Origin of the sequence: Pleurocapsa sp. PCC 7319 (assembly GCF_000332195.1) — a bacterium.
Lineage (GTDB): Bacteria > Cyanobacteriota > Cyanobacteriia > Cyanobacteriales > Xenococcaceae > Waterburya.
This window is the reverse complement of the sequence record NZ_KB235922.1, coordinates 230,686-288,356: the sequence shown is the minus strand read 5'-3', so window position 1 is coordinate 288,356 and position 57,671 is coordinate 230,686. Positions and strand designations below refer to the sequence as shown.

The window sequence follows — 57,671 nt, the reverse complement described above, 5'->3', positions numbered from 1 at the left end:
ATACAACCTCAAGCAAGTCTGTATGCTCTGCGAGTAGCCAGTGCTGCTCAAGAGTCTTCATCTTTGGGTAAGACAATTTATCTTACTTAAATACTCAAAATAGGCGCATTAAATTTATCAAAAAGCTTAGAGCTTGGAGCTTATGGCTTATAGCTGGGGCGAAGCCTTTTTATGAATAAATTGTTGTCATTTTATTATTTTGAGTAATTCAGATAACATAAGTGAAAATTCAATAAAGTACTAGATAGCTCCCATAATTTCCAACAATCTATACAAGATCGACTCTTTACTTTGGTTTCTGGAATTATTATTAAAAATTGTGTAAATTAATGACCGATCAAAATTCATTTTTGACTTTTAACAACTCATCTAATCCATTCCAAACAGTTGTTCAAGCTGTAAAAAAGCCCAAAAAGCTTCCTCCGGCATCCTCATCCTCTCCGCCCCCCAAGCCACCGATTAAAAAATCTCCCAAATTTAGTTTAAGAGGCAAAGTGGTGTTATCAGCGATCGCCCTTAGTGTAATTCCTGTGGCGGTATTAGGAGCAATTGCTTACAAAGTTACAGAAAGTCATGTCACTCGTCAGATTAGTCAGACACAGTTAGAGCGTACTCATCATCTGGCTGAGATGTTTGAGGAATATATTAAAAGCCGTGTTAATGAAGCAGAAACATTAGCGGAAAGTCCGATATTTAGTAATCCCAATGTCATGGAAGTGGTTACTGTTAACCAAAAAAAGTCAGCCTTAAACGCTTTTCAAGACCAGACAGGTTTTTATGACAGCATTGTCTATTTAGATCTTCAAGGAAATCCCAGATTTCAGAGTCAATCTGAACGACCCCTGCGCCAAAACTATAGCAGTCAGCAATATTTCCAAACAGCGATTGCCAGCAAACACACGACAATGAACGAAGTGGGTATATCCCCATACACGGGAGAATTAAGAATGGAGTTTGCTGTTCCTGTCAAAAATGCTTGGACGGGTCAAGTAATGGGCGTAATACGCTTTAGAATACCTAGCGATCGGATTACCCCTATATTCAGTAAGTACGTTACCAAAGATGAAGATTGGCATCTAATCAATACGAAAAAGACATTTTTTGCCAGTGCCATCGAAAATCTGGTTAATCAACCTCTGGGCAACTACTATCCCCAACTGCGAGCTGCCCATGAAGCCAAACAAATGATTACTGTTAAGGCGAATAGTCCTGAGGTTTCCAATCAGGAACAGTTAGTTAATTATGTACCTGTCGAAGTTGGTGCCATCAACCCTGAATTGAATTTAGGGACAGCGATCTCCTTAGATTCAGAGATTGCTTTTGCACCTTTAAAACCGCTGCGATGGATTTTTGGAATCGGTACTATCGGTACGGTTTTACTGGTCGGTTCAATCGCTGGCTTTTTGGCTAATCGTATAATTCAACCTTTATCCAAACTTACTTCGGCTGTAAGTCTGCTGAGTCAGGGACAACTTGACACCAGAATCAAACTAGATAGCCAAGATGAACTAGCTTTGTTGGGGGAGCAGATTAATGAAATGGCAGAGCAGCTAGACATCACCATGCAGCGTCAAAAAACTATCGCCAGAACCGCTGAACTTATGGCTAAGATGTCTCAAGCACGTACCACGAGAGAATTACAACTACCATTTAGTCTATTTTTGGCAGAAGTTCGTCGCCTGATTAAAGCTGACCGGGTTATTTTTTATCAGTTCGATCAACATTGGACGGGAAGAGTAATTGCTGAATCTGTAGCCCGAGAATTTCCTCGTACTTTGGGTGTACAGTTTGACGATCCCTGTTTTGCACAAGAATATGTCAGAAAATATCAGCGCGGTAGAATTCGAGCCGTAGCAGATATTCATCAGGCTAGTTTAACTGAATGTCATCTACAAATGCTAGAACCATATGCTGTTAAAGCTAGCTTAGTACTCCCAGTAATTCTAGATGGACAACCAACTCGTGAATCGGAAAGACTAATTGGTTTATTGATTGCCCATCAATGTTTTGATACTAGAGTTTGGGAGCAATCAGATATCGATTATTTTCAGCAAATAGCCTATCAATTGGCAATGGTATTGAGAGGTTATTTTGACCATCAAGTAGAGTATTCTCAAAAAGCTGACATCGAGAAGGATATTACTCAAGTATTGAGTTGTTTGGATGAGATGGCTCAGGGAGATCTGACTGTCAATCTATCGAGTGAAGATTTTCTGGCCATTGATGTTACTCAATGTTTTGCAACTATTCTCAATAATATACGTCAAACTATTGCCCAAATTAAAGTTCCTAGCAAGCAAATCAACAGTGAATTGGGAATGAATCAAAAAGATTTAGCTGATTTAAAAGATCAATTAGGATACCAAGCTAACCAACTGGTCTTGATTTTTGCTTTTATGGACCAAATCGTCAACTCGATACAAGAAGTTTCGTCTCAGGTAAAATTAACTTCCGAGACAGTGAACTCTGTCGTAACAGATATTGAATTAGAAAAAGGAAATTTTCATCAGGCAAGCAACTATGTGTACTACCTGGGAAATACTTTGCGGGACAATAGTGACAAGATTAAGAACCTCAGTAGTGCCTCTCAGAAAATGACTCGAGTGATTGCTGCTATTAGAAAGATTAATTTACGAGCTAGTCTCTTAGCGAGTAAATTAAGTAAACGGATTCCCAAAATAGATGAATCTGCATTTGGGCTGCAACGAGAAATCGAATCCATTCAAGAGTCGATTGCCGCTACAAAAGAATTAGAAAATGTAATTCTTGGTATTGATAACGAAATTTCTGAAGTTTTACGTAATTATGAAGCCAGTGAAAATCGGTTGGAGCAGGAAAACCATCTCATAGTTCAGGCCAATAACAATTTGCACCAAATTGCTAAAACCACCAGAAAAGCTCAACAGCAGCTCCTCTCTTTGGTTAACAGTACTAGTGGTCAGGTGCAAATTACTAAGCAAATCAATATCTACAAAGAGGAGCTTGACAAAACTGTCAGTCATCTTCATCGTTTAAGCGATCGCACTGTCACATCATTAGAACAAACTAGAATCAAGGCTAGAGACTTGGAAAACGTTGTTGACTTTTTTAAGTTGAATGATCGAGAGACGAAGGATTCGTGACTAAAAGTAATCATTCACTCCCCCCGAAAAAAGCGATGATTATTAAGAAAACTAAATTCAGCTCGCTCAACTTTATTAATCTTTATCAAATTTGTTTTTATTAGTTAGTCTTAAGGTTAGTATTGACTTTTATGTTGATTTTTTTGTCAACCAATGAGAAAATATGATAGATATCATCAGCACAACATTATCATGGCAATTAGTTTCCAGATCGTTAATATCAGCTTAACTATCGGTCAAACTATGAGTTAAACAGACTGAATTCCAAGTCTAAAATCTTAACCAACAAATGGCTTCGCCGTAGCTATCGGCTAAAAGCCGTTTACCTAGGTAAACTTTAAAGCTAACAGCTAATAGCTCATAGCTTTTTGATAACTTCTCAGCAATTTTTCCCAACTATTTTTCACTCTATTGATTGAGGCATTCATGGCAACTCGCGTAAATACTTCTAGCAATTCCGATAAAGATAAAGCCCTAAATTTAGTTTTAAAACAGATTGAGCGCAACTTTGGTAAAGGTGCAATTATGCGCCTTGGAGATGCTGCCCAAATGAAAGTAGAAACAATTCCCAGTGGTGCATTAACTCTGGATGTCGCTTTGGGAGGAGGGTTGCCCAAAGGTAGAATTATTGAGATCTACGGTCCAGAAAGTTCTGGTAAAACTACTCTTGCTCTACACGCGATCGCCGAAACCCAGAAAACAGGAGGAGTAGCTGCTTTTGTCGATGCCGAACATGCCTTAGATCCCACCTATTCAGCAGCTTTAGGAGTAGACATTGAGAACCTGTTAGTAGCCCAGCCGGACAACGGGGAATCAGGGTTAGAAATTGTCGATCAGCTAGTGCGATCGGCAGCAGTAGAATTGGTGGTAGTAGACTCGGTAGCCGCATTAACTCCCCGTGCCGAGATTGAGGGGGAAATGGGAGATAATCAAGTAGGATTACAAGCCCGCCTCATGAGTAAAGCTCTGAGAAAGATTGCCGGTAACATTGGAAAATCTGGGGCGACAGTAATTTTTCTCAATCAGCTACGACAAAAAATTGGTATTAGCTATGGGAATCCGGAAGTAACTACTGGTGGAAATGCACTCAAATTCTATAGCTCAGTCCGCTTAGATATCCGTCGTATACAGACCTTAAAAAAAGGAAATGAAGGTATGTATGGTATTCGAGCTAAAGTCAAAGTGGCCAAAAACAAAGTGGCACCTCCTTTCCGTATTGCCGAATTTGATATTATTTTTGGTCAAGGAATCTCTAACATAGGCTGTCTACTAGATTTAGCAGAGGATGCAGATATAGTTGTCCGCAAGGGTGCCTGGTATAGCTATAAGGGCGATAATATTGGTCAGGGTCGAGACAATACAATTAACTATCTACTAGAAAACCCAGAGATGGCGGCAGAAGTCGAAAAACTTGTCAAAGAAAAGCTTAACGAAGATGCTACCGTATCAGCCAACTCTGTATCTCCTGAAGCACTAGATACAGATACAGATATCGAAGAATAAATAATCTTAAATAATTTTAATTGAACTGATTTTAATAACCCTCTCATTTGTATCCTTTGATAGTGAGAGGATATTTTTATGGTGATTAAATATAATAATTACCTTTAATAAGATGAAGAATAATTATCAACTTAAGCTTGGCTAGAAATCTAGTCAGGTTTTTTTGATGATGATTAGATTTTTAAAAAGAGCGATCGCCATTTGACAAGCGATCGCATAATAACCGTAGTTTGACCAAGCCCTTCGGGCTGAAGTAATGAGTAATGAGTAAGCAGAGGAGGTCTTTTATCTGCCAAGATAACGATATGCCATATTCATCGCATCAGTTAAATCGACATCACCATCACCATCGGAGTCTAAAAAACTATTAACAACTGGATTATTATCCCGCAAGTTACCTTGTTTATTACCAGTTTTAAGCAGATTTAGGACTAAAGGGACTAAAATAGGTAGGATAGCTTGGATTGTTTGTGTATTTAAACCAGTACGACGATTAATCTGTTGCATCATCTCTCGTATCTGAGAATTACTAAATAAAGCTGATAAAATTTGCGAGTTAGCCCGAGTACCACCAAATTGATTAACTAGTTGATTAACTTGGGCAGTACCACCCTGAGCACGCTGTTGTTGTAATGCAGACTTGGTATAATTGCCAACTATGGACATTGCCGACTGTACCGCATCAGGATTAGCTTGATAGCTTCCGCTCACCTGTTGTACAGTATCAAGTATGTTGCCGAGTTGATTAGAACTAGCCTCTCTCTCAGGGTTATCGATCGCACTCAGAATTTGATTGAAAATACTCATAGTTATTGTCCGGCAATTTTTTCTTCTTGTTTGAATAAATTATCGGCTAAATCAGAAATAGAAATAAAGGACTTACATTTCTATTCATAAAATCAATGAAAACTTAATTAACTTTTTGATAAGCTTGTTCGATTAAACAACGAATAGAATTATTTTTATCTCTCTTACAGATATTAAGAAGGAAATTAATTAACCAAAAATTATTGCCGAATATTGGATTTTTGAAATCTAGTATTAATCAAAAAAATGAGGCAAATCTATAATTAAGACTTACCTCAAAGTTTGAGTTACTTACATTTAAATTTTTGCTTGCACCATGTTTAAGCAGATAAGCAATAAGTAAGGGAGAATGGACTACATCATGCCCATGCCACCCATGCCACCCATGCCGCCCATACCGCCCATGCCACCCATGCCGCCCATGCCACCAGGCATACCACCAGGTGCAGCAGCTTCGGGTTCGGGTTTCTCTACTACTAAGGCTTCGGTAGTTAAAACCATGCCAGCAATTGATGCAGCATTCTGTACAGCAGAGCGAACTACTTTAGCAGGGTCAATAATACCTGCTGCAATCATGTCGCCAAATTCATCAGTTAAAGCATTGTAACCAACGTTGAATTCAGTGTCTCTGACTTTTTCAACAATTACAGAACCTTCAACTCCAGCATTATTAGCTAGTTGACATAAAGGTGCTTCTAAAGCTTTAGCAAAGATATCGGCTGCTACTTGTTCTTCATCTGAAAGCTGAGTTCTAAAATCAGCTAAATTTTTGGCAAGATGGATCAAAGTTGTACCGCCACCTGGAACAATACCTTCGTCTACTGCTGCTTTAGTGGCATTAAGAGCGTCTTCAATACGTAATTTACGGTCTTTAAGTTCTGTCTCTGTGGCTGCTCCAACTTTGATTACAGCCACTCCACCTGCCAGTTTGGCAATTCGCTCTTGCAGTTTTTCGGAATCGTATTCAGAATCAGTTTCCGCTAACTGTTTACGTAACTGCTCAACTCGTTTAGCAATATCACCACTGTTGCCAGAACCAGAGACAATAGTAGTATTTTCTTTGTCAATGGTGATCTTTTCAGCCGAGCCCAACATATCTAAGTCTACACTATCCAAACTTAGACCTACTTCTTCAGAAATTACCTGACCACTAGTTAAAACTGCAATGTCTTGGAGCATCTGTTTGCGGCGATCGCCAAACCCTGGAGCCTTAATCGCAGCTGCATTAAGTACCCCTCTAGCTTTATTTACTACTAAGGTAGCAAGGGCTTCGCCTTCGAGATCTTCGGCAATAATTAATAAAGGTTTGCTGTCGCGAGCAACTTTCTCTAAAACTGGAACTAAATCAGCGATCGCACTAATTTTTTTATCCGTAATTAGGATTGCTGCGTTGTCAAATTCAACGATCTGTCTTTCCTGATCGGTAACAAAATAAGGAGAAATAAAACCGCGGTCAATCTGCATCCCCTCGACCACATCTAATTCTGTAGCCAAAGATTTGGATTCTTCTACGGTAATAACGCCATCTTTAGTAACTTTATTCATTGCTTCGGCAATCATATTACCGACTTCTTCGTCATTACCAGAAGATACTGTTGCAACTTGTGCGATCGCCTCACCTGCTACTGGCTGGGCTACAGTTTCTATTTCTTTAACCAAGAAAGCAGTAGCCTTATCTAACCCTTTCCTAAGAGCGACGGGATTAGCTCCTGCGGCTACATTTTTCAAGCCTTCTTTAATCAAAGCTTGGGCAATAACCGTAGCAGTGGTTGTACCATCACCAGCTGTATCTTTAGTTTTTGAGGCAACTTCCTGGATTAACTTCGCACCAGTATTTTCTAAAGGATCTTCTAAATCAACTTCTTTGGCGACGGTAATTCCATCATTGACAATTTGAGGCGCACCAAACTGCTTCTCTAACAAAACATTACGTCCCTTAGGACCAAGAGTAATTTTAACAGCATTAGCTAGAGCATTAACACCCTTTTCTAATGCGCGTCTTGACTCTTCATTAAACGAAACGATTTTCGCCATAGGATTATATTCTTAGTTCCGTTACTGTAGTTCAATTAGTAAATCTAGCACTCTTGATCAGCGAGTGCTAGACAACATTATCTAAATTTTTGATTTGGTTAGTCTTGTAGTGATTACCGAAATGCTTTGGCTAATTCTAAAACTTTGCTCTGGGAAATAGACTTTAAGTAATGATTAAAACTTTTTATTTAAATTTTTTTTAGATTATACTTTTAGTGTGTAGCCTAAAAAAAGCTTAAAATTAGGATCTATATATTTAAGTCAAATAAATTTGTCTTTCTTAAAATCAACAGTTTATATTTAGTATCAAGTGTAGTTTAATACAATAGCAACATACTGACAGTAACAAAAACAATACTCAAAAAAATCACGAAATAGCGCATAGAGTTGATTTGATGTTCTAATTGTTTAATTGATTGTTTGCTACCAGCAAAAAGAGTATTAATGTATCTCTGCTGCTCTAGATTTCGGTTGTCAATCTGCATCTCTATCTTCTGGGTATTGGGAATAGAGTCATGAAATTGACTATTAGCTGCTTTAATACCACTTTCTAGCTGGTTGCTTACCTGATACTGAAAATTTTCTAAGCCAGTACGAAAATCTTGCTTGAGATTATTTATTTGTAATTCCATTTCTTGATAGAGTTCTTGTCGTTCCGCTTCATTTCTTAATAAGATTTTTTTTTCCATTTTGATCATAGATTGAGTGTATTTATCCTCTAATTGAGATAAATTTTCAGCAGCTTGTTCCTTATCATAAATGAGACGAGAAAGCAGCTTTTCAAATAATCCTGGTCCTAATTGAAAATATCCTCGCTGAACAGCGCGAATAGTATCAACAATTTCTTTAGCTGAAGTATTCTTGAGTAAATAACCTCTAGCTCCAGCTTCTACGGCTGCATTAATATTCTCTTCATCATCATGACTACTAAGAATAATCACTTTGATATCTGGAAAACGCTCACTAAGAATTTTAGTTACGGTTAAGCCATCCATTTCAGGCATTTCTAAGTCAACGATCGCAATATCAACTTTTGTTTGATCCAAATGCTCAAAAGCTTCAAGACCATTTGTAGCTTTACCCACCAACTCAAAATCTGCTTCTGCTTCTAAAATCGCCTGTAATGCCTGTCTTGTAAAGTTTTGGTCGTCTACAATTAAGATGTCAATCATAAAAATCTCCTCTGGTCAGATAATCTCCTACGGTCAGATAATGCAATGTTTATTATTTGATATATATATAGTCCCTAAACGTTCCCAAGTAACCAAAATGTTGTTAAATAGTCTAAACGGCTTTTATTAAATATAAAGTTAAAAACAGTTTCTTGAAGAAGTTAAAGAGCAATTAATAATTTAGATTGATTGGATAGTTATTGAAGCATTAGAGAAAATGTCAAATATGTCGGTATATATGAACTAAAATACTGGTAACTGATATTCACCACTGATTAATTATCTACACAGTTATAATGTTCTTACGAAACTGACAAACTTCCAGTCAACGCTCTTCTCGCACGAAGTAGTTGCCGCACAATCATGCTGTATCAATATAGGTATTAACATTACTTGTTTTTTGAAATATATACACAAATTGATATCTTACAGGAGTTTTCGTAATTTGACTTCCGTACAGAACATTTATCGGAAGTATTTTTACTGAAAAAATATTATCAATATTTTGCTAGTTATCTATACTAATTTGATTTCATTTCGTAATAAAAACTAGGAATAAAAACAACGAGCTGCTTTTAGATTTTTTAATTATCAGAAAAAGAGATTTTATTATGAGAAAGTAAACTTGATGAAGCGATAACTTTAATTTCAGAAAGAATATTGAGATATTGATGCTTGCGTTGGGTCAATCTTCATAAATAGTTAGCTATTCAGGCTATTGGGGCCAAAATATGCTGAAATTCGTCTAGATCTTGTTCGTCAAGATATTTGACCATAGTAGCGATCGCGCGGAGCGGACTGGCAAAGCCAATCGCGGTATTGTCAAAACATAGGTGATATCACCTCAAACTACTCCTCATGGGAATCGAAAAGGGTTAAGCTACGGTCAATTGTCAGTCCTATTTCTAAGTTATGTTGTGAGCCAGTCGGATCATCGATTGTGTGCAGTAGAAACTTGGGTAGAAAAACATCGCCAAACCTTAGAAATGGCAACAGAATGGAAGATCGGGGTCAAAGATGCCACTGACGACACATTAGCAGACTTATTAACTAAGATCGGCTCATCTCAACCACAGGAACGAGAAAACATTGCACTTCAATTAGGATAAAAAACCATTCGTGCTTATGAATTACCAACAGATAAAGCCAGATTTGCTGATCTACCTGCGAAATATCCGATCAAAGATTTTAATAACCATGATATTAGTTTGCCCAACACTATCTAATGGCTGATGAATTTAAGCTTAGTTAATGGTCAGATTAAGAAGGTGATGAAAAAATCTATCATCTTTTTGTCCAACTTATTAAAAAAATGAACATAGAAAATATTACGCAGCAAGGCGAAAAGCTCGTGAATCAAGTCGCTGGCACAGTAGAAAAAACAGGACAGAAAATTGCTAATCAAGTTTCTAATATTACTGATGGCAAACCAGAAGAAGTAACTAAAGAAGTGATTCAAGCGGCCGTAGATCAAGCTTTAGACGTGATGCAAATTGCTGGAGATAGGGTAAGAGAAAAGAATATTAATGGTGAAAGAGTAACTTTGGAAATTGATGTAGAAGTAGTAAGCGTAGCTCGTCTGAAGATAACCACCAATGTACCAGGGAAAGACGAAGATTAAACATTTTGATAGTTGATGTGAAACTGTTTTTAATTTACTGACTCTATCGGAAACCTCAAAAGAGTACTGCGACCATAAGTTATGCTTTGGTCGTTGGTGAATTTTGAGCCAGGGTTTATCGATCTTGGTTTTTAATATACTCTTTTACCTTTTCTAGTGGTGCGCCACCACAAGAATTAACAGCATACCCAATCGACCAAAACACAAGTTTGTAGTAATACTTAGCTAAATAGTCTCCAAACTCTTTTGTGATCAATCTACTCGAAACAGTCTTGAGATTATTGATTAGTTTAGCTGGTGCAACTTTTGGGTTCACGTCCAATCATGCGTGGGCGTGGTCTAACTCTGAATTAAATTCTAAACACTCGCATTCCCATTTTTCACAAGTGCTTTCAATAATTTCTTTTAATCGAATATGAATTTGGTCGTTAATCACTTTACGTCGATATTTTGTCACTAGGACTAAGTGTAATTTGATGCTGTAGATAGAGCTACTAGAAAACTTGCCCTAAAGGATACCGTGACCCATTAGGGGGAAAGTTCCCCCAGAGATAAATATAGTTTTGAAGGATAAATTATCAACAAGATACTTCAGAATTAAGCATTACTAATCCACATCAAGCGTATAATAATCATTGTTAACTAACTAGGTTGGCGATCGCCAATAATATCAAGTTCGGTTGAATACTTAAATTAAGAATGAGGTCAAGTAATAAGCTCCTGAAGGACGCTTTGCGCCCCAAAATAAAGATGAGAAACCAAATTGGTAGACCAAGTATCATGATACGTGGAAATGTTTTCATCACAAAAAAGCCGAAGTTACAATGGTGCAACGAACGCCCGAGAATAAGCTTGGTTAGAGGAAAGTGGACAAATAAATTGGTGAAAGGAGAAAAAACCTTATCCCGTTGGAGAGAATGACAAGAGAAAACCATTCCTCATCGAAAACATTTCCCTATCAAGAGTGAGGGCAAAAAATGAAGCCAATTGGTCGAAGCCAAAAATCCCAGAAAAAAAGTAGCAAAAGACAGGAGCCAGAAATAAAAGTCATCAATCCGCACTCGGCGGGAATTGATATTGGCTCAAGAGAGCATTGGGTTTGTGTACCTATAGCAGCAACAGAATCTAATGTTCGTTGTTTTGGGTGTAGTACACCAGATTTACTAGCTCTGGCAAATTGGTTAAGTGAATGCGGTGTGACGAGTATTGCCCTCGAATCGACGGGAGTAGAATGGATACCTTTATTTAACATCTTAAGTCAGCATAACTTCCAAGTCTGTTTAGTCAATGCTCACAATGTAAAAACAGTACCAGGAAGAAAAAGCGATGTCCAAGATTGTCAATGGTTACAACAACTGCATAGTTATGGCTTACTTGCACCTTCCTTTATCCCCGAAGGAGAAATAACTGTACTGAGAAGCTATTTAAGACAACGAGAAAATTTGATTCAAGCTAGTTCGACTCATGTGCAAAGAATGCAAAAAGCTTTAACACAGATGAATTTGCAGTTGCATAAAGTCATTAGCGATCTTACAGGGGTGACAGGATTAAATATTCTGAGGGCCATTATTGCTGGGGAAAGAAATCCACAAACCTTAGCCAAATTAGCACACCGAAGAATTAAAAGTAGTCCACAACAAATTAGAGATGCCCTAACGGGTAATTATCGTCCAGAAATGGTTTTTATTTTGCATCAAGAATTATCTTGTTATCAATTTTATCAACAACAAATCGGATTATTAGAGGAACAAATCGAACAATGTCTCAGTAAATTGCCCTCCCAAACAAAAGAGACTCCGCCCCTAAATAGCCAGAAAAAGTGTCGTCGCTCAATCAAATCAGGGTTCGACTTACATTCTCATCTCTATCGTATTGCGGGAGTAGATTTTACCAGCATTGATGGTTTAAGTGTAGTCACAGTGCAAACCATCCTCAGTGAAGTAGGATTAGACCCGACTAAATTTAAGAGTGCTAAACATTTCAGCTCTTGGCTCGGATTATGTCCTGGTTGTCGGATTACAGGGGGCAAAGTTAAAAGTTCTCAGACTCGTCGAGTTAACAATCGAGCTGCAACAGCTTTTCGATTGGCAGCTCAAGCTGTTAGTCGTTCTCATTCAGCTTTGGGCGCATTTTATCGACGCATTCGCTCCCGTGCTGGCGCACCCAAGGCCATTACTGCTACAGCACACAAAATTGCTCGTCTATTCTATACTCTCTGGACAAAAAAAGAATCTTATCTCGATCGTGGAGCTGATTACTATGAACAAAAATATCAAGAAAGACTCATCAAAAATCTCAAGCAAAGAGCAAAATCCCTTGGTTTAGAAGTAGTTGAGGCATCTTCTACTTGATTTTAGTTTCTGGAGAGTAATAAGTAACAAGTAATAAGTTTTTCAGGTCTGCAATAAGCCTGTTTATTTCAATTAATTGTCCGTACTTGATATAACCCCAATAACGGCAATAATATAGATTAAAATTCTCGCTCAAATTCAAGAGGTGAGTCTCTTGCAAATTCGTGAAGATGACCTGACAGGTAAAAAAATTGCTGACTTTCTGAGAGAACATCTCGAAAATATGAATGAGATTACACCACCTGAAAGTGTTCATGCTCTTGATATAGAGGCATTGCGATCGCCCGATATTACTTTTTGGACGGCTTGGGACAGAGATAACTTACTTGGATGTGGGGCATTGAAAGAACTAGATTCTAAAAATGGTGAAGTCAAATCAATGCGTACTGCGAAGATTCATCGTCGTAAAGGTATCGCCTCAAAGATTTTGTCACACATTATCCAAGAAGCTAGACGACGAAGATACGATTGTCTCTATTTGGAGACAGGGGTTTTTCCCGAGTTTGCGCCGGCACGAACTTTGTATGCTAGTTATGGCTTTGAGTACCGAAGCTCATTTGCTGAATACATTGACGACCCCAATAGCGTGTTTATGATGAAAAAAATCTAGGATTTATATTATCTAAATTATCTAAATTGAAATGGAGTCCAGAAATAAGGCGATCGCCTTACTCCGTTTTCCCCAAAATTGACTACCATGACTGATAAGGTAATTGATCAACGATTGGGGATTTTAGATCATGATTGTGGTAATGAAAGTTGGTTCTCCAGAGCCAGAAATTCAGAGAATAGAATCGGAATTAAAAGAGTGGAGACTAACACCAGAGAAAATTATCGGTAAACACAAGGTTGTCATCGGTCTAGTTGGTGATACAGCGTCGCTAGATCCTTTACAAATCAAAGAAATTAGCCCTTGGATTGAAAGTGTATTACGGGTAGAAAAACCCTACAAACGTGCTAGCTTAGAGTTCCGTAACGGCGAACATAGCAACGTAATCGTGTCTACTCCCAATGGAGATGTTACCTTTGGACAAAATCATCCTATAGTAGTAATCGCTGGACCTTGTTCCGTGGAGAATGAGGCGATGATTATTGATACAGCTAAGGCTGTTAAAGCTGCGGGAGCTAGTTTCTTGAGAGGTGGAGCTTATAAACCTCGTACTTCTCCCTATTCCTTTCAAGGTCATGGGGAAAGTGCTTTAGAACTATTAGCGGCTGCCAGAGATGCCAGTGGTTTGGGAATTATTACTGAAGTAATGGATACTGCTGATGTCGATAAAGTTGCTGAGGTAGCTGATATTCTCCAGGTGGGGGCGAGAAATATGCAGAATTTCCCTCTACTGAAAAAAGTTGGCGCTCAAGATAAACCTGTCTTTTTGAAGCGTGGTATGTCGGCAACTATTGACGAGTGGTTAATGGCAGCAGAGTATGTTTTAGCTGCGGGTAACTCTAATGTAATTTTATGTGAACGTGGGATTCGGACCTTTGACCGTAAATATGCTCGCAATACCTTGGATTTGGCAGTACTGCCCGTATTACGTTCTCTGACTCATTTGCCGATCGCCATCGATCCCAGCCATGGAACTGGTATCGCGCAATATGTTCCACCAATGGCTAAAGCTGCGATCGCCGCAGGAACTGATGCTTTAATGATCGAAGTCCATCCCAACCCTGCCAAAGCTCTTTCCGATGGACCTCAATCTCTAACTTTTGAAAGTTTTGAACATTTAATGAGAGAATTGAGTGTAGTGGGTCAAGCCGTCAATCGTTGGTCGAAATCTCCCGTACCTGTCAATTAGCTCTAAGCTTTAAGCTCTAAGCTAGGCAACAGGAAGTGCGATACTGCTTGCTCTCTAAAGGGATAAAGGCTTCGAGCCACATCTAGCCTTAAACTTACTCTAACTAGACAGAGGAACTGCCCGCATCTAGCATAAAGCTACTATGCAAGTAGCTGATTAACAGGCTTAGAGCATAAAGCTTTTTTGGTAAATACTATGAAGGAAACAAAATCAACTGAATCTATTCCCAACTCCGATTCTACAACCGAAGCTCAAGAAGATAACGTAACTCCTCTCAAGTGTTTTGGCTCTTCTATTGTTGCTGGCGGACTTGCTTATGTCGTTTATTTATTGTTCAATTCAATTGTGCAAACTTATGCTACCAAAACAATTACTGGAACAAATCCCCTCGTAATTAACATCACTGCTGCGGTCAGAACTCTAGTAATGGGAACGATGGCATTGGCAACTGGGGTCTTTGGGCTAGTTGCTGTTGGTTTATTTTTGTTGGGTATTCAACTGACAATACAGAGTATCAAAAAAGCTTAATGAACCTCCCCGCCTAATCCAATGGCAATGAAGTTGAGACTTTAACCTCATTGAGAACAATACTAGTTCTAATCTTATCTACCCCTGGAATTGGGCTAATTTTCTCGCGGAGTAATTTTTCTAAGTGTTGGCGATCGACCACTACAAACTTCAAAAGATAATCAAATTCTCCTACTAAATGATGACATTCCAAAACCTCAGGTAGTCCTTGTACGCGATCGCAGAAATGGCTTATGCACTCAGGCTGATGGTGAGCGAGGCTAACTTGAGCAAAACAGAGTAGGTCTAACCCCAGAGCCTGCCGATTGATCAGCGTAACATAGCCGTCTATGACCCCTTTTTGTTCTAGCTTTCTCAATCGTTTTTGCAGTCCAGGTGCAGAAAGATTGACCTGCCGAGCTAACTCGGCGCTACTAATGCGACTGTTCTCTTGTAGCAGGCGCAAGACTTGGCGATCCATTTTGTCCAACTGTTGAAATTGCTCTGTTGTATTTAGACTTGGTTTCACTAGAGAAAAAAGTTTGACTATTCTAGTTAAATATTAATACCAAATACAAGCATTTAGTTAATGATCTATACTAAAAGAAGAATAAGAATTAACTTCTTATTCTCATTTAACTCTTTTGGGTTCATAATCAAAACTAAATTTATTTTGACCAAAAGAACCAACAAATATCTAGCTAACCTGAGATTGTTATGTTTTGGTTAGCTTGTTAATCAATTCTGCCAGTAGTCGGATTACTCAATAGAGGCAAAAAAATCGCTAGATTAGCCGATGTCTGCATTGGGTCATTTCTGAATGCAAAATATCGGCAACAGTCCAACGGCTGGTAAAGCTTCTCTCAAGGAGGAATTCACATGGACAAATTTTGTCCGATTAAAGGATTCGATCATCTCGAATTCTATGTTGGCAATGCCAAGCAGGCAGCACATTTTTACGGTCATAGTTTTGGATTTGCCAATACTGCCTACCGAGGTCTGTCAAAGGGATATCGGAAAACAGCATCCTATGTCATGGAACAGAGGAATATTCGTTTAGTGCTGAGTACGGGGTTAAGTCCCGACTATCCAATTTCTCAAAGCGTACTCGAACATGGCGATGCTATAGCTGTAATTGCTCTGGAAGTTCCTGATGCTGTTCATGCTTATCGTGAGACAACTAAACGAGGTGCGAGGGGAGCGATTCCACCGACGGAAGAGCAAGATGAGCAGGGAATATTTCGCTATTCTGCTATCCATGGTTATGGGGAAATTTTAATAAAATTTGTGGAAAGAAATAACTATCGAGGGGTTTTTGCACCTGGCTTTCAGTCACGAGAAAAAGCTAACACCAAGGGAGTTGGTTTAACCCAGATCGATCATGTGGTAGGCAATGTAGAATTGGGCGCGATGGACAAGTGGGTGCAATTTTTCGCTGAGACGATGGGCTTCGAGATGTTAGTCCATTTTGACGATCGCACGATTGCCACAGAATATTCAGCTTTGATGTCTAAAGTAATGCAAGATCCTACAGGGAAAATCAAGTTACCAATCAACGAGCCAGCCCCAGGTAAGGGTCAGTCGCAAATCCAAGAATATCTAAACTATAACTATGGCCCTGGAATTCAACACGTAGCCTTGGCGACTGATGACATTATTCATACAGTTTCCCGGTTAAAAGCTTCCGGTGTGGAGTTTCTTGATGTCCCTCAAACTTATTATGATCTGCTAGAGGAACGGATAGGAAAAATTGCGGAACCGATCGCCAAGCTAGCAGAATTAGGAATTTTGGTAGATCGCGATAACGCTCCGCGTAACGGCAAAGCCGATCGCGATGGCTACTTACTACAGATTTTTACCCAACCGGTAGAAGACCGACCAACACTCTTCTTTGAAGTAATTCAAAGACGCGGTTCTCAGGGATTTGGGGAAGGCAACTTTAAAGCTTTGTTCGAGGCGATTGAGCGCGAACAAGCACGACGAGGCAATCTGTAGGGCGAGGTAGAATATCATGACTTATTACTATAAGCTGGGCAAAATTCCCCACAAGCGCCACACTCAATTTCGTCAACCTGATGGTTCTTTATATCATGAGGAACTAATGGGAACTATGGGTTTTTCAGGTATTCAATCTCTGCTCTACCATTTGCATCCACCGACTCAAGTTCAAAGAATTAGAGGAGAGAAACCAGAACCAATCATCTATGAAGAATCTGCACCTTTGCGTCACCGTCATCTGCGAACCCAAACTTTAACTTCAGGAGGAGATGCGATCGCTAGCCGTGTTCTCTTAATGAGTAACGCTGATATCTCTATCTCTGTTGCTCGACCCAAAGAGCCGATGGAATATTGGTATCGTTTTGCTCATGGAGATGAAATCATTTTCATTCACGATGGTAGAGGTATTTTAGAAACTCAGTTCGGCACGATCCACTATCGACCGGGAGATTATTTAGCGATTCCCACTGGTGTTCTCTGGCGTATTCTCCCAGAGCCTGATGTGGAACAGCGAATGTTAATAGTTGAAGCATGGGGACATATCGAGCCACCTCAACGCTATCTCAATCAGTACGGGCAATTCTTGGAAACTGCTCCTTACTGCGAGCGAGATCTTCGTCCACCTGAAGAATTAATTACCCACGATCGAGAGGGAGAATTTGAGGTGCGGGTTAAAGCTAGAGGTTGCATAACCCATTACCTTTACGGACATCATCCTTTAGATGCGATCGGCTGGGATGGACATCTCTGGCCCTATGCTTTCAATATTGTAGATTTTGAACCGATAACTGGTCGAGTTCACCAGCCTCCACCAGTGCATCAAACTTTTGCCGGACCTGGCTTTGTTCTTTGTTCTTTCGTCCCGCGTCTATTTGACTATCATCCCTTGGCGATTCCCGCTCCCTATAACCATTCCAATGTCGATTCCGATGAGGTAATTTACTACGTTGAGGGGAATTTTATGTCTCGCAAAAGTATCGAGCGAGGGTCAATTACCCTACATCCTAGCGGCATTCCTCACGGTCCCCATCCAGGCAAGTACCAAGGCTCGATTGGCAAAGATAGAACCAACGAACTGGCAGTGATGATCGATACCTTTCGACCATTAAAGCTGACAGATCAAGCTCTGCTCTTAGAAGACCAAAATTATCTTTATAGCTGGACTAATTTAAGTTCGGGAGTAATCTTATGATAACCACTTCAACTTCAAAAACTTCAAACGGTCTAACTATTTCTAAACGCATACAAGAACGTTTGGTGATAGGAGAACTAACCCCAAAGCAGGTAGAGGACTTTCAAGACTTTCTAAGCCAGGTTGATCGCCGTTTATTGTACCATCCCATCATTACAAATAACGCCTATACTCGATGGTTCAGTCAAGGTAAGGCAACTGACGCAGAACTAAAACACTTTATTCGACAATTTTCTGTCTTTTCTAATCAGTTTTTGGTGGCAGCTTTGATGAAAACTATTAACTCCCCGACTCTTCGACAGTCCCGCTCTAGTCGAGAAATTTTACTCAACGAACTGGGAGTAATTTACCGCAATCCCCAACAAAAGATTGGCAGTATCCCAGCATTAACTGAGTCTGAAAAAGACCGTCAAGGAGATCCCGAATTAGTTAACACAGAAGGAACTGTAGACGGTGGTATCTGTCGTTTTCGCGCTGCTCATTTTGAATGGTTATTAGGAGTTGCTGAAGGTTTAGGATTCAGTTTTACCGATCTTGGTAAACGCAAACATGGCAGACCGACAACTTTGCATTTTTGTGATGAATTAATTCGTCTTTACGGCAACGACGATCCTCAAATTGCGGAAGGGGCTAGTTTTGCCGTGGAAAACTGGGCTGCTGCTGGCTTCTGGCAGGAACTAGAAGATGGCTTATCATACATTAAACAAACTAGACACCCACACCTGCGCTTGGCATTCTTTACTTGGCATAATCGAGTCGAGGCACAGCACGCAGGACATACTTTAGAGGAACTAGAGGCAGTCTACTTTAGCTCGCAATTTAACCGCGCTAAATTCTTCCAAGGAGGTCGCGAAATTCTTAAAGCGATCGCCGTTTTTTGGGATGGATTGAATAGCGATCGCCTCAATCATATATATCGCTAAAGGGTTCACAATGTCTTATGAGGTAACAGATGATACTAATCATCAAACATAAATATAATATGGTTAATTTTTGTAACAAATAGATACATAATTGCTAAGATGTGATCTGACCCCAAAACTACTACTTTCTAAATAGTAAATTTAATTGCGGTTAGTAACCTTGATTTAAAATCCCAATAATTAAGCTAATGGTAAATTCAATCAAAAAAATTAGTACAACAGAAGAGTTAGATGTTTCCTGTTGGGTTAAAACTCGTAACTCTCTCGCTTCAAAATCGATTTTTCTACTCTGGACTGGTTCTGTTTACGCTCTAATCCCCAATGAAAAGAAAAAACACCTATTTAAAATTGTGGGGATGAGTGTCAGTCGCTGTTTACCAAATGAAGATCATAGTTGGGATTTTACTTCGAGAGAATTAACCTACTATCTAGATCCTAAGACAGAGCAAGTAATTCATAAGTGGGATAACCCTTGGACAGCAGAAACTATACCTGTAGTTCATGTTGCTAATAATCCCGTTCAAGGACTGTTTAAAGGTGATTTTCCAGCTCAGGTCAATGGTGACACTACGACCTTTGTCTTCGATCTATTTACAAATTATCCCAATCCCTTAGCGGGAGATGCCAGATTTATAGAGTATAGTCCTCAGCCTACATATCAAGCGACCGAATTATTTAAGCTCACTGTACCCACTTCTGAACTTCACGATCGCAAGATTCCCGAAGTATCTCAAGTAATTTTAAGTTGGGATCGTATTGGTCCTTGGCTACCTTGGATGAAAATGGGCGATCGACCTGGGCAACTAATTTATAGTGCTCAAGGTTTGAAACTAAATAGTTTTAATGAGCTACCTGAGTGGCTGAAAGCAGAAATTAACAATCGTATTCCCCTCTATAAAGAAGCTCCTGAAAAAATTTTAGAAACAGAGAATATAACTTCTTGGAAATATTTCAAACAACATTTTTCTGATTATTTAACTGGAGCCAGGTTCCCTTTGCCAACTGCATAAATAAAGGGCTTCGCCCTAGCTTTTAGCTTTTAGCTCTAATCAAATAGAGTCTTAATTGGCTGAATATGTTCTTCTCGAATGATTGTTAAGTCAGGATAACGGTTTTTCGGTTCGCCTCGCACTTCCAGTTCTAATCCATGCCCCCTAACTCTCTGATAGCCTACAAGTAAAGCAAATTGGAGCAAAAGGAATGTGGCAATTTGCACATTTTGCCCTGATTCAGGTGGCACTTCTATTAACTCTCCATTAAATATTTCATACAGCTTATCCGTCCCATCGTCATAGGACAGATATTCAGTAAAGCTCTGAAATCGAGGTCTAACTTGGATCATGGTCTTAATTCTGATACGACCCTATTGAATCTAATTTCATTGTAAGTGCGAAAATAGCGATCGCAACTAATAAATCTCTACCATTTGCTTGCTTTCTCAAGGCGTGGTAGATTTCTCCATATTCACAGTTGATTACAATAAAAATATAATTTTAAACGCTTAGCTTAAAAGTTTATTTTGGATTTTCCAATCTAGTTTAAGATCGGAAAATATCTTGGAACTCGCTGGATTGCAATGAATCAAATCAATACCAACCAGATACAACCGTCTATTGGAGGTATCTACGAAGTCTGTATTGGTGTTACCGATCCGATACCAATGGTTCAATATTGGGAGCAATTTGGATATAGGATTGGTCAGGTAGGTGAATTACCAGCCTCCGTAACTAAGAATTTGTACGGAGTCAATTCATCATTGCGATCGCTGCGACTCTACCACCAAAATGCCGATCACGGTTTGATTCGCTTGATGGTTTGGGAGCATCCTTCTAGTGAAGGGTTGAAGCTAATGCCGATGAGGATGCCAGGGAACCGCTGGGCTACTACCTTAACTGCTGATGTTTTGAATATTCTCAATCATGCAGAAAAAGCTGAGCAGGATGGTTTACCGATAAAATACATCAATCCTCAATGGACTGTGATCTATCAAGCACAAAAAGGACTTCCTTTTATCGACCCTCTGGTGGGAGTGAGAGAAATGATGGTATTGCAACCCCTAACTCGGCAGGTTTTCTTCCAACGTTTCAATTATACTATTACCAATTACGGCAATATCAATCAGGCAGCAGCTTTCAAAACTAGCCAGTTTACCCATATGGGAATGGTTATTCAAGATGACAGCAAGGAAACTCTTCGGTTTTACGAAGAAGTCCTCGGATTACTTCGCACCCAAGACGATATAGAAAGTACCTATGAAGATGCTCCGGGTGGAAGACCGATTTTTGATCTACAACCTGGAGAACGCTTTTGGGTAACTTGTTTTGATGATCCTCGTTCATCCAAATCTGACTGGCAGCTAGCGCGATCGGGAAGATTGTATGTAATTCGATTTCCTGAAAAGATTAAGTTAGAAAGTTGTTTTGCTCAGTCAAGACCTGGATGTTTGGGGATGTCACTCTACACTTATCGAGTGCGGGGATTAAATGATTATTACAACCGTATTCAGGAAAGTTCAGCCGAACAAGTCACGGAAATCATCCGTAATGAGTTTGGTGAAGAGAGTTTTTCGTTTATTGCCCCTGATGGCTATTTTTGGACATTGATCTGCCAGTAAATTTGGGTTAAGCATTTGCTCCCATTACCAAGACTAATACCAAAGATATTTTTGAGTTACACGATCTCTAAGATTAAGCAGAAAAATGCTGGTTCTCAAGAAAACTAAAATAATTGCTACTATTGTTCGACAAGTACGTCTAGCAGTTGCTTTCGGATTATTCTGTCTGTTGCTTCTTAGTGGTTGTAACCCTAGGCAATTCAAAAGTCAAACAGCCCGGGGATCTCAATTAGTTTTAGCTACCCCCAGTGACCCTGCTACCTTTAACTTTGCGATGAATACCTCTGCTTATAGCATTTTTCCTTTCATCTATAAGGGATTAGTTAGGGAGAATGCGATCACTACTAAGTTAGAGCCAGCACTGGCTGAATCTTGGTCAATCTCCCCCGATCAACTGCAAATTACTGTTACTCTGCGTGAGGGACTCAAGTGGTCAGATGGCAAACCACTTACAGCTGATGATGTAATTTTCACCTATCAGGATGTTTATCTCAACGACAAAATTCCTACTGTATATAGAGATTTAGTGCGTATTGGCAACACTAGTGCTTTTCCCTCTGTGGAGAAACTTGATCGACACCGAGTTAAGTTCATTTTGCCCGAACCCTTTGCTCCTTTTTTGAGAACTGCCTGCACACTGGCAATTCTTCCTGCTCATAGGTTGCGCTCTGCCGTCGTGGCTAAGGATGCTAAGGGAAATCCCCAGTTTCTCTCAACTTGGTCAACTGACACAAATCCTCAAAAAATCATTGGGAATGGTCCTTATATTTTAGAAAGTTATACTCCCTCTCAGCGATTAGTTTTTCGACGTAATCCTTACTACTGGCGTTCTGATGCTCAAGGAAATCCTTTACCCTACATTGAACGTCTTATCGTACCTATTATTTCCTCTACCGACAACCAGTTACTCAGATTTCGCTCTGGAGATTTAGATAGTTTGGAGATCAACCCAGAGATGTTTAGCTTAGTGAAGCGCGAGGAAAAGCGGGGAAAATATATTATTTACAACGGTGGACCAGAGTTAGGCATTAAGTTCGTAGGTTTCAATCTGAATAAAGCTCGTAACGCTAAAGAAAAACCTTTAGTAGATCCAATTAAATCTCGCTGGTTCAACACCTTGGCTTTTAGGCAAGCAGTCGCCTATGCCATTGACCGTGAAAGCATGAAAAATAATATCTATCGAGGACTGGGAGAATTACAACATTCGCCAATTGCTGTCCAAAGTCCCTACTATCTTTCTCCAGAAGAGGGTTTGAAGGTTTACAATTACAATCCCCAGAAAGCCAAACAGCTACTTTTAGATTCTGGTTTCCAGTACAACTCTAAACAAGAGCTGTTGGATTGGGATGAGAATAAGGTGCAGTTTACGATCCTGGTAAAATCCGAAGAAAATTCTCGGATAGATGCAGCCGTCCAAATTCAGCAAGACTTGAGCAAAATTGGCATCAAAGCGGATTTACGGGTTTTAAACTTTAATGTGGTGCTCAAAAAGCTGCTCTTGAGTCGAGATTGGGAGTGTTATGTCGGTACGTTTGAGGCGGGAGTGGTTGAACCTCACCGGATATTTCCATTTTGGTACAGTGGAGGCTCTTTTCATCAATTCAATCAAGGTTCTCAATCAGGAGAAATTCCCCTCAAAGGTTGGGAAGTTTCCGACTGGGAACAAGAAATTGACTTTTTGTTTAATGCTGGAGTTAAGGAGTTAGATTTGAGCAAGCGTAAGGCAATTTATCACCAATTTCAACAAATTGTCGCTGAAGAGTTGCCTGTATTTTTTCTAGTTAATCCCCTATCATTTCAGGCAGTGCGCGATCGCGTTAAGAAGATCGAATTTTCTCCCTTAGGGGGAGCTTTTTGGAATCTCGATGAACTTAAAATTATAGAAAAAGGTTAGTGATTCTTGTATAGGACTTACGCAGTGAAACAAAAAATCAAGGTTTTAGGGAATAGGGAATAGGGAACAGGGAACGGGGAACAGTAGGTTATAGATGCTTAGTGCGTAAGTCCTGTTGTAGTCACTGGACGATTCAATTTCGGGCTTTTACTCATTACTCATTACTCATTACTTCAGCCCGAAGGGCTGGCAATTTTGGTATATCTTTTAATAACAGCTTCTAGTTTTCTATATCCTCAGTTTCATGTCGAAAAACGATAAAAGTGCCAACTCCTCCACTTCTTCAGGAGCAGAAAAAATCTTTGTGGTCGGGATTGGTGCATCCGCAGGGGGGCTACGCGCCCTCGAAGAATTCTTCGAGCATCTACCTATAGATAGTGGGGCTGCTTTTGTAGTAATTCAACATCTATCACCAGATTTTAAAAGTCTGATGAAAGAATTGCTAGAACGGCGCACTCGCATGGCAATCTATCGAGTAACTGAAGGAATGGAGTTAGAGCCAAATTCGATCTATTTGATTCCTCCTGGTAAAAATTTAATCTTAGAAGATCAAAAGCTACATTTATTAGAACAAGAGGAAAGAAATCGTCATGGGCTTAATTTTCCAATTGATATTTTTTTAGAATCTCTAGCTAAGACCCATGTAGAACGAGCGATTGGGGTGATTTTATCGGGAACTGGCAGCGATGGCACAAACGGTTTAAAAACGATTAATGAAGCTGGGGGGTTTGCGATGGTGCAAGACCCAGAAACAGCAGAATTTGATGGAATGCCCAGGACGGCGATCGCCACAGGAGTAGTTGATCGGGTATTGTCTCCCCCAGAATTAGCACAGATTATTAATCAGTTGGTGAGATCGCCTAAACTACCTGATAAAGGCAGCAAAGGTCAGGGTGACGTTCTCAATCCTCAAAGTTTACAGCGAATTGCCAAGATTTTGGCACAGCAAGAGGAAACTGATTTTTCTCATTACAAAACCAGCACTCTTTCTCGACGCATCCATCGTCGTTATTTAATTAGTGGCTGTAATCATCTCGATGAGTTTATCCGTCTTCTGGAAAGTTCTGCCGAAGAAAGAGCTATACTACGCCACGATCTACTGATTAGTGTGACTCAGTTCTTTCGCGATCGCTATGCTTGGGATTTTCTGGAAGCCAAGGTAATTCCGAACTTAATTGCTCAAGCCGATCCTCAAGAGGAGATTCGTTGTTGGGTGACTGCTTGTGCGACTGGAGAAGAAGCTTATTCCCTGGCGATTTTGCTGGATGAGGCGGTGACTAAAGTCGATAAATCCGTAAGATTCAAAATCTTTGCTACAGATATTGATAAGTCGGCACTAGAAAAAGCCACCCAAGGAATTTACCCCCAAACTATTACCAACGATCTTAATCCCGAACGCTTAGAACGTTATTTTCTCAGAAAGGATAATTCTTTACAGGTAATTCGCAAGCTGAGAGAAAAACTCTTATTTGCTCACCACGATCTTACTAAAGATGCTGGTTTTACCCGGATGAATTTAATTAGTTGTCGTAATGTCCTGATTTATTTGCAGTCAGATTTACAGCAGCAAGTATTACGCAATCTCCACTTTTCTTTGGCATCTAAAGGAATTTTATTTCTTGGAGAAGCAGAAACTTTGGGTTACATCGAACCTGAATTCCAACACCTAGATAAAAAAAGCAAAATCTATCAAAAACGTCGCGACATCCGTTTAAATGTACCCGTTAAGGGAATTGAAAAAATTTCTCGTCAACTGACCCCTTATATACCCGCAAAACCCAGTCAAGAAAATCGTCTTGAACCGATGCTAGACAGGGCATTTAGTTCTTTTTTAGCTAAGTATAAGGCAACCTGTTTTTTAGTAGACCGGGAATACAGACTGTTTCATACATTTAATGATGGGATTAATATCCTTAAAGTACCGATGGGCAGGACGACCACAGACATTACCAAAATGATCGTTACCGATCTTCAGTTACCCTTGATTACAGCTCTACATCGTGCCAAGCGAGAGCGATCGCCTGTGTCTTATCTCGGCATCAAAATGGAACGGGAAAATCGGGCAAATCTGAAGTTGGAAGTCACCTATCACGAAAGTAATAAACTAGCCGATGATTTCTTTGCCATTGTAATTCAAGAAGATGAAACCCCCCATCAGCCTTCAGGGGAGCGTTTTGAAGCTGATGCCGAAGCCTCCCAAAGAATTATGGAATTGGAATATGAATTACAACAAACCCGCGAAAATCTTCAGGCGGTGATTGAAGAATTGGAAACTACTAACGAAGAACAGCAGGCGACTAATGAAGAATTAACTGCTTCTAATGAGGAGTTGCAAAGCACTAACGAAGAACTACACTCGGTTAATGAAGAGTTATATACGGTTAATGCCGAATATCAATCGAAAATTGGCGAATTAACCGAATTAAATAATGATATTGATAATTTACTGCGGAGTACGGATATTGGGGTAGTTTTTCTTGATCGCCAACTAAAAATTCGTAAATTTACCCCCGCAGCCACTGTGGCGATTAACTTAGTTGAAGCAGATATTAATCGTCCCCTAGAACACATTACCCATAATCTCGATTGTCCCAATTTGATTGAATTACTCAAAGCAGTAGTCGAAAGTCAAAAAAGTTTAGACAAGGAAGTCAAGCTAGTTAAACAGGATTTTAATCTTTTGATGCGGATTAATCCCTATTTACTAGAAGATGGACGTTTAGATGGGGTGGTAATTTCTTTTATTGATATTGACGAACTGAAAACGATTCAGCAACAAATTCATTTAGTTAACCAAGAACTCAAAACATCTCAATCTCAATTGCGTCAACTCAATCAAGACCTAGAACAAAGAGTAGCAGAGCGGACTCAAGCCTTACAAAAATCAGAAACGAGATTGAGAGCCATTTTAGAAACCACTTCTTCGATGGTTTATCTAAAGGATATTGAAGGGCGTTATTTGTTAGTAAATAGGCAATATTTAGAATTAATAGGTCTTAGTGAAACACAAGTTTTAGGAAATAGCAGCCACGATCTTTTTCCAGCACAAATTGCCGAAATGTTAATTGCTAATGATCATCAGGTATTAGAAACTAAATCAGTTCTAAAATTTGAAGAACAGATTCCCTTAAAAAATGGTAGTCTCCATACTTATATTGCAACTAAAGCACCTCTCATTAATGATCGCGGGGAAATTTATGCCATCTGTGGCATCTCTACCGATATCAGCGAACAAAAAGAAACTGAAGCAGAATTAAGAGAAAGTGCTGCTAGAGAAAGAACCATTCTCAGTATCGTCAGAAAAATTCGTCAAAGTTTAGAGCTAGACGAAATATTTCAGATTACTACCCAACAGTTAAGAGAAACCTTAAAATGCGATCGCGTTGCTTTGTTTCAATTTAATCCCGATGGTCACGGTCAATTTGTTGCCGAATCTATAGCTGCTGGTTGCTCTTCCTTGAGAGGGATTCAATTAGAAAATAGTTGGCATGATACCTGTTTACGCGAAACTAAAACAGGCAGACATCAAGAGCGTCAAACTCTAGCGATCGCGAATATTGAGAAAGCAGAATTTAGCGATTATCAGCGCGAAACTTACCAACAATTACAAGTCAAAGCCTTTTGTATTGCTCCTATCTTCCAAAATGAAAGACTTTGGGGCTTACTGGCTGCCTATCAAGATAAGCAACCTCGTGCCTGGAAAGAAGGAGAAATTCGTTTACTGACTCAAACTGGCATTCAGTTAGGAATCTCCATCGCTCAGGTTGACCTATTTACCCAAATTCAGAACCAAACCTTACAACTACAACAAGCTAAAGAGGCTGCCGAAACTGCTAATCAAGCTAAAAGTGCCTTTATTGCCCATACTAGTCATGAATTACGCACTCCCCTCAACGCTATATTAGGATTTGCCCAAATTCTGCAAAGAGAACCGAATTTTACTGATAAACAGCAACGAGGAATTGAGGTGATTCAACGTTCTGGTCAACATTTACTAACTCTGATTAACGATATTCTCTACATCGCTAAAATCGAAGCCGGCAAACTCAATTTAGAGTCCAAAGATTTTATCCTCTCCTCGTTTTTAGAGAATTTAGAGGCAATGATTCGGATTCGTTGTCAGCAAAAAGGAATTGACTTCGAGCATCATATTCTGAGCAAGCTACCAACCATGGTAAGAGGAGATGAAACCCGTCTGCGTCAACTCCTGCTCAATCTTCTCGGTAATGCAGTTAAATTTACCACTACAGGAAAAGTTACTTTTAGTGTTGGTTATGTGGGCGATTTTCCTAGAAACGAATTGAATACCGATCAATCAAATAACGATAATGATCGTAAAATTCGCTTTCACATTGCAGATACCGGCAGAGGTATCCCAGAAGACAAATTAGCCGAAATCTTTTTACCTTTCCATCAATTAGACAGCGATCGCTCTCCTCAAGAGGGTACGGGACTCGGTTTAAGTATCAGTCAAAATATTGTCAAGCAGATGGGTAGCAAAATTGAAGTTAAAAGCACCTTGGAAGAAGGAAGTGAATTTTGGGTCGATCTCGATTTTTCTGATGTAAAAACCTCTATGGCAACCAAACCTGCAACAAATTCCGATCTCGATATTACAGGCTATCAAGGGGCGAAACGTAAGATTTTAATAGTAGATGATCTCAAGAATAATCTCGAAGTTTTACTTGATTTCTTGACTCCTTTGGGTTTTGAAGTCATCGACGCTGGTTCAGGAACAGAAGCGATTTCTAAAACCGAAGCATACCAGCCAGATTTAATTATTTTAGATTTGGTCATGCCCGAACTAGATGGCTTGGCAGTAACCCGCATTTTAAGACAAGAAGCCGCTTGGCAAAATTTACCGATTATTATTGTCTCTGCCAGTACACTCCCCAGCGATGAATCCCAATGTTATCAAGCAGGAGCAAATGCTTTTTTGGCAAAACCGCTAAACTTTGAACAATTACTTAGACTTTTAGAACAGCATCTCCAACTTAAATGGATGACTTCAGATGGCTCAGGGCGATCGCTCCTAAGTTCGCATACTTCAGCCACTATCAAAACTCATGCTGATTTTGTATCAATTGAGACTCCTAAAGCAGCAGAATTAAACCAACTTTTAGAATTAGCTCTGCAAGGAGATATTCGAGAAGTATTATCCCAGATCAATCTATGGCAAAGTGAGCGACCAGAATTGATACCTTTTATCCAACAAATAAGACCTGTAGCCGAAACCTGTCAGCTAAAAAAATTGAAAGGATTACTCAAACAATATCTTAAACAGCAGTAAAAGGCTTAGTCCTTTTTATCAGCCGTTTACTTAAGTAAACTTTAGAGCTAAGAGCTGACAGCTGACAGCTTTTTAAGGTAAATCTTTTTAATCAACCTTGGCATAAGCTAAATCTCTAATTAATACTGTTCTTGAGCCAATGTATTGAGAAATAATTTTACTTTCATGGGAATTGAGAGAAGATACTCTCTCTACTTCAGCGAGTAATTTTTGGATTAATTCGCTGTCGGAAAGCTTGATCAAACTATAGGGATTAGATGTCTCTACCAAAGTCCAAATCGTACGGATCATTCTTGTCTCTAAATTCATTGCTGAAACCCAGAACAATATCAATATCATAAACCAAAATCTTAAGAAAGTCTTAAGTTTTTGTAATTATGCGATCTTTTGTGTATCTAAAATAGAAGTCATCTATCTGGAGATATAGTTTTGGGAAAGATTTAGTCAGGACAATTTATGTACATGAGATGATGTAATTATGCATCTTAGAAAAAAGATTTAACATATAAATAAATCGACTCATGCCATGTTTTGAATCAACTAGAACTACTCAATCGAATTACCAGTAAGATTAGACGATCGCTGGAATTGCCAGAAATTCTGGATGCAGCGGTGACGGAAGTTAGAACTTTTTTAAAAAGCGATCGCGTTAAAATCTACAAATTTGATGCTGATGGTAACGGTCAAGTAATTGCCGAAGCGATAAATAGCGATCATCTGCCTTCTCTCAAAGGCTTACATTTTCCCGCAGGAGATATTCCACCCCAAGCGCGAGAGCTATTCCTGAAAGCTAGGGTTCGTTCAATCGTCGATCTTGAGAAACAGCAAATTCAACTTAGTCAACCAAACAGGCTACCTTCTACTGCTACAGAAGAATTAACCGTAGAACAGGTACGCCAAGAGTCCCTGGAAAGTCTCTTACAACGTCCCGTAGACCCCTGTCATGTGGAGTATTTAACTTTGATGGGGGTTAAGTCTAGTTTGGTAGTTCCTCTGGTAAACGATCGGCAGCTTTGGGGTTTACTCATTGCTCACCATCGTCGTGCCAGAGTTATTTCTAACCGCAGTTTGAGAATTATCCAAACTGTTGTTCAGCAGTTAGAAATGGCGATCGCTCAAGCTAATTTATTTCGAACAGTTAAACAAAAAGCCCAACGAGAAACCTTAATCAATCAGATTTCCCATTTGCTTCATTCCCCTTTAGAAAATGACAAGATATTGCCTGCGGTGTTAGCCCAAATAGTTACTGCGATCAGCGGAACGGGGGGCTTATTATGTATGAATGATGCAGAACCAACTCAAATTAGTTGTTATCAATATGGCTCTTTACCTAATCTTCCCACATCTGATTGGTTACACTTGCAAAATTTAGCGGGAACTGGGAGCCAAGTTAGAGCAATTAATAATATCGAAGAACAAAAATCAATCAAAACTTTAATACCTGCCCTGATAAAAAACAACTTACGAAGTTTACTGTTAATGCCCTTACGCTACAAAAAAGAAACTTTGGGCAATCTGGCAATTTTTCGTCAGTCGATCAATACAGAAAAACTCTGGGCAGGGAATTATCAGGCTGATAAACGACAAACCCGCCCCCGTCAATCTTTTGACCAGTGGAAAGAAATCATTAAAGGACAAGCTCAACCCTGGCAAGATCACGAACTAGAATTGATCCAGTCTTTGACTAATAATTTGGCAATGGCAGTGATGCAAGACAGACTTTATCGGCAAGAGAGAAGGCAACGGGTATTAGTAGAAATGCGCAACCAAGAGCTAGACAACGCTCGTAGAGAAGCGGAAACAGCTAGTAGTCTCAAGTCGGCATTTTTATCTTCTTCTAGCCATGAATTACGCACACCCCTAGCATCAATTCTGAATTATCTCAAACTACTAAAAGAAGGTTTTTATGAAAATGAACAAGAATTAGCCGAGTATATTGAAACGGCTCATCTTTCTGCCGAAAATCTCCACACCATTGTCGATAGTCTTCTAGATATTGCCAAAATTGAAGCAGGGAAAATGGAAGTCGATCTGGCAATCGTGGAACTCGAACCCCTGTTCGGTGAACTACGTCGTCTCTTCCAACCTGATACTATCCGACAGGACATTGACTTGATTATTGACTGTCAAATAGGGAGAGTTTATGCCGATGCAATTAAGCTCAAACAAGTTTTGACTAATATTTTGAATAATGCTTTTAAATTTACCCCACAAGGAAAGATTAAGATTCAAGCGATTTCCCTTCCACCCAGGCATCACGCGATCGCTAAAATGGAAGCGACATCTTGGGTCGAAATTTCTATATCCGATACGGGTATTGGTATTGAACCAGATAAACAAGCGGGTATATTTGCAGCTTTTGTTCAGGAAGATGGTTCAATTCGCCGACGCTACGGTGGTACTGGGTTGGGACTTACGATTTGTAAGCAGTTAGTGGAACTTATGAGGGGTCAAATTTTTCTTAAGAGTGAAGGCAGAAATTGCGGAACGACAATAACAATTACTTTACCTGGAGTATCATACTAAATCCTTTTGGTGCAGGTTACTTGAATAAACGAAGTAATGAGTAATGAGTAATGAGTAATGAGTATTAAATTCTCCCCCAGTCTCCCAGTCATTTTACATAAATAACCTCTGTCAATCGGATTTAGTATCAACCTTGCAGAGACTTTTTTTGAAACGTCTGTGTAAGAAATAAGGGAAGAAATAATGAAAAGCTTAAAAATTCTCTTAGTAGAAGACAATTTACCCTTAGCTAAGAGTACCGCTAAACTAATCGAACGCCTTGGAGGACATTCAGTTCAATTAACTGACGAACCGAAAACTGTTTTTGAACTATGTACAGCAGGGGAGATAGACATAGTATTAATGGATATCAACCTTCCAGGGGCATCTTGGGCAGGAGAAGAAGTTAGTGGAGCTGACTTGTCTCGTTTACTCAAAACCAAATTAGAAACCGCCTCTATTCCCATAATTTTACTAACTGCTTATGCCATGTCCAGCGAACGAGAATCACTACTGGCTGATTCTCAGGCTGATGAGTTTTTTACTAAACCAATCAGTGATTATGCTGCCTTAATTAAAGCGATCGAGCAATTAACTGAGAATTAAATTTTTTAGTAGGCTAAAACCCGCTGTTCCAAATCGGGATACAATATTTCTAAAATATTAAGAAATGCAAACATTTAACAATTAAATTTTAATATTGGTCTGCGCTTATTACTTATGCTTAATTACCAAAAGCTCTTACTCCAACCAACTGCAAACGTAGCTAAATTAATGGGGACTTCATCAGAAGAAGGTCCCCAAAAAAAAGACCAAGAAAATCAAGCTCGGGATTTCCAGAATTTTTCCCAAGCACTTGATAATTTTGCCGCGCCCCAAGCAAGGGAAATATTAACAGGAGTAGAGCTACCCAAGATTAAATCAGAAGTAATTTTAATCGTAGATGATACCCCAGATAACCTACTGGTGTTGTTTTCCTATTTGGAAGACAAAGGGTATAAAATTTTATTAGCAGAAGATGCTGAGAGCGCCTTACAGATTGCTCAGACTCAAGCACCAGATTTAATTTTATTAGATGTATTAATGCCAGAAATAGACGGCTTTGAAACCTGTCGTCGGCTCAAGGCAAAACCTACTACCAGAGAAATTCCCGTAATTTTTTTGACGGCACTTTCGGAAACAGTTAATAAAGTTCAAGGATTTAAGTTGGGAGGGGTAGACTACATTACCAAACCTAGTGAACAAGAAGAGGTTTTAGCCCGCATTCAAACCCATCTTAATCTCCGTAAAATGCGCCATACTCTGGCAACGCAGAACCAAGAGTTGCAACAAGCTTTAAATTTTGAAGCATTGGTGCGGCGTATCACTGATAAATTACGGGATAGTCTGGAAGAAAAGCAGATATTAGAGACTGCTACTCAAGAATTGGCTGAAATTCTCGATCTTAGTAGCTGTCAAATTGAGCTTTATGACTCCAAACAAATAATTGCAACCATTACCTACGAACATACTCTTACTTTACCCCAGTGTCAGGGAGTAAGTAGAAAGATTGGAGATTTTCCCGAACTTTATCAACAACTACTACAAAAGAGCCCGATTCAGTTGGTAGAGAAAGTTCCTCAATTCAATCCTCAAGAAATTCAAGTTACTCGTTTAGCTTGTCCTATTTTTGACGATCGCGGTATTATCGGTAATCTTTGGGGACTCAGACCGCCAACAGAGGTATTTACAGCTTTAGAGATTAAATTAATGCAGCAAGTGGCTTCTCAATGTGCGATCGCCATTCGTCAAGCGAGACTCTATGAAGCTTCTAATCAGCAAGTGAAAGAACTAGGTCAACTCAATCAACTTAAAGATGACTTCCTCAAAACTATTTCCCACGAACTCAAAGCACCCATGAGTAGTATTCAGTTAGCTACTCAAACAATGGAAAATTTGTTGGCTACTAAAAAAAATCCTCAAAAGTCTCCTACCTTCAAGCGAGTCCTTAAAATTTTTCACGAATCATGCGAGCGACAAAAGCAACTTGTAGACGATCTTCTAACTCTTTGTTATCTAGATGCAAAAGCCAAAACCATACAGCCCGAATTAATCGATCTCAATCTTTGGATTCCCGATCTGGCTCAAGTATATTTAAATTGCGCCCAAAATCAACAACAGCAATTAATTTTGGATTTAGCAGAAGAGGAATTACGGGTTTTAGCCGATGCGATGATGTTAGAAAGAATTGTTCGAGAATTTCTGCACAATGCTTGTAAATATACTCCAGCGGAGCGAACAATTACGGTACAAACTAAAGCCAACGAATCAGAAATTTCTCTTTGCGTGATTAATACTGGTGTGGAAATTACTTCAGAAGAACAGAAATTAATTTTCAATCAATTTTATCGTATTCCCAATAACGATCCTTGGAAATATGGTGGTACGGGACTGGGACTAACATTAGTTAAAAAGCTGGCAAAAATGCTTGAGGCAACTGTTGATGTTACCAGTGAAAATGAGCAAACTACTTTTTGCCTTAGATTTCCTAAATGTTTTTCTGAGTAACATTCATGAATTAGAATGACTATAGCTCTTCATTGACTTTCTGACTCGATTAATCCATCCTTGGCTTTGTTGAAGCACTTCAGAGTAGGGAGTTTCCTCTTCCATAATTAACTCCATAGGCAAAGGACGAAAGAGTTGTGGAAACCAGGGGCGTAACTTTTTGCCCACAGTGAGCTGAAAATCAACTCCAGAGTCATCCATTTAGTGCGAGGAATAGTATAATCCGATAAATCTCGCAGGGCGTGGACATCTTCCAACCGTTTGCTGGTAAAGGCAGGAAGAGCTTTTTCCCAATCATCCTGGTATTCATCTAAAACTTGGGCAAAAATCATAGCATCTTGTAGGGCAGCATTACAGCCTTGTCCAATGGAGGGAGACACCGCATGAACAGCATCACCAATGAGTAATATTTGTCCTCCAACAATCACGATTAACCTTAGCCAGTAGCATATTATCTTATTTATTTAATAATTTTTGGGAAACTAGTATCAACTCCAATAGATAACAAGCTCTTAGCAACTCAAAAAGTCTGAATCAATGGGAGTTCACTCTTGTCGTAATCGAGAATTTGAGAAAAAATAACTGTTTCATTCATGGTTATTTTTACCGAGGTATCTTGATATCTTGGTTGTCATACTGGGAGAAAAGATGAATATAATAAATTTCTGATGATAGAAGCAGTAAAAAGTCCAAATATTAATTTAAGACCTAAGATTCAAGATTTACAGTCAGATATTCTTGATTTATTACAAGATATCAGTAAATTAATGAGAACAGCCCAACGAGATCTTAATGATCGCAACTCTCAAGAGAAATACGCTGAATCTCAACAACAAATCGAGCAAGAAATTCAAAAGGTAGGCAATCTGGAATTAAGGATGGCAATTGTTGCTCCAATGAAGGCGGGCAAGTCAACAATTATTAATGCCATAGTTGGTCAAGATTTACTCCCCAGTCGTAATGCAGCGATGACGACTATTCCTACTAAAATATCCTTTAACAATCATGTAGAAAAACCAGAGTTAAGTTTATCGGAAAACACTCTAGCAGTCTTTCAAAATACTTGGTCAAGTTTACAGCAAAAAATCAATCACTTAGCAGAGTCTGAATTAGAAAATTTAATTAGTCAATATCCCCATTTACAAGATTTAGCCAAGAAAATAAAAAGCGATCGCTGTTATATACCCGCCGAAGTTTCTGGTAAAGAACATATTAGTTTGGTTTTAATTCAATTAAACGATTTAGTACGTCTTTGTTGTACTTTAGATCCCAGTCTAGATCCTTTAAATAAACTAGAAGATGTTCCAGAAGTAAAAACACCATTTTGGCGAAGCAACAATACAGAACAAACAAAACAGCTTGGTAACTTAGTAATTGTCGATACCCCGGGACCAAATGAGGCAGGAGATAATTTAAGACTCACCGCAGTAGTAGAACAAGAACTAAAACGCTGTTCGATTGTTTTAATCGTCCTTGATTTTACCCAATTAAATAACCAAGCAGCAGAAGCTGTTAAACGACAAGTGCAACCGATTATTGATGTAATTGGCAAAGACAATCTTTATGTATTAGTTAATAAAGTAGATCAAAGACTTTCGGGAGATATGACTTCTCAAGAAGTCAAGAAGTTTATCTATAGCGATCTTGATTTAAGTGAATCTGAAGATTCAGACAGAATTTTTGAAATATCAGCCAGACAAGCTTTTTCTGCAACGAAGTTTTTACTCGAATTACAACAAAATTCTGAAATTGAATTGGCGAATATGTCTAGCATCGAGGCTCTTGCTAAGCAAGTTTTGGGTAATAGATGGGAAAGAAAATTACAGAAGAAAACCGCAGCAGATCTAGAAGAGGAAGCAGAATTTCTCTGGGAAGATTCGGGTTTTGACGAATTTATTATTAATTCCATTCAAGCCTTAATTGCCAATGCTGCACCAAAATGTATATCAACCGCACTTAAACTATCCAGTCATTTACTTACTGTTCTTAAAGACGATCTGAGTTTAAGAGCTAGTGCTATTTCCGAAGATGCCTCAAAATTAGAAGCAGAAATCAACGCTTTAACTACAGATTTAAAACATTTAGAATTGTGTCGCAGTCGTTTAAAAACTGTAGATAAAATCAAACATAAATTACAAATAAATCTACAAAAGATTCTCGAACAACTAATTGAAGAAGCAAAAATTAGTGTAGAGAGTCATTTCAAAGAAGAAGACGACAATCGAGCTAATATTTTTGAAAGAGTAGATAGATCGGCAAGAAATTTTTTCTTTCAAGATATTGGTGGTGATGATATACTTCCCAGAACTGTTATTGATAAGCTTAAATACAAAACTAAAAACGTTTTAGAGTTTCATAATAAGTACGAAGCTGATCAATTTGCTAACGAAACAATTAATTGGTCAAAGCAAAGAGCTAATAGTCTTTTATCTCAAGCAAGACTTTATACAGAGAAAGAAATTTCAGAATCACAAATCGAATTATTAACATCTCTTAAAAAAGAAACTAAAGATATCTTAGAAAAAGCTCGCGATCGCCTTAACAAAGCTTTTGACATTAAACTTGCTTTACCTCCTAACCCAGAATTAAATAGCGAACTTGGTAGAATTGATTTCAAGGTAAATAATCTTTCAAGAGAAGTTACAGATTATAAAACTGAAAGAAGCAGACCTTGGTATTTTTTATGGCTTTGGGAAATTGAACAGCAAGTACCGATTACGAGGACAGAGTCTTATTACACAGTTTCTCTTCAAGATATTGTCAAGCAAATAAACACAGCAATTGAAGCTAATGTCAATAAAATCAATTCTCAAGTCAATCAATATCTAGATTTAGATTTCAAAAATGCTGTAGATGATTACTTTACGGAACTAGATGCTTATCTGAGTAATTATCGTAATAGTATCAAGCAAGCACAAGCAGACGGACAATTGGATATCAAAAAAAAAGAACAGCTAGTAGTAACTCTTCAATATCTCATTCCAGAAGTTAATAATAAATTAAAAAAGACAACTGAATATCAAACTAAAGTACAGCAATTGGTTTGAATATTTTTTAGTCAATAAATTTAAGAAATATAATTAATATTGATGTTTAATCTTAAAAATAATTCTCAGCAAAATATAGCAAATTCATCTATACAACAACTGGAAAAAAGAATTCCTCCCGTAAGCGATCAAGCCTTAATCGATTTAGTTAACGGCATTCAGATAAATCAGAATATTCTTAACTCACGGTTCGCTTAAATCAAAGATGGCTAGAAAAATAAAACAGCTCAACTGTATGCTGAGAAAGAAGTTGAAAGAATAGAGAGACCAACCCGTCTTGAAAGGAACTAACTCAGAAAGAGCAGATGATCTTCCTCTAATTATTCATTGGCTAAAGCAAATGGAAATAGCATCAATAATTGATCGAGAGCTACCTGTTCCTCATGGGAATCGAAAAGGATTAAGCTACGGTCAATTATCAGTCCTATTTCTAAGTTATGTAGTGAGCCAATCAGACCATCGATTATGTGCCGTAGAACCATGGGTAGAAAAACATCGGCAAACCTTAGAAATAGCAACAGGATGGAACATTGGGGGCAAAGATGCCACAGATGACCGACTAGCTGACTTATTAAGTGTCATCGGTTCATCGGAAAATCAAGGGCGAGAGAAAGTAGCAATTCAATTGGGACAAAGCACAATACGAGCTTATGAATTACCAACGGACAAAGCCAGAAGCGATACCACAAGTTTTAGTGTCTATCATCAGCCCACAAAAGAAACAGAAGGAACTAACTTGCTGAATTTTGGTTATAGTAAAGACCGCCGCCCTGATTTGGTTCAATATCGTCAAATGTTAGCTACTCTCGACCCCATGGGAATGCCTCTATTGGGAGCTACATTATCAGGAAATGGAACAGATGAATCTCATTATCTACCAACATGGCAACAATTGGTGGAGATTATTGGTCACAAAGATTTCTTGTTTCTCGCCGATTCTAAAGGCTCTACTTGGAATAATCGGGGGAAAATTAATCAACAAGGAGGAATTTACTGTTTTCCGCTAGCGATGCATCAGCCTCGTCCCAAACTGTTATCGCAATGGGTGGCTAATCCACCAACAGCAGTGCAAGAAATTTGTCTCAACTCCGAAGCCGAGTCAGAATCTCCCATTGGTAAGGGTTTTGAAGTTCCGTTGGGCAGTCTCTGGTATGAAAAAGAACATCAAAAGTGGCATCGTTGGTCAGAACGATGGTTAGTGGTTTGTTCTTATGCTTTACAACAGCGTCAACTTAAAAGCTTGTCAGCTCGTCTGAGTAAAGCGGAACTTGCCCTAGAAAAACTCGCTAAAAAACCACCACAAGATGAGGTAGCTCTACAAACCAAAGTGGAGACTATTCTGAAACGTTATCGAGTTACGGGGCAGATCTTAACTGCGATTGAGAAGAAAATTGGCTATCAAAAAGTTTATCAAGGTGCTGGTCGAGGAAGTAAGAATCGTCCCTCTCGTCGTGTTCGTCAAACTACTCTTTCCTTGACTTATCAACGTTGTGAGACCGCTATCACCCATCAACAATCCATCGCTGGTTGGAGATTGTATGTAACTAATGCTAATTCACAGCGTCTTTCTCTTGAGCAAGCTGTTAACTCTTATCGGGAGCAATGGCAACCTGAAAGAGGTTTTCATCGTTTTAAACGAGGTCGTCTTCCCGCTTTACCCATCTATTTTCAAGATGAAGAACGGATTCGAGGGCTGATGTTTTTACTAACGATCGCCCTGACTCTGTTTACCTTGATGGAATTTGTGGTTCGTCGCCAACTAGCGGTGACAAAGCAATCACTTCCTGGACTTTATTCAGGCAATCCCAAGCGCACTACTTTTCGTCCCACTGCTGAACAATTGCTAGCTGCTTTTGGCGATCTAACTTTGTATCTTTATCCTGATGGCTCTACTGAAATTAGTTCTCTTAATTCTCTTCAAAGACAGATTTTAAATCTGATGAAGATTCCTGAATCGATTTACATTCTTCCCCAGCTAGTTCCTGATTGACTCCAATCCAGCAAATAATTGCTGTGACTTGATTCTATCCTCTTTATTTGATTCAATGCATTTTATTTAAGCGAACCGTGAGTCTTAATTATCGTAAAAGTAGAGGATTCTTCGGTCAATTACTTGATCGCCTGACAGGAAGCGATCGCGATCGACAATTGTTGCTAGATGGAAACTTAATTGCAGGACAACAAACCCTACATAATTGGGTATTAGAATTAACTGATTCTCTCAGAATTTCTCAACTGGGTTTACAAATAACTCAAAAATCCCTTTTAGAAGCCAGAAACATCATTAGACTTAATAAAAGTCGGCTACAACATCAAGAACGAGCAATTATTGACATTGCTGAACAACTAAGCAAATTAACTCAACAGATAGATAATAAATTCAAAACTATAGAAGCACGGATACATCAACTAGAAACAAAAGTTGCAGCCAATGAAGATTTAGATGCAATTATTTCTGCTTGGGAAGCGAATCAAACCTATCACGATTTTCCTTGGTTAATTCAAATTATCTTGCTGGTAAAAGAAATATTTAGTAGTGCAGTAATCACCTACGAATTAGAAACTCAGGATCTAGAAAAATATCGACGATTAATTATCAATAAAATCTTAGCTCGTAGTATTCCCATTACTCAAAATTTCTTCAGTTTGGCAGAATTACTAGATCTATCCTCCTGCCAATTAGAAATAGAAGATCTACCATTATGTGCGGCAATTCTAGAAATTCGCTCGTTTACCTTCACTAGATTAAATTCTATCCCTTTATTATTTGCTGTCGGTACAACCTTAGAATTCTCACAACTCCCCCCAGAAACACAACCCCATCACCTAGGAAAAAGTGCGATCGCTCTCTGTCGTCAACAAATCAATTATCTCCCGCGGCAAATGGATGCGAGGGAATTAGTCAGCACTATTGTTAATGAAATAGCTAACGATTCCCTATCGCAACTAATAGCTTGTCAAAGCAATCTTTAACTCTTCAACTGACCAAATAAAAAACCTCACATTTTCTTTGCGTCTCTGCGTCTTTGCGCGAAATAAAATCATGAATTACCATCAAAACCCGCAAATTGGACTTGTATTAGCTGGAGGGGGAGCAAAAGGTGCATATCAAGCTGGCGCACTGCGCTATCTAGCAGAAATTGGCTTGCAACCTCAAATTATTGCAGGTACGAGCATCGGCGCGTTGAATGGAGCTACTTTAGCAGCCAATACTCCTTTTAACTACGCAGTACAACGTTTAGATCGAATTTGGACAAAGCTGGGTCAAACCAAAGTAATTAGTCCTCATCAAAATCTTGCTGTCAACACTTTAAATCAAGCAGCTAAAGCGTTTGTTCCTACCTTTCGTCATTGGTTAGTTGAATTTGCTCTCAACGCAGGCTTATCCAACAATAAAGCCTTGTTAGATCCAGAGCCTATAGAAACTATGCTAAAAGAGATAATCGCTCCTGATGCTTTAAGGAATGGGATTGAATTGTGGGTGACAGTCTTTCCCTCATTAAAAATACCTGGTTTAGATTACGATTGGCTAATCGATCTGATTCGCTCTCAAATAGGAGCAAAAGCCCAGTGGCTGAGGGTGCAAGATTGTCAAAATGATGAAACCCTCTTCAATCTACTTTTAGCTAGTGCTGCTATTCCCTTCGCCTTTCCCCAGCGGGAAGTTAACGGACAATACTATGTTGATGGTGCTTTAGGGGATAATATTCCTTTGGGCGCGCTAGCTGCAAGAGGCTGTACTCATGCAATTGTCATTCATCTGGACGGCGGTGCAATTTGGAATCGTCATGATTTTCCCGAACAAACCGTAATCGAAATTCGTCCGTCAGACAAGATCAATAGTTCTCATTTACCTGTCATTGGTGAAATTCATTCCCTACTAGACTTTACTCCAGAAAAAATAGCTACTCTCAAACAAATGGGATATCAAGATGCTCGAAGCAGTTTAGAACCTATTTTAGAAACTTTGGTTACTGTCAAACAACAGCGCAAGGTTGAAAAATCGTTGCTTTATTCAACTGAAATACTTTTAGGCGATGAACCTCTATAATACGCCTAATATCAATTACGTCAAATAATTATTGTTTAGGTTTGCTATATATAGCAGTCATCTTTGACCGAACGAGCCCGAACGGACGGACTCATCCAGTACAACAATTGCAGGATAAGCACGAACGTCAAAGCGATCAAGCATCATTACCTTATTCCAAGCTGCAACAAAGTCTTTAACCATCCGCTCGTGACCGTCATCAGCGCCGTAGACTTCAGAAACCTGACGCAGTTCCGCGTTCGAGCCAAAGATGAGATCGCAGCGTGTCGCGGTAAACTTCGTCTCACCTGTTTGGCGATCGCAGATATTAAAGAGCATCTCGCGATTGTCGATTGGCTTCCACTCGTAGTCCATGCTGGTCAAGACACGGAAAAAGTCATTGGTCAAAACGCCAGGTCGGTCGCTGAAGATACCATGCTTTGAACGATCCCAGTTTTGATCGAGGGCACGAAGTCCACCGACAAGAACTGTCCACTCGGGAGCGGTCAGTTTAAGAAGCTGTGCGCGATCGAGGAAAATGCGCTCTGCCTTAACCTTATAGCCCACAGCCTCGTTATGATAATTTCTGAAACCGTCCGAGACTGGCTTGAGCCATTCAAAGCTTTCAACATCTGTCAGTTCTTGAGTAGTATCCATTCGACCAGGAGTAAATGGAACACCGACATCGACTCCAGCATCTTTCGCAGCCTTCTCGACAGCAGCGCAGCCTCCGAGGACAATAAGATCCGCGATTGAGATTTTTTTGTTACCCGACTGAGTGTTGTTAAATTCTGACTGAATTTGCTCCAGGGTTGATAAGACCTTGCTAAGCTCCTGCGGGCGGTTCACCTCCCAGTCTTTTTGGGGATTTAGGCGAACACGAGCGCCATTAGCACCACCACGCTTGTCAGAGTCGCGATAATTTGAAGCCGACGCCCAAGCTGCGGACACCAACTCCGAAACTGAGAGCCCACTCGCCAAAATCTTGTCCTTGAGAGAATTAATATCGGCATCATCGACGACATCGTGATCGAGTGCTGGAATCGGATCTTGCCAAGTCAGATCTTCCTCCGCAACTTCTGGACCGAGATAGCGTACTTTGGGTCCCATATCCCGATGAGTCAGCTTGTACCAAGCGCGCGCAAATGTATCACTAAAGTAGTCAAAGTCATCGAGAAAGCGTTGACAGACTTCACGATAGGCGGAATCTTCCTTCAACGCAATGTCTGAAGTCATCATCATTAATGAATGCTCGACACCAGACTTGTGCGCATCTGGCGTTGTCGGCGCATCTTGATCGCTTGGCTTCCACTGAATGGCACCAGCTGGGCTCTTGGTTTGTTCCCACTCGTATTTAAAGAGATTTTCTAGGTAGCTGTTATCCCATTGGGTCGGGTTTGGTGTCCATGAACCTTCAATCCCGTTCGTCATTGTATATTCTGCAAAACCAGTACCTTCAGGATTTTGCCATCCTAAGCCCATTGCTTGAATCGGCGCACCTTCGGGGGCTGGTCCGATCTTGTCTGGCGCAACCATGCCGTGGCTTTTACCAAAAGCATGTCCACCTGCAATTAACGCTACAGTTTCCTCATCGTTCATCGCCATGCGCGCAAAAGTCTCGCGAATGTCGCGGGCGGATGCGATCGGGTCTCCGCTTCCATTCGGACCCTCTGGATCGACGTAGATTAGTGCCTGGTGCGAAGCTCCCAACGGGTTTTCGAGGTCATAGTATTCGTCTTTCGGTTCGCCGACCCAGCGAATTGTTCGAGTGACCATCTCATCTGGATGTCCCTCATGCTGCTTGCCATTTTCTCCGAACGCTTGACCGTCCCAAAACTCAGGACCCCAGTAGGTGGCGCGATCTGCCTCCCAAGCATCCATGCGACCACCGCCATAGCCAAAGGTCTTCAGACCCATAATTTCGAGCGCGCAGTTGCCGACCAGGATCATTAGATCTGCCCAGCTCAGTGCCGCGCCGTATTTCTGCTTAATTGGCCAGAGTAGCCGTCGTGATTTATCGGTGTTGCCATTATCCCACCACGAGTTAATTGGGGCAAAGCGCTGCATACCCCGGCTCGCTCCGCCACGACCGTCGGCGATACGGTAAGTTCCCGCAGAGTGCCATGCCATGCGGATCATCTGAGGTCCGTAGTTGCCGTAGTCGGCTGGCCACCAGTCTTTTGAATCTGTCAGTAAAGTTTTGATATCCTTTTTCAACTGCTGAAAGTCGATCTTCTGAAACGCTTCCTTATAGTCAAAATCTCTTAGCGGATTAGCCTGGGGTGAATTTTGGTGAAGCAGCTCGACCTGAAGTCGATTCGGCCACCAATCATCAGTTTGCGGCTTAGAGCCGAGCGCGCCTCCAACACGGGTTCCACGAAAGGGACATTGTGTAGGAGCGGTAGGAGGGTTGTTGTTCATTTAATTTAATCCTTTCTGTAGTTGTTGTGATGGTCTAATTCGAGATTACACCTTAAGAAGATCGCATAGGCTAAAGTTTGTGTCACAACAGTTCTTGCATTATGCGCCTAGTGTAAATTAAATAGAATATTGTCGATCTAAGCTTTCAGCTCTTAGCTCTGAGCTCTTAGCTTTTTAACTTTCAAAGTGAATTACAGGTGCCGAGAACATTTAGTGACATCCTCCCAACACTGAATTATTTTATCGCTTTCGCTCTAAAATTATTACAGTGTGGGCTTCCATTATCGCTAATGGATCTTGCTCCCCTACTATCCAAAGATAGGTTGCGCCACTTATCTACAACCAAGTTGCCCGACAGTACGACTTGAGAGCCAATTTCTTGCTTTTCGGGAGTCCCCCGATACGTTTCTCTACCTCGGTTACAGATTTCCTGACCAGAGGCAATATCCCTGTTGACAACATAATTACATTCATGACACTCACTTAGTCGAACCCTTAGATCCTTTCTGACTTCAGAGCGACAATTAGGGCAAACCTGGCTAGTGCCACGATGATCAACCCGACCGACAAAGACATCTCGTTTCTGGGCTACATATTCTAATATGTCTCGCAATTTTCCCCAACCAGCGTCTATCGTATGCTTACCTAACATCCCTTTCGCCATAATACGAAAGTCACAATCTTCAACGTAGATTGTATCTGCCATATCACACAGTTTATGGGCAAGTTTGAACTGATAGTCAGATCGCCTGAATGCTATGTAGTTATGTTGTTTAGCTACTTTTAGTTGAGCTTTTTCATAGTTTTTCCCTCGTTTCTTTTTTCTTGACAGACGCTTTTGTAGCACTTTCAGCCGACGATAGGCTGTCTTGAAAAACTTGGGTCGCTTCTCTATATATCCATCGCTTGTTGCCACGTAGGACAACAAGCCGACATCAACACCGATTGCGTGACCATGAGGTACGGGACTAGGAAGCTCAATATCTGATTCTATCGCTACCACTGCAAACCAACCTATTGCCTTTTTCAGTACTCTGACTTGCTTGATAACAAAACCTTCAGGGATTGGTCTATGTAGGTTGATTTGTACTTTTCCTAATTTAGGTAGTTGAATTTGCCAATCACTCACTGGGTTGGTTTTGAACTGAGGAAACAACATTGACTTCATTTGTCCATACTTCTTAAAGCGTGGGAAGCCATAACCTCTAGCTTGGAATGAATCCCAACTATCATGCAATCGTCTAATATTGGTTTGCAATACTTGTGACGGTACAGCTTGGAGTCGTGAAAATTTCTTCTTGGCTTTTGGTAAGTTGTTTTGCTGTTGGTGGTAGCTAGGGAACGGATAATCCGCAGCCATCATATATTCTGATTCTAAACTACACCTATCGAGAGAACATTTTCGACTGGCTATCCAATCTTTTAGTTCTCTGAGAGCATAGTTATAGCTGACACGGCAAGTTTCCAGCCACTCATCGAGTAGCTCAACTTGTTCATTATCAGGATAGATGCGATAGCGATAGTTGAGAATCATCTGACTATTCTACCACTATCTCTTAGCAATGGTAAACCTGCCCCACTGCGCCGCTCAGTTCGCTTTCATGAGGGGCTGTCGCCTGTGGTTTCCCAGGCGTTTATAAGCTCCGTCCCAACGCTAAGTGCTATATGCGAAGCGGTATCCCTTTAGGGACTCCTTGGCACTATAGCGTGGGACTTTCCCCTCACAGGTGTTAATTTGGCGAGATTTATTAACTTTATAAACTTCCTAGAGAAGCGGTCCAGTAGAAGCTATTGACAAAATAACTAAAATGTTGCTTTCTAACATGACAACCTCTTAGCTGCTTCTCCAATCACTATAACCTGATAGAGAATAGCAGATTGTTTTTCTTCATTAGTTGCTAAGGCAGATTTATCTTTCGTCCTGAGAAGACCCTGGCGTCCCGCGATGGGAGTATGTCAATGAGAAGGTTCGTATCAACCCTTAATTTGATAGCGCATTCCTGGTAACTGATATACCAAATCCATTAATTCAAGCTGAGATAAAGCGACCAAAATTTCGCTGGTACTTTTGCCGGTTTGCTCAACAATTGCATCTAAAGCAATCGACTCTTGGTTAATCAGTCGATATATGCATTCCAACTCTGGCTCTAAGTTGGGTATTGGCTGAGGAGTGGGGGGCATTCGATCTAAACAGGGCATAGTGCCTAACATTTCTAATAAATCTTCAATACCTAAGACGACGTGCGCTCCAGAATTTAGTAGTGCCAAACATCCTAAAGATTGAATATTATCTAAAGAGCCTGGTAATACATAAACATCACGACCAAAATCATTAGCAAAACGAGCGGTAATTAACGCTCCCGATCGCTTAGGGGCTTCCATAATCAAGACAGCGCGACATAAACCGGCAATAATGCGATTTCGAGCCGGGAAGTGATTACGCTCTGGTTTTGTCTGGGCAGGATATTCGCTGATAATCAACCCCTGTGTTTGCAGTTGTTGATACAAGGCACGATTACTATAGGGATAGACGGTATCCACTCCTGTACCCAACACAGCTATGGTTCTGCCATTGGCTTCTAAACAGCTAGAATGAGCTATAGCATCAATCCCTGCTGCCATCCCCGAAACAATACCAAAGCCATGTTGTACGAGAGCTTTAGTGATTTTTGTGGTCCAACGCTTACCGTATTCTGTGGGATTACGAGTTCCTACGATCCCAATTAGAGGTTTAATTCCCTGATTCTCTGTCGGTTCAACTTGCCCTAAATAATATAGTAGCGGTGGTGGACTAGGGATTTCGAGGAGTAGGCGTGGGTAGGTAGTATCTGCTGGTATCCAAAACTGAGGATTGTGTTCTAAATGTTGCTCTAAAAGTTCTTCAGGATTAAATTTTGTCCGTCCCTGTTGAATAGCTGTTGAGAATTTATTCCCCAAGCCATCGATTTCAGCAAAGGCGATCGCTGGTGCCATCCAAGCTTCTTGCAGTGAACCAAAATGTTGATAAATCTTTTTGAGGGAAATTGGTCCTATTCCTGGAATTTGGGACCATGCTAACCAGTAAGCTCGTTCTTGTTCCATGAAAACTATCCTGCGATCGCGCCCCGCAGATCAGCAAAGCTGAACGGGAAATGGATTTCAATCTTATCCCATACCCAATCAAAATCAATCTTTTAATGGAACATTAGGGGGAAAGTTCCCCCAGAAATAAATATAGTTTTAAAGGATAAATAGTTCAGAATTAAAGCATTATTAATCCACATCAAGCGTGTTTAATTAAATTGCCTTTAAATAAGTTTCTTTCTCCCGACGATTGGCAAAACGTAATATTCCAAAAGAAGTTTTCCAGGCAAAAATAGCGTAGCCATAACCATATTGCTTAACCACAGATATTTGTCGTTGAATTTCCGCTAGAGATTTTTGATTGTGCCAACTGCCAGCATAGATACCTACTGCTACATTCACGTACTTACTGACTTCAGGTAATATAGAGTTATCGATTGACAGTGCGACTTCATGGCTAGTTTGACGATAAAGCTGCATTACTAATTCATCAATTAGTCCTGCTTGAATCCAGGCTAGCCAATCCTGAGAGTATTTTGTTCTGGAAAATCCCAGAGGATTAGGAGATAAAGAAATTACTAACTCCGGTCTAACTTTTCTGACAGCCCGAACAACTTTTTGAGTTAATTCTGTCATCTCATCGATGTGATTACCAAACTGAATTGGTATTCCCCAATGGTCATCAACCTGAATACCATCAATATCGGGATAGGATGCTGCTACTTCGGTAAATAAATTAACAAAATATTGCTGCACTTCGGGGTTTGCAGGATTTAACCACCAGTGATTATCAATTAGCTTTTCTTGGTTACTGGTAGTTAAGATCCAATCAGGATGCTTTTGGGCTAATTTAGCATCAGGAAAAGTCATTAAGCCGTGTTCGTACCAAGCATAAATTTTCAATCCTTGACGTTTCCCTTCTTTGATAGCTGTCTTTAAAGGATTAGTAAAAGGAAAAGATAAAAGGTAATTTCGCGGAGCATACTTACTAGAATAAGTAGTCCCGTTATTGTAGACATCGACATAAACTCGATTGTAGTTAAGACGAGATAACTGATGAAATACATTATCTGTCAAGGTGGTATAAGTTAAAAAGGCGTTGCCCACATGGCTGAGCCAAATACCTTTGATTGATTTTGATGACTGTGGTGTGTGGCTGGGGGCAAAAGTCAACCAACTTATTATTAAAAATATAATTGTACTGATGAAAAATAGCGAAGTTAATCTTTTAACCTGTTGAAAAATAAATTTCAAAATTAATTAGTAACTAGTTAAGTTTTAAGCTCATTTTAAGCAAGTCTTGGGAATTTTAATTATGGAGTTAAAAATTATGGAGTTAAAGTAGAGGCTATATCAATGCCCACTGATGATGGTAATCAATTTATGAAAATCAATAAATACTTCAAAATAGGCATATTAATATTAATCGGTATAACCTTAGTTGCTGCCCCCGTTCAGGCACAGGAGATTGCAAGTAGCTCTGGCTTTAATCCTCAAGAATTACTGCGAAATGCTTTGCAATGGGTTGATGATTTAGGGGCGATCGCACCTATTGCTTTTATGTTAATTTATATTGTCGCTACAGTGGCATTTCTCCCCGGTTCAGTATTAACTCTAGGTGCGGGAGTATTGTTTGGAGTCATTCAAGGCTCAATCTATGTTTTTTTTGGGGCAACTATTGGAGCAACTTTAGCTTTTTTGGTTGGTCGTTATTTGGCAAGAGGTTGGATCTCGAAAAAAATTGAGGGTAATCAAAAATTTAATGCGATCGACAAAGCTGTGGGCAAAGAAGGTCTAAAAATTGTTCTGTTAACTAGACTATCGCCGATATTTCCTTTTAATCTCTTAAATTACGGTTTAGGAGTTACAGGAGTATCTTTAAAAGATTATGTCATCGGTTCAGTGGGTATGATTCCCGGCACAATTATGTATGTTTACATTGGTTCTCTGGCGGGAAGCATCGCTACCATCGGTGGTGAAAGTCAACCTGATGCCAATCCTATAGCACAATGGGCAATTCGGATTATTGGATTTATTGCTACGGTGGCAGTTACTCTCTACGTGACAAAAATTGCTCGTAAAGCCTTGGATGAGTCTATTGATACTAGTAGTACAGAGCAAGAGGCTTAGGTGATTACTGATTACTGATTACTGATTACTGATTAGCGCGAAGTTGCATTGTGAAGGTTCCCGACCTTGTGCGCTAAAGGATTAGCTTCGCGTCACAAACTTCGTAAGAACTGATCACTAATTAATTTTATTGTTCACAGGTATTTATTTAATATGGATAATCAAGACCACGCTGTAACTATTGCCCCAATGGACGAATACAATCAGCAGTTGATTGCTAATGTTCATCCCCCCGATTGGGCAAATCCTAAACCTGCCGACTGTTATGACTTAGTGGTTATTGGAGCAGGAACGGCAGGTTTAGTTACGGCTAAAGGTGCAGCAGGATTGGATATTGGCTTAAAAGTAGCCATGATTGAAAAGAATTTGATGGGGGGAGACTGCTTAAATGTGGGATGTGTCCCTTCTAAATGTCTGATTCGTTCCTCCCGGGTAGTTGCAGACATGAAAGAAGCACTACCCTTTGGAGTTCAACCTCCAGAGAATATTCAGGTTGATTTTCCTGCGGTGATGGCAAGAATGCGTCAGGTAAGAACTCAAATTAGCCCAGTGGACTCGGCAGTAGCAGCTAAAAAAGCAGGAGTTGATGTGTTTTTTGGCGAAGCAAGTTTTGCTAGTGAAAATACGATCATTGTTGGTGGACAAACTCTCAAATTTAAGAAAGCGGTGATTGCTTCTGGGGCAAGAGCAGTAAAACCCAAAATCAAGGGAATTGAGGAAGTTGGGTATCTAACTAATGAAAATGTCTTTTCTCTCACAGAACTCCCTCCTAGATTAGCCGTAATTGGCGGAGGACCAATTGGTTGCGAGCTGGCGCAAGCATTTCATCGTTTGGGTAGTGAGGTGATTTTATTTCATAAAGGTTCTCACTTGTTAAACAAAGAAGATCCCGATGCGGCAGAGATTGTTCAACAAGCATTTATTAAAGAAGGAATTCGTCTAGTTCTCAACTGCCAGTTACAGGAAGTCCAACATAGTCCAGAAGGTAAGTTGATTAGTTTTGTTGGCGATGATGGGCAAGAATCAATCATGGTAGATCAGATTTTGGCTGGTGCGGGCAGACAACCCAACGTAGAAAGTCTCAATTTAGAAGCAGTAGGAGTTCAATACGATCCTAGAAAAGGCGTAAAAGTCAACGATAATTTACAAACTAGCAACTCTAAAATTTTTGGCGCTGGGGATATCTGCATGAATTGGAAATTTACCCATGCAGCCGATGCCGCTGCCCGAATTGTAATTAAAAATACTTTGTTTTCTCCCTTTGGATTGGGTAAATCAAAATTAAGCGATCTTATAATGCCCTGGGTTACGTATACCGACCCGGAAATTGCTCATGTGGGAATGTATGAGGAAGAGGCACAGGCAAAGGGAATTGACTGTAATACAATTAAAATTAACTTTGACGATGTTGATCGCGCTTTGGCAGATGGAGAAACAGAGGGTTTTCTTAAGATTCTCCATAAAAAAGGTTCGGACGAAATTTTAGGTGCTACTATCGTTGCTCGTCATGGAGGAGAAATGATTAGTGAGATTACCACCGCCATGATTGGTGGTATGGGTTTGAGTAAGTTGTCTGGGGTTATTCATCCTTACCCTACCCAGGCAAGTGCAATTAAGCAAGCTGCTGATATGTATCGTCGAACCCTGTTAACGGAAAGAACTAAAAAGTTATTAAGCTTTTTAAGCAAATTATCCTAACTGAGCGTTGCTGATTTAAGTAATGACGTACAAAATAATTCTTTTCGTACTTCAATTAACCTTAAAGACTGTTACACTGAGATCTTGCACCAGTATATAAAAACCTAATAATTAGGGCTTGATCATCAATTCAAGACCCTTTTTCCTTTAACCTTTGACTTTTACCCAAATACCACACTTAAATTACAGGTTGGGTGCAAGATCTCAGTTACAAGTAAATTTCAGCTTTATATGGCTTGGAAAATTAAGCAATTAGATACAAATATAAAGTTAATTTATTTCAAAACTAAAAGGTAATCGGGCATAGACACCATTAGGTTCATCAAAGTGGTTTAAATTTTCTAATTCTGTTCTTATTTGGATAAGTTCAGCAGTAATAGGGTCAATTTTACCTTGTGATTCTAAGGTTTTGACATCAAATAAACGCTGTATAATTTCAGTTTCAAAACGATGTTGTTGGGGATATTCTTCCAATTGCCAATTGTTATCTAATTTGGCCTGTTCGGCAGCATAAGCGATCGCACTTTCTAAACCGCCAATCTGATCCACTAAGCCAATTTTAGCTGCTTTTTTTCCTGACCAAATTCTTCCCTGAGCAATTTCTTTAACTTTCTCTTGAGGAATATTGCGATACCGAGATACTTTTCTGACAAACAGTTTGTATACTTTATCGACTGACTTTTGATAAATAGCTAACTCCGGTTCAGTTTTCGGTCGAAAATTAGAGCCAATATCAGCAAATTCCCCTGTTTTGACCACATCCCAAGTTATGCCGTGATTGTTAGCTATATCTTGAATATTGGATATTAAGCCAAAGACACCAATTGAACCTGTGATCGTATTTTCTTCAGCAAAAATCTGATTGGCACCCGCAGCAATCCAATAACCGCCCGAAGCAGCTATATTGCCCATAGAAACTATAACAGGCTTTTTCTTTTTGGTGAGTAAGATCTCGCGTAAAATCACCTCCGAAGCCGTCGCTCCTCCTCCAGGGCTATTTACGCGCAAAACGATCGCCTTAACATTGTCATCTTCCCTTAATTCACGAAATTCTTCCGCAAAGCGATCGCTTCCAATCGTTTCGATGTTACCTCTGCCACTAACAATTGCGCCCTCTGCATAGACAACAGCAATTTTTTGTGACGCATTAGAAGAAGCTTCTGCCGGGCGGATCGTCAAATCGGCATAATCTCCTAAAGCAATCTGCCTAAAGCTTTCCTGTTCTTCAGTTTCTTCAGTTAGTTTCCGTAATTTAGTAACTACATTATCGTAATAGCCTAATTGGTCAATTAAACCGATTTTTTTCGCTTCTTGGGGTTCTAGATATCCTTTATCATCAGCAATCTTTTGCAATTTATCTGCATCTAATTCGCGACTCACGGCAACAGTATCGAGAAATTTTCCCCATAAATCTGTCAATAATGCTTTGGTTTGTTCTCGACTAGCAGAGCTAAGATCAGAACGAGTATAGGGTTCAATAGCTGATTTATAGTCTCCCACCCGAACTACTTGCACCCCAACTCCATATTTATCTAGCGCACCTTTAAAAAATGTTTGCTTAGAACTTAAACCATTAAGTTCCATCATTCCCATCGGATTAACAATCACCTCATCCGCTAAAGAAGATAGATAATACTCTCGCTCACTCAAGGTCACGTCATAAGCAATGATTTTTTTTCCCGCACCTTGAAACTTTTTGAGGGCATTTCTCAATTCTTCCATAGTCGCGTAACCATTGGGATTACTACCTTTACGACCGTCTAAAAATAAAGCAACAATGCGATCGTCTTTAGTTGCCTTTTCTAGAGATTGCAATACTCGTCGCAGGGTGATAATCTCTTGTTCTTTGCCCGAAAAAGCCTGGGCAAGGTTAGCCGGGGGTTTAGAGTCTCTAACCTGAGTTGATAAATCAAAAACTAACACTGATTTATCTTTGATACTCGGAGTTTCTTCATCAGCAGCCAAAGTGAACAGCATAAAGAGCAATCCACTTGCACCGAAGGTAATGAAAAGAAACAAGCCAACTAAGCTACCAATAGTGCTGGCAAAAGTCTGTTTTAAAAATTGACGCATTGCGGTGATTTATATAAGTTTAATGATTAGAGATAAACCGAAGTAAAATTTTAAAATTTTATCTATTCTTATACTTCCCCCAATCTTCCTCATCCATATCATTAGTATTATTAGTAGATGATAGTCTAATTTAAGTTCCTAAATAGCTCCCTATATCCTCAGCTAAACTGAGAAGACAAAGCTGTCATTAAAAATTCATTTCTTTGTCACAAGAAAGTCATAACACTCTCTTATATTAACTAATGTCAGCCCTAGACAATATTTCACTCAAAGCTCCTTCAGGCTTTTTAGGGCTGACTTTACTATTTAAGATTTTCCAGACGGTTAAAATATAATTATCGAATATTCTATTCATACTATAGATGCTGTAACTCTTGATTTCCAATCAATTGGATTAACCAACGAGCAATTCTAACAGCTCTGCAATAACAATCGCGATTTGCGCTTTGAAAGAAATGCTAATGGAGACTTATTAATTATGTCCCCCGATGGTGGAAAGGCAGGTAATCAAAATAAGAGCTGATTCATATATTAGGCAAAATCAAGGTAGAGAAAGAAATTCAACCATAAATTGTTAAGCAAAGTAAACAGTAAAAAATTAATTACTAAATATATTGTTAATACCTAAATTATATCTATCTACCTGTAACAAGGGGCTGATGTCCCAATTAAAGCTGCTAATTTCACGTGTTTTTTGCGGATAAACAGGTATCTAAGTATTTTCACTGTTGATTTTATATGCATATATTTCATAATTATTTTTAAATAGGATAGTTGAAAAGCAATAAAAAAGTAATTTGTACATCTTCATTGCTGAATCAATCTCTTGAAAAAATTATCTCTATGTTAATTGTTTAGATTTTAAAAGACAATTGAGACTTTAAAGAGACCAGCGGAGATAGTCATTTACTTATATTTGCTACGAATTTCGAGTTTAAAAAATTAATTTAAAAACTTTATAAACTTTCATTGCTTAGCTTTGAGCATTAATTTGAAAATGAAAGATATATGCCCAATTTGTTCTAGTATATTACTTCGTCATATACATCATAAAGAAATTACTTGGTTTTGCTCTAGTTGTCGACAAGAAATGCCCAATTTTGATGCCAAATATTTAGTTAAAATAAATAAAAAAATATTCTATGAAAAAATTAACAAAAAGCATAATGAAAATATTAGTATTTTGCAATATCATGCTGACCACAATACTCAAGTTACGAGCAAACCATCATCTTTGCTGGAATCATTTATTGAGGAAGATAAGATACGTCTAGATGTAGTAAATTTCATCATCACCAAAACCAAATCAATTATCAATGATGTGTTAGGTGTTAGTTCAAATTTTGGTTATAAATCCTTAGTACATAATAATGAGATCAGTTTTCGGTCGACTAAGTTTGACTGTTTGCGTGATGCTGAAATTATTCTACTAAACATTTGCTATGCAATCTTATTACAAAATACTGATCTCCTTAAAAATCAAAACTTCAAAGGTTTAAAAGAAACTTATGTAGCATTAAATGTACCTGTCTGCCAAAAAGTCCGTATTATTAATCTGATGAAAGATTCTGTGTTGAGTTTTGTGCATCATAGAACTTTAAACTTTTTAGAATCTAAGAGTAAATGCAATTATCTTTACTTAAGTTTAGAAATTGCTAATTATTTCGATATTGCAGTCGATTATATCACTTAGATATACCTCTTTTTTAAAGTTTTTAAGTGGATACCCTCTGGCTGCCTGACACAGTTATTTAAACGAAGCTAAATATTCAAACGTTTCACTTCTGAAATTCGAGTAAACTAAATAGCATCGTAGTATTCTCGCTTCTCCTTTTTTGAAGCCAAACTAGGTTGAAGACTGTGGGAAAATAATTGAGAGTCGGGTTAGTTCACTATAAATCAAGACTTAAAGACGTTTAAGAAAAGAAATGACCAAGCAAGTATTAGTTACGGGAGCTACAGGCAGGACTGGTTCACTAGTTTTAAAGAAACTACGTCAACAAAGTGATTATTTTCAAGCAATTGGGTTCGCCAGATCGCAATCAAAAGTTGAAGAACTATTTGGTTCGACAGAAGGTTTTTTCATCGGAGACATCAAAGACAAATTTAGCTTAGAATCTGCTTTAAAAGGCTGTTCTGCTTTGGTGATTCTAACCAGTGCTGTTCCTAAAATGAAAACACCACCTTCACCAGGAGAACGTCCACAGTTTGAGTACGAACCAGATGCTACGCCAGAAACAGTAGACTATAACGGTCAAAAGAACCAAATCGATGCTGCCAAACGAGCTGGAGTAGAACATGTTGTACTGGTAGGTTCGATGGGTGGAACTAATCCAAATCATCCTCTTAATCAAATGGGGAACGGTAAAATACTTATTTGGAAGCGTAAGGCCGAGCAATATTTGATTGATTCTGGTATAGACTACACTATTGTTCGCGCTGGTGGTTTACTAGATCTTGAGGGTGGAGTTAGACAATTGCTTGTTGGCAAAAATGATACTCTTCTAAATAATCCACCTGAGGGGATTCCCACTTCTATTCCCAGAGCTGATGTAGCTGAGGTAGTAGTTCAAGCATTAAAACAACCCGATGCTCGCAACAAAGCTTTTGATATCATTTCTAAACCACAAGATACTCCTCATGCAGAAGTGACTAGCGATTTTGCTGCTTTATTTCGACAAACTACTTCAGGAATTTAAATCATTTCTTGGGTAACGAGATAATTAACTAGAGAGTAGGGAGCAGAGAAAAAGTTCAACAACAAGGTTTGATAAATTACTTTGCCTACCTACTTATTTGAAGTCGGAATCAAGAATGGTTAAAGGTGTTGTATCTTCAATTTCCTGATTCCTGCTTCAAATTGTGCATAAAATTTCTCAATCTGTGAAGACTTATGGACACGTTCAATTTTCTGACTTCTCAACCAGATTTACTATCTCTTACTATTGAGGGCGAGCGGATACGATTAATAACTATTTCTAACAAGTTTGAACAAGACATTTTTCAAGAATTTACCAATGAAATTACGACTTATATGTTTCCATCTCCCCCAGCCAATATAAAGGGAACGCAAAACTTTATACTTGAAAGTAGACAAGGTATTCGAGCTGCTAATAATTTACAGTTTGTTGTAGTAATGAAAACTACAGGAGAGTTTTTAGGAAATTGTGGTCTTCATGGTCAGGGTAAAGTTAGAATGCCCGAACTCGGTATTTGGTTAAAAAAGGATGCTCATGGCAAAGGTTATGGTCAAGAAGCTGTTCATACCTTGGTTAACTGGTCAAAGAAAAATATAGACCTTAGTTATTTTATTTATCCAGTAGACCGTAGAAATACTTCAAGCCGTAAAATCCCCGAATCTCTGGGTGGTCATATTTTCGAGGACTATCAAGTCAAAACTTCGACTGGAAAAATCTTAGATTTGGTAGTTTATAAAATTCCAGTAAAGAAGCAAGATAGCTACGATTAGGAATATGAAAAAAATCAAGGCAATAGTTAGCGGTAAGGTACAGGGAGTAGGATTTAGGATGTATACTCGCGCTCAAGCCAGACAGTTGGGTCTTTATGGATATGTACGGAATTTAAGGAACGGGGATGTGGAGATTGTTGCCGCAGGTGAGGCAGAAAGATTAGATACACTTGTTGAGTGGGCTAAGTCTGGTGCTCCTTCGGCTGTAGTTAGCAATCTGCAATTAGAAGTTATGAACTACAGTGACGGGGAATTTAGAGATTTTGAAATTCGCAGGTAAAGTAATTCTCATCTAATTATCAATAATTAATTTCATCAATTTATCCAAAATTGCCCAGTCCTGTAACTTATTCCAGCTATCCACAATATTTCAATTAAGTTTAATGCATTTAGTATCTAAAACAACTAATTCTCTTGTTTGAAAAATCTTACACTCAGCTACTTTAGTAGCTAAAATATGCTTTTTTGTTTGTTTCAAACTCAAAATTGCATTTTCTGTTTCTGGTTTAAACTGTCTCAACCAAGGATTATGGAGCAGATGTTCTACTTGAAAAGCATTTTTATCTAGTAGCCATAAATCTATATGGTATTTTTGAATAAACTGATTTACTTTTGCTTGATTCAGACTATATTGCGCTGTAATTAGATCCTGGGTTCGGCGACGAATTGGCTGATAGTAATCGAGATGATAGGGAATACTGTATTCTTCAGCAACTAAAACTGAACGTTGAGCCAAGCTAGGGATAAAGTCGGCTTCTTTACTTAGACTGGCAATGAGAATATCTTTGGGCTGTTGTTCAAGAAACTGATATAGTTCTGGGGCTGTACCTGTCACATAACCCAGACGATAAGGATAAGCCTGTACAGCGTAAGTCGGATATAGTAATGCACCAATAGCGATCGCCGTAATCAGAGGCTTAAAAAGTTTCTGGTAGTGAGTGATATTCTTGGTAATACTGTTGAGTAAGATAGCAAGTGTTATACCATCAACTAAAGCAATAATTATTCTCCAAGTATGTTGAGAATAGCGACTGGGTAAATGTAATTGAAATAAAAGTAAATGGGATAAGAAAAATAAGGCGAGAGAAACTAAAAGTATTTGTCCGACGATTGTAATTTGAGGTTTTATTTTTTTGACTAGGGGAAATCTGCGAGGATATCTAGTTAACCAGGGTAAGGATAAACCAAAAGAACATAACAATACATATTGCCATTCCCGAGGAAAAAAGCCACTTCTTGGTCCTGCTAACCAAAAAAGCCACGGATTGTCTAAGAAGAATGTATTTCTGCCCCCCGCATAAAATTCTGGGAGTTGTTTCGCTGTGGTCAAACTCATAACTTGACTAAAATCAGCAGTTTTTAATTTGTAAATAGCTAAGATGCCAAGAGCTAAGACTAACCCAGTAAAATAGAAGTAAGAAGATTTTTGCTTAATTAAATTAATTATTAAAATCCCTGCGGAAATCAAGACTACTTGGGGATAAAATAACCCCTGGAGAATAATAAATAGTAAACAAGGTATTAATCTCTGGCGTAGCAGATAATAGATAAAGCCTAAAAATAAGACATAAAAAAAAGCTCTGGGTGTACCAGAGACTAAATCATCTAACATCCAAAGATTTTGATTTAAAAGCAAACTAGCCATAAAACCAGCAAAAGGAACAGGAAATAGGGCAATAGTTACGAAATAAATATAGATTGTAGTAATAATACCCAGTAGTACAGGCAGTATTTTGCTAAATAAAAATGGTTTAACACCCAAAAAGTTAGCGAACCAATATAAAAACTTATAGCCTAATGGAGCTACAGAACTAAAATAATCCGCAATCAAATCATTAGTAAATAGATAGCGATCGCTAAA

The 57,671-nt window shown here is 39.2% G+C and carries 43 protein-coding genes and 3 pseudogenes (2 of these 46 only partly in view); 31 read left to right on the top strand and 15 right to left on the bottom strand.

The window, feature by feature from the left end; translation table 11 throughout:
• From PLEUR7319_RS0105420 to recA, 3 genes are all read left to right on the top strand, one after another.
• Positions 1–90 carry the 3' end of a Gfo/Idh/MocA family protein gene (locus tag PLEUR7319_RS0105420; protein WP_019504186.1) on the top strand. Its footprint begins 900 nt before the window's first position, so only the last 90 of its 990 coding nucleotides appear in the window; the start codon falls outside the window, past its left edge; the stop codon is at positions 88–90.
• A gap of 239 nt (positions 91–329) precedes the next feature.
• Complete coding sequence (locus PLEUR7319_RS0105415) at positions 330–3,122, top strand: GAF domain-containing protein (RefSeq protein ID WP_019504185.1); 2,793 nt, start codon at positions 330–332, stop codon at positions 3,120–3,122.
• A gap of 426 nt (positions 3,123–3,548) precedes the next feature.
• Positions 3,549–4,625, top strand: coding sequence for a recombinase RecA (recA, locus tag PLEUR7319_RS0105410; RefSeq protein WP_019504184.1), 1,077 nt, complete (start codon positions 3,549–3,551; stop codon positions 4,623–4,625).
• Between the two features lie 173 nt (positions 4,626–4,798).
• Here the strand turns inward: recA and PLEUR7319_RS43065 are convergent, their stop codons facing one another.
• The 4 genes from PLEUR7319_RS43065 to PLEUR7319_RS0105395 all read right to left on the bottom strand — a co-directional run bounded on the left by PLEUR7319_RS43065 (position 4,799) and on the right by PLEUR7319_RS0105395 (position 8,638).
• The gene (locus tag PLEUR7319_RS43065) at positions 4,799–4,921 is read right to left on the bottom strand and encodes a hypothetical protein (RefSeq protein ID WP_256380625.1); all 123 of its coding nucleotides are present in this window, start codon (positions 4,919–4,921) and stop codon (positions 4,799–4,801) included.
• Complete coding sequence (locus PLEUR7319_RS0105405) at positions 4,911–5,432, bottom strand: DUF937 domain-containing protein (protein ID WP_019504183.1); 522 nt, start codon at positions 5,430–5,432, stop codon at positions 4,911–4,913. The genes PLEUR7319_RS43065 and PLEUR7319_RS0105405 overlap by 11 nt, the downstream gene beginning before the upstream one ends.
• 354 nt (positions 5,433–5,786) lie before the next feature.
• A complete protein-coding gene (groL, locus tag PLEUR7319_RS0105400; protein ID WP_019504182.1) occupies positions 5,787–7,466 on the bottom strand; it encodes a chaperonin GroEL in 1,680 nt (559 codons plus the stop codon).
• A 317-nt stretch (positions 7,467–7,783) separates the two neighbouring features.
• Positions 7,784–8,638, bottom strand: coding sequence for a response regulator transcription factor (locus tag PLEUR7319_RS0105395; RefSeq protein ID WP_019504181.1), 855 nt, complete (start codon positions 8,636–8,638; stop codon positions 7,784–7,786).
• Positions 8,639–9,555: 917 nt separating this feature from the next.
• On the opposite strand from PLEUR7319_RS0105395, the gene PLEUR7319_RS0105390 reads away from it, so the two are divergent.
• The gene (locus tag PLEUR7319_RS0105390) at positions 9,556–9,747 is read left to right on the top strand and encodes a hypothetical protein (RefSeq protein WP_237743521.1); all 192 of its coding nucleotides are present in this window, start codon (positions 9,556–9,558) and stop codon (positions 9,745–9,747) included.
• Between the two features lie 203 nt (positions 9,748–9,950).
• Entirely contained in the window at positions 9,951–10,259 is a 309-nt protein-coding gene (locus PLEUR7319_RS0105385; RefSeq protein WP_019504179.1) for a hypothetical protein, read from the top strand.
• A 115-nt stretch (positions 10,260–10,374) separates the two neighbouring features.
• Here the strand turns inward: PLEUR7319_RS0105385 and tnpA are convergent.
• Positions 10,375–10,737 (bottom strand): annotated as a pseudogene (gene tnpA / locus PLEUR7319_RS43415) (IS200/IS605 family transposase).
• Positions 10,738–11,236: 499 nt separating this feature from the next.
• Here tnpA and PLEUR7319_RS0105370 point away from each other — a divergent pair.
• From PLEUR7319_RS0105370 to PLEUR7319_RS0105355, 4 genes are all read left to right on the top strand, one after another.
• Positions 11,237–12,610, top strand: a complete 1,374-nt coding sequence (locus tag PLEUR7319_RS0105370) for an IS110 family transposase (RefSeq protein WP_019503253.1) — start codon at positions 11,237–11,239, stop codon at positions 12,608–12,610.
• A 145-nt stretch (positions 12,611–12,755) separates the two neighbouring features.
• On the top strand, positions 12,756–13,220 hold the full coding sequence (locus tag PLEUR7319_RS0105365) for a GNAT family N-acetyltransferase (RefSeq protein WP_019504177.1): 465 nt from the start codon (positions 12,756–12,758) through the stop codon (positions 13,218–13,220).
• 130 nt (positions 13,221–13,350) lie between these two features.
• Complete coding sequence (aroF, locus tag PLEUR7319_RS0105360; RefSeq protein WP_026102323.1) at positions 13,351–14,409, top strand: 3-deoxy-7-phosphoheptulonate synthase; 1,059 nt, start codon at positions 13,351–13,353, stop codon at positions 14,407–14,409.
• Positions 14,410–14,604: 195 nt separating this feature from the next.
• Positions 14,605–14,937, top strand: coding sequence for a DUF3082 domain-containing protein (locus PLEUR7319_RS0105355; protein WP_019504175.1), 333 nt, complete (start codon positions 14,605–14,607; stop codon positions 14,935–14,937).
• 13 nt (positions 14,938–14,950) lie between these two features.
• On the opposite strand, the gene PLEUR7319_RS0105350 is transcribed toward PLEUR7319_RS0105355, so the two are convergent.
• Entirely contained in the window at positions 14,951–15,445 is a 495-nt protein-coding gene (locus tag PLEUR7319_RS0105350; protein WP_237743520.1) for an Lrp/AsnC family transcriptional regulator, read from the bottom strand.
• 350 nt (positions 15,446–15,795) lie between these two features.
• Here PLEUR7319_RS0105350 and hppD point away from each other — a divergent pair, with 350 nt between their 5' ends.
• The 4 genes from hppD (at position 15,796) to PLEUR7319_RS0105330 (ending at position 20,039) form a co-directional block, all read left to right on the top strand.
• The gene (gene hppD / locus PLEUR7319_RS0105345; RefSeq protein ID WP_019504173.1) at positions 15,796–16,911 is read left to right on the top strand and encodes a 4-hydroxyphenylpyruvate dioxygenase; all 1,116 of its coding nucleotides are present in this window, start codon (positions 15,796–15,798) and stop codon (positions 16,909–16,911) included.
• Positions 16,912–16,927: 16 nt separating this feature from the next.
• A complete protein-coding gene (locus PLEUR7319_RS0105340) occupies positions 16,928–18,106 on the top strand; it encodes a homogentisate 1,2-dioxygenase (RefSeq protein ID WP_019504172.1) in 1,179 nt (392 codons plus the stop codon).
• A complete protein-coding gene (locus tag PLEUR7319_RS0105335; protein WP_019504171.1) occupies positions 18,103–19,029 on the top strand; it encodes a hypothetical protein in 927 nt (308 codons plus the stop codon). The genes PLEUR7319_RS0105340 and PLEUR7319_RS0105335 overlap by 4 nt, the downstream gene beginning before the upstream one ends.
• A 188-nt stretch (positions 19,030–19,217) precedes the next feature.
• On the top strand, positions 19,218–20,039 hold the full coding sequence (locus PLEUR7319_RS0105330; RefSeq protein WP_019504170.1) for a DUF1838 domain-containing protein: 822 nt from the start codon (positions 19,218–19,220) through the stop codon (positions 20,037–20,039).
• Between the two features lie 53 nt (positions 20,040–20,092).
• Here the strand turns inward: PLEUR7319_RS0105330 and PLEUR7319_RS34355 are convergent.
• Positions 20,093–20,371: pseudogene (locus PLEUR7319_RS34355) on the bottom strand (Uma2 family endonuclease); the annotation flags it as partial.
• A 234-nt stretch (positions 20,372–20,605) separates the two neighbouring features.
• Between PLEUR7319_RS34355 and PLEUR7319_RS0105320 the strand changes: the two are divergent.
• The 3 genes from PLEUR7319_RS0105320 to PLEUR7319_RS0105310 all read left to right on the top strand — a co-directional run bounded on the left by PLEUR7319_RS0105320 (position 20,606) and on the right by PLEUR7319_RS0105310 (position 28,827).
• Positions 20,606–21,643, top strand: a complete 1,038-nt coding sequence (locus PLEUR7319_RS0105320) for a hypothetical protein (protein ID WP_019504168.1) — start codon at positions 20,606–20,608, stop codon at positions 21,641–21,643.
• Between the two features lie 85 nt (positions 21,644–21,728).
• Positions 21,729–23,537, top strand: coding sequence for an ABC transporter substrate-binding protein (locus tag PLEUR7319_RS0105315; protein WP_019504167.1), 1,809 nt, complete (start codon positions 21,729–21,731; stop codon positions 23,535–23,537).
• Positions 23,538–23,781: 244 nt separating this feature from the next.
• Positions 23,782–28,827, top strand: coding sequence for a chemotaxis protein CheB (locus PLEUR7319_RS0105310; protein WP_019504166.1), 5,046 nt, complete (start codon positions 23,782–23,784; stop codon positions 28,825–28,827).
• Positions 28,828–28,914: 87 nt separating this feature from the next.
• Here PLEUR7319_RS0105310 and PLEUR7319_RS0105305 read toward each other — a convergent pair whose 3' ends face one another.
• Positions 28,915–29,136 carry a hypothetical protein gene (locus PLEUR7319_RS0105305; RefSeq protein WP_026102319.1) on the bottom strand — a complete coding sequence of 74 codons (222 nt, stop codon included), beginning with the start codon at positions 29,134–29,136 and terminating at the stop codon, positions 28,915–28,917.
• 222 nt (positions 29,137–29,358) lie between these two features.
• Between PLEUR7319_RS0105305 and PLEUR7319_RS0105300 the strand changes: the two genes are divergently transcribed.
• From PLEUR7319_RS0105300 to PLEUR7319_RS0105290, 3 genes are all read left to right on the top strand, one after another.
• Complete coding sequence (locus PLEUR7319_RS0105300) at positions 29,359–31,353, top strand: ATP-binding protein (protein WP_019504164.1); 1,995 nt, start codon at positions 29,359–29,361, stop codon at positions 31,351–31,353.
• A gap of 183 nt (positions 31,354–31,536) precedes the next feature.
• Positions 31,537–31,938, top strand: a complete 402-nt coding sequence (locus tag PLEUR7319_RS0105295; protein WP_019504163.1) for a response regulator — start codon at positions 31,537–31,539, stop codon at positions 31,936–31,938.
• 168 nt (positions 31,939–32,106) lie between these two features.
• Positions 32,107–33,879 (top strand): response regulator, encoded by a 1,773-nt coding sequence (locus PLEUR7319_RS0105290; RefSeq protein ID WP_144054254.1) that lies wholly within the window; start codon positions 32,107–32,109, stop codon positions 33,877–33,879.
• Positions 33,880–33,986: 107 nt separating this feature from the next.
• Here PLEUR7319_RS0105290 and PLEUR7319_RS0105285 read toward each other — a convergent pair whose 3' ends face one another.
• A complete protein-coding gene (locus tag PLEUR7319_RS0105285; protein ID WP_019504161.1) occupies positions 33,987–34,307 on the bottom strand; it encodes an NAD(P)/FAD-dependent oxidoreductase in 321 nt (106 codons plus the stop codon).
• A gap of 240 nt (positions 34,308–34,547) precedes the next feature.
• Between PLEUR7319_RS0105285 and PLEUR7319_RS0105280 the strand changes: the two genes are divergently transcribed.
• The 5 genes from PLEUR7319_RS0105280 (at position 34,548) to PLEUR7319_RS0105265 (ending at position 40,977) form a co-directional block, all read left to right on the top strand.
• The gene (locus PLEUR7319_RS0105280) at positions 34,548–36,926 is read left to right on the top strand and encodes a dynamin family protein (protein ID WP_019504160.1); all 2,379 of its coding nucleotides are present in this window, start codon (positions 34,548–34,550) and stop codon (positions 36,924–36,926) included.
• A 42-nt stretch (positions 36,927–36,968) separates the two neighbouring features.
• On the top strand, positions 36,969–37,124 hold the full coding sequence (locus PLEUR7319_RS41190; RefSeq protein ID WP_019504159.1) for a hypothetical protein: 156 nt from the start codon (positions 36,969–36,971) through the stop codon (positions 37,122–37,124).
• A gap of 79 nt (positions 37,125–37,203) precedes the next feature.
• Positions 37,204–38,916: an IS1634 family transposase gene (locus PLEUR7319_RS0105275; RefSeq protein WP_019503630.1), complete on the top strand. Its 1,713-nt coding sequence runs from the start codon at positions 37,204–37,206 to the stop codon at positions 38,914–38,916.
• Between the two features lie 77 nt (positions 38,917–38,993).
• Positions 38,994–39,899, top strand: coding sequence for a hypothetical protein (locus PLEUR7319_RS0105270; protein WP_019504158.1), 906 nt, complete (start codon positions 38,994–38,996; stop codon positions 39,897–39,899).
• A gap of 70 nt (positions 39,900–39,969) precedes the next feature.
• Positions 39,970–40,977, top strand: a complete 1,008-nt coding sequence (locus PLEUR7319_RS0105265; RefSeq protein ID WP_019504157.1) for a patatin-like phospholipase family protein — start codon at positions 39,970–39,972, stop codon at positions 40,975–40,977.
• 57 nt (positions 40,978–41,034) lie between these two features.
• Here the strand turns inward: PLEUR7319_RS0105265 and katG are convergent, their stop codons facing one another.
• From katG to PLEUR7319_RS34350, 4 genes are all read right to left on the bottom strand, one after another.
• The gene (gene katG / locus PLEUR7319_RS0105260) at positions 41,035–43,377 is read right to left on the bottom strand and encodes a catalase/peroxidase HPI (RefSeq protein ID WP_019504156.1); all 2,343 of its coding nucleotides are present in this window, start codon (positions 43,375–43,377) and stop codon (positions 41,035–41,037) included.
• 235 nt (positions 43,378–43,612) lie between these two features.
• Positions 43,613–44,911 (bottom strand): RNA-guided endonuclease TnpB family protein, encoded by a 1,299-nt coding sequence (locus PLEUR7319_RS0105255; protein ID WP_026102318.1) that lies wholly within the window; start codon positions 44,909–44,911, stop codon positions 43,613–43,615.
• Positions 44,912–45,351: 440 nt separating this feature from the next.
• Positions 45,352–46,458, bottom strand: a complete 1,107-nt coding sequence (dprA, locus tag PLEUR7319_RS0105250; protein WP_019504154.1) for a DNA-processing protein DprA — start codon at positions 46,456–46,458, stop codon at positions 45,352–45,354.
• Between the two features lie 195 nt (positions 46,459–46,653).
• Positions 46,654–47,613 (bottom strand): glycoside hydrolase family 10 protein, encoded by a 960-nt coding sequence (locus tag PLEUR7319_RS34350; protein WP_202804215.1) that lies wholly within the window; start codon positions 47,611–47,613, stop codon positions 46,654–46,656.
• 183 nt (positions 47,614–47,796) lie between these two features.
• On the opposite strand from PLEUR7319_RS34350, the gene PLEUR7319_RS0105240 reads away from it, so the two are divergent.
• Positions 47,797–48,570, top strand: a complete 774-nt coding sequence (locus PLEUR7319_RS0105240; RefSeq protein ID WP_019504152.1) for a TVP38/TMEM64 family protein — start codon at positions 47,797–47,799, stop codon at positions 48,568–48,570.
• A 153-nt stretch (positions 48,571–48,723) separates the two neighbouring features.
• On the top strand, positions 48,724–50,268 hold the full coding sequence (locus PLEUR7319_RS0105235) for a mercuric reductase (RefSeq protein ID WP_019504151.1): 1,545 nt from the start codon (positions 48,724–48,726) through the stop codon (positions 50,266–50,268).
• A 270-nt stretch (positions 50,269–50,538) separates the two neighbouring features.
• Here PLEUR7319_RS0105235 and sppA read toward each other — a convergent pair whose 3' ends face one another.
• Entirely contained in the window at positions 50,539–52,341 is a 1,803-nt protein-coding gene (gene sppA, locus PLEUR7319_RS0105230) for a signal peptide peptidase SppA (RefSeq protein WP_019504150.1), read from the bottom strand.
• A 358-nt stretch (positions 52,342–52,699) separates the two neighbouring features.
• Between sppA and PLEUR7319_RS43410 the strand changes: the two are divergent.
• From PLEUR7319_RS43410 to yccX, 5 genes and pseudogenes are all read left to right on the top strand, one after another.
• Positions 52,700–52,855 (top strand): annotated as a pseudogene (locus PLEUR7319_RS43410) (Uma2 family endonuclease); the annotation flags it as partial.
• 483 nt (positions 52,856–53,338) lie between these two features.
• Positions 53,339–54,034 (top strand): hypothetical protein, encoded by a 696-nt coding sequence (locus tag PLEUR7319_RS0105225; RefSeq protein WP_083892451.1) that lies wholly within the window; start codon positions 53,339–53,341, stop codon positions 54,032–54,034.
• A 235-nt stretch (positions 54,035–54,269) separates the two neighbouring features.
• Entirely contained in the window at positions 54,270–55,040 is a 771-nt protein-coding gene (locus PLEUR7319_RS0105220) for an SDR family oxidoreductase (protein ID WP_019504148.1), read from the top strand.
• A gap of 194 nt (positions 55,041–55,234) precedes the next feature.
• Entirely contained in the window at positions 55,235–55,810 is a 576-nt protein-coding gene (locus PLEUR7319_RS0105215) for a GNAT family N-acetyltransferase (protein ID WP_019504147.1), read from the top strand.
• A gap of 4 nt (positions 55,811–55,814) precedes the next feature.
• Positions 55,815–56,090 carry an acylphosphatase gene (gene yccX, locus PLEUR7319_RS0105210; RefSeq protein WP_019504146.1) on the top strand — a complete coding sequence of 92 codons (276 nt, stop codon included), beginning with the start codon at positions 55,815–55,817 and terminating at the stop codon, positions 56,088–56,090.
• Positions 56,091–56,180: 90 nt separating this feature from the next.
• Here the strand turns inward: yccX and PLEUR7319_RS0105205 are convergent, their stop codons facing one another.
• A protein-coding gene (locus PLEUR7319_RS0105205; protein ID WP_019504145.1) for a hypothetical protein crosses the window boundary here: on the bottom strand, positions 56,181–57,671 show its 3' portion. The gene runs 144 nt beyond the window's last position; the window shows 1,491 of its 1,635 coding nt (coding positions 145–1,635); its start codon lies off the right edge, out of view — the gene reads right to left on this strand; it ends in the stop codon at positions 56,181–56,183.

Excerpts from the sequence above, each read along its gene's own strand:
- PLEUR7319_RS0105310 (WP_019504166.1), top strand. The coding sequence starts at position 23,782 with ATGTCGAAAAACGATAAAAGTGCCAACTCCTCCACTTCTTCAGGAGCA.
- PLEUR7319_RS0105395 (WP_019504181.1), bottom strand. The coding sequence starts at position 8,638 with ATGATTGACATCTTAATTGTAGACGACCAAAACTTTACAAGACAGGCA.
- katG (WP_019504156.1), bottom strand. The coding sequence starts at position 43,377 with ATGAACAACAACCCTCCTACCGCTCCTACACAATGTCCCTTTCGTGGA.
- PLEUR7319_RS41190 (WP_019504159.1), top strand. The coding sequence starts at position 36,969 with ATGTTTAATCTTAAAAATAATTCTCAGCAAAATATAGCAAATTCATCT.
- PLEUR7319_RS0105405 (WP_019504183.1), bottom strand. The coding sequence starts at position 5,432 with ATGAGTATTTTCAATCAAATTCTGAGTGCGATCGATAACCCTGAGAGA.
- PLEUR7319_RS0105215 (WP_019504147.1), top strand. The coding sequence starts at position 55,235 with ATGGACACGTTCAATTTTCTGACTTCTCAACCAGATTTACTATCTCTT.
- PLEUR7319_RS0105335 (WP_019504171.1), top strand. The coding sequence starts at position 18,103 with ATGATAACCACTTCAACTTCAAAAACTTCAAACGGTCTAACTATTTCT.
- sppA (WP_019504150.1), bottom strand. The coding sequence starts at position 52,341 with ATGCGTCAATTTTTAAAACAGACTTTTGCCAGCACTATTGGTAGCTTA.
- PLEUR7319_RS0105290 (WP_144054254.1), top strand. The coding sequence starts at position 32,107 with ATGGGGACTTCATCAGAAGAAGGTCCCCAAAAAAAAGACCAAGAAAAT.
- groL (WP_019504182.1), bottom strand. The coding sequence starts at position 7,466 with ATGGCGAAAATCGTTTCGTTTAATGAAGAGTCAAGACGCGCATTAGAA.
- PLEUR7319_RS0105240 (WP_019504152.1), top strand. The coding sequence starts at position 47,797 with ATGCCCACTGATGATGGTAATCAATTTATGAAAATCAATAAATACTTC.
- PLEUR7319_RS0105220 (WP_019504148.1), top strand. The coding sequence starts at position 54,270 with ATGACCAAGCAAGTATTAGTTACGGGAGCTACAGGCAGGACTGGTTCA.
- dprA (WP_019504154.1), bottom strand. The coding sequence starts at position 46,458 with ATGGAACAAGAACGAGCTTACTGGTTAGCATGGTCCCAAATTCCAGGA.
- PLEUR7319_RS0105280 (WP_019504160.1), top strand. The coding sequence starts at position 34,548 with ATGATAGAAGCAGTAAAAAGTCCAAATATTAATTTAAGACCTAAGATT.
- PLEUR7319_RS0105305 (WP_026102319.1), bottom strand. The coding sequence starts at position 29,136 with ATGAATTTAGAGACAAGAATGATCCGTACGATTTGGACTTTGGTAGAG.
- PLEUR7319_RS0105370 (WP_019503253.1), top strand. The coding sequence starts at position 11,237 with ATGAAGCCAATTGGTCGAAGCCAAAAATCCCAGAAAAAAAGTAGCAAA.
- PLEUR7319_RS0105355 (WP_019504175.1), top strand. The coding sequence starts at position 14,605 with ATGAAGGAAACAAAATCAACTGAATCTATTCCCAACTCCGATTCTACA.
- PLEUR7319_RS0105255 (WP_026102318.1), bottom strand. The coding sequence starts at position 44,911 with ATGATTCTCAACTATCGCTATCGCATCTATCCTGATAATGAACAAGTT.
- PLEUR7319_RS0105330 (WP_019504170.1), top strand. The coding sequence starts at position 19,218 with ATGGTAAATTCAATCAAAAAAATTAGTACAACAGAAGAGTTAGATGTT.
- PLEUR7319_RS0105225 (WP_083892451.1), top strand. The coding sequence starts at position 53,339 with ATGAAAGATATATGCCCAATTTGTTCTAGTATATTACTTCGTCATATA.
- hppD (WP_019504173.1), top strand. The coding sequence starts at position 15,796 with ATGGACAAATTTTGTCCGATTAAAGGATTCGATCATCTCGAATTCTAT.
- PLEUR7319_RS0105265 (WP_019504157.1), top strand. The coding sequence starts at position 39,970 with ATGAATTACCATCAAAACCCGCAAATTGGACTTGTATTAGCTGGAGGG.
- PLEUR7319_RS0105385 (WP_019504179.1), top strand. The coding sequence starts at position 9,951 with ATGAACATAGAAAATATTACGCAGCAAGGCGAAAAGCTCGTGAATCAA.
- yccX (WP_019504146.1), top strand. The coding sequence starts at position 55,815 with ATGAAAAAAATCAAGGCAATAGTTAGCGGTAAGGTACAGGGAGTAGGA.
- PLEUR7319_RS0105320 (WP_019504168.1), top strand. The coding sequence starts at position 20,606 with ATGAATCAAATCAATACCAACCAGATACAACCGTCTATTGGAGGTATC.
- PLEUR7319_RS0105415 (WP_019504185.1), top strand. The coding sequence starts at position 330 with ATGACCGATCAAAATTCATTTTTGACTTTTAACAACTCATCTAATCCA.
- PLEUR7319_RS0105315 (WP_019504167.1), top strand. The coding sequence starts at position 21,729 with ATGCTGGTTCTCAAGAAAACTAAAATAATTGCTACTATTGTTCGACAA.
- PLEUR7319_RS0105235 (WP_019504151.1), top strand. The coding sequence starts at position 48,724 with ATGGATAATCAAGACCACGCTGTAACTATTGCCCCAATGGACGAATAC.
- PLEUR7319_RS0105340 (WP_019504172.1), top strand. The coding sequence starts at position 16,928 with ATGACTTATTACTATAAGCTGGGCAAAATTCCCCACAAGCGCCACACT.
- aroF (WP_026102323.1), top strand. The coding sequence starts at position 13,351 with ATGATTGTGGTAATGAAAGTTGGTTCTCCAGAGCCAGAAATTCAGAGA.
- recA (WP_019504184.1), top strand. The coding sequence starts at position 3,549 with ATGGCAACTCGCGTAAATACTTCTAGCAATTCCGATAAAGATAAAGCC.
- PLEUR7319_RS0105295 (WP_019504163.1), top strand. The coding sequence starts at position 31,537 with ATGAAAAGCTTAAAAATTCTCTTAGTAGAAGACAATTTACCCTTAGCT.